The sequence below is a fragment of the Coprococcus sp. RTP21281st1_F1_RTP21281_210402 genome, from assembly GCF_040915325.1.
GTDB lineage: Bacteria > Bacillota > Clostridia > Lachnospirales > Lachnospiraceae > Coprococcus > Coprococcus aceti.
This window is the reverse complement of record NZ_JBCPDQ010000003.1, coordinates 1-51,517: the sequence shown is the minus strand read 5'-3', so window position 1 is coordinate 51,517 and position 51,517 is coordinate 1. Positions and strand designations below refer to the sequence as shown.

The following is a 51,517-nucleotide window of genomic DNA, read 5'->3' as shown; positions in this document are numbered from 1 at the left end:
GATGCAGAAGCTACAGAAATGGAGGAATAATTATGTTAAAGGCAATAAATATTAAATGGGACACAGACGGAGATATGGAAGTATTAAATGAACTTCCAACAGAACTTATTATTCCTGATGATTTAGAAGAATTATACAAAAGAAAAGAAGATAAAGAATATGCTCTTGAAGAAATTGCTGATTGGTTATCAGAAGATACAGGATTTTGGCAGAACGGATTTGAAATTGAAAAAGTAATCACAAAAGAGTTTGTTGAGGATGATTTATATGATTTTTTCAGTGACAAAATGGAAACTGGTGATGCACCTGAAATTGAAAGAGTTGGTCGTTATCCTGATATGTATGTCACAGGAGACAACGGAATTGTTATTGATTGTATAGGTGGAAAACAGATCAGATTGATTATTCAAGTAGATTAAGGAGTGATGATATATGAAAGATTATAATAGAGTCGCTAACAGAATAAGAAAAATGGGAACATTTTGTGATATACATAACTGTGGAATGCCAACAGAACATTTTCCAGTTAATTTAAGCTTTCAGTTATGCGAACCTTATGTAGTCGGATATGTATTTTATGTAGGCTATGATTGGGGGAAATGGAGTATAGATTATACCTTAGATACCTCAATTAAATCAAGGGTGGATATGAAACATATTCGTGGAATAACAACAGATAAAGAAATGTATGAGAAAGTAGAGCAGATTATTAATGAAGTAAGAGAACATTGTGGTGTAATGAAAGCACAGTAAGCAAGAGTTTCTTTAGAAGAATGGAGGCAGACATGGAAAAAATTGATAATAATATTCAGTTAGCTTTCTTAGGTGGTATGAAAGCTGGATTAGAAGCATTAATTCATGGACTTGAAGTAGTAGCAGAGAATAATAATGGGCAAGTATCATTTGAGTTTGTTAAAATGGTTTCTGCTAGTACGATAGCTGATGTAGAATTAAAATTATCTAGTATAGAGAATGGGAAAGGTCTTATAGATGCTTTAAATAATAAAAGTGAATGAAATGAGGATTTACTGTAAAGATAGGAGATTAATTATATGAATATTCAAACTATTTCAAAAGAAAAACGGGAAGTAATGGTTGAGTTAACCGCAGATGATTTAGTAATTATCTGTAATGCATTGTATGTTCAATCAGGCGAAAAGAAAAACAATGATTATTTCATGCAGCTTTATAGTGACATGATGATGGCAAGAGATTTATGCCAATATGGTCACGTAGATAATTTTTGCCTTCACAATGTTGTAAGGTGTCGTAGCGGATTAAAAGGTCTTTTATCAGAAGCGGATGTTGAAACATTCAACGCTTATCTTGAAGATAATGACCTGCCAACAGCTTTTGGAAATTCCGATTTTGTACGAATTTATAAGCGGATTGTTGGAGACTTGAAAGATAGTGATAAACTTAAAAGTTGGATGGAACAAAATAAATAACATGAAACGATGATTTACTGAGGCTATGGAAGGAAGGGATGATATGTTATTTAAGGAGTATTCAATAGAATGGCTTGATATATTTAAAAGTATGAAATCTTATAATACACAGAGGCTGTATAGAAATATAATTGAAAATCATCTTATTCCTGAAATTGGTGAAATGGAAATGAATAATATTTCTATTTCCAATCTTCAGCAAATTATCAATAAAAGAATTTCTAATCCAGCTACATGTAAACATATTTTATTGACACTTAAACAAATATTTAAAATAGCGAAAGAAGAGGGGGTTGTTGATAAGAATTTATATACTTTTATTCAAGCTCCATACTATGAATCCAATGAAAAAAGAGCATTAACAAAAGAAGAAAAAATAGCAGTTCGAAATATTGATTGTGATTCAATGAGTAAGGTATTTGTTCATATATTATATGGATGTGGATTAAGAAAAGGAGAAGCATTAGCTTTGACGAAAAATGATATTATAAATAATGAATTGGTTATAGATAAATCATTGCATTTTATCAATGGAAACCCAATATGCGGAAATCCTAAAACACATTCAAGCAATAGAAAAGTACCTATACCTGAATTTTTATTAAAAGAGCTTACATCATATATGGAAACAATTGATGATAAGCTCTTTTTTAATATAGATGGAGAATATCTTAAAGATAGTGAATATACAAAAATGTGGAAATATATAGTTGCAAAAATAGATAATAATATAAATGCAAATTCAAAATTAACAGCACATATATTTAGACATAATTATGCTACTACTTTGTATTATTCTGACGTGTCAATAAAACAAGCTGCAAAACTTATGGGACATTCAAATGTAAATACTATTTTAAAGATATATGCTCATTTGGATTCGGAAAATGAAAAACTTACAGAGAAAATTAATAAAATATTTTATATATAAGGAGGAATTAGAATATGACTGTTGCGGAAGTGAAAGAATTATATAAGGGAGAATATGTAGATTTAGAGGTCTATAAGCCTTTAAGTAAGGGGTATTATTATCCGAATCATTTTCATGGAGATAATTGTGTGGAACTTAGCAATTGTTCTCCTGAAGGAGATTACACGGAAGATATGGAAGTTGGTCTATATGAGTTGATGGATCAGAGTGAATATAATAATACTTTAATGGCAAATTGTGATATATATGCAGATTTTGACGATTGGTATGGTAATAAAAACGCAAAAATTCTTTGTATTATGATTAAATAATCGCAAGAAACGGAAATTTCAAAAGGATGGTGATGATATGAAAAATATTATTATAGATAAGAAATTAGAGAGATTTGTAAAAGGGTTTCTATTGGGTGAACATGAAGATATTTTAAGCGTTTATCTAAATGACATTGGAGAAAGCTTTTATTTTGATAATCAAGTTGCAGCACAAGACTTTTTGAACAAACAATCAATAGAAAGATTTGGAGATAAAGAGTTAAGAACTGGATATTTTGATTATACTGATGAATTTGGAACAATTCATAGATATATTATTGAGTCTTTAATAAGGGGAAAGGTAGTAAAATATTCAGAAGAAATTATAACCAAATTATCTGAGGAAGAAATGTTTGATAAGTTTGGGTATCTTATGACTGAAGAGCATGGAGATGATATAGATCTTCTCATAGATATTATGAAATGCAATGGAATTGTAGTTAAACATCAACATAATAATTATGAGATAATCAACGAACGGCACATTTGGAGGTAGTAATATGGAAATTAATATAACAGAAACTAGAAATGAGGAACTTGCATATCGGCTAATTAGAAGAAAGGCAAGAAATATGCTAGAGCCTTGTACGGATCAGGAACTTGGGCAGTATGTTAAGGGTGTAGTTGATATGCAGTCGGAAATATACAGAGAAATAAGTAAGGCATAACATAAACAACCTGTGGGTAAAAAATTACTCACAGGTTTTATTATTATGGAGGTAGAATTATGATAAATATGAATAAATTACATAATATGACCTTTGAAGAAGGTAAAATATATCTGGAACGAAACGGATATATACAGAATGATTCGGCAAACAGCACTGATACAACTATATCAGATAGAGTAGAAGATATATATTTTACACTATACGATGAGGATGGTCAGGAAGTGGATGTGATTAGTTATTATATGTTTTACAACCAGATTGGTAATAGAGAGGATGAAGATATAGAAATAATATCTGAAGATTGGCAAACACTGGAAAAGGTAGCTTAAATAAGATATAATAATTACATGCTATGGAAGGGAGGTAATGAGATGGAATTAGTAGTAATTATAATTTTTGTAATAATATATGCAATATATAAGGCAAATTTGAATCATAAGGTAGATAACTATCCGATTGATAAAGTATCTATAGCAAAGATAAGCATGGACGCAGGAAAAAGCCCTGAATATATCCAACGGCAAATGGTTGCTGGTAAATATGATAAAGATGATGAATGGAAAATATAATTAGGAGGACGAGAATATGAACGAATTTACAATATATAGGAATTATGGAGTTCTTAGGGCTGAAAAAAGAAATGTGTATACATATGGAAAACCACATGTTAACGGAGTCTGTAGTGATGAGTTAAAAGTTAAGTTACCTGATGATTGTGATTGGAAGTTATTTGAGAATAATTTTGGTCAGACTATGATAGAAACCCCTTGGGGTTGGGCATATAATCTCAACGAAGTATTACAGGGAAATGAAAGTCCATGTTTGTATGCTTTGGATAAAGATCAGAAGGCACATAGAGTTGAATTAGTAATTATTGAAGAGAAATAGAGAATATAAAAGTAGAGCAAGCCATCGGATATAATCTGGTGGCTTTTGTCAAACATTAAAGAAAGAAGGTAATCATTATGGCACAGTTAATTGGATATTTAGTAGCTTTTATTATTGTATTTGGCATTCCTTATCATCTTAATAAAAAGGAAGAATCTCGTAAGAGACAAGACATGTATAATAACTTAAATAAGAAGTCTGTAGATGAAATGGAAAAGTGGAGAAGATAGTAATATAAAATAAGAAAGGTGGTTGATGAATATGTTCGGAGGACTATTAGCGTTTTTAGGAATTTATGCAGGAAGTGCTGCAAAGGCAGCGTATGATAATTATGATATGAAGAAGACAACTCGTAGAGTAGATGAAAATGGGAACGTGCACTATATGGATAGATTGTGCAATGATTATATCAACGGAGAAAGAGTAAAAAGAGTTGAGACAACTGACAGAAACGGAGTTAAATTATATTCTACAGTTGGTGTGAATAGCAGTAAAGTGTACGACACTTCTTATGGAAGAGGTACACAGCAGTTGTTCGAAATGAGTGAACATGATAAACAGGAAAATTTGAAATATGGAAAAAATGTATACAGTCAATACAATCCATATTTCGGAAAAACTGTTACAACTGAAATTAGTTCAGGCAGAACAATTACCTGCTTGTTTAGTGGTAAAAATAGTAAGACTGGTAAAGAGTTCTATAGAGTATGGTATTTCCGTCCAGAATGTCAAGGAAAACTTGATTACAATACTACTGTTGATGGCGATATGGGAATTGAAATTACAAAAGAAGAATTTAATAAGTTGAATTTTGGAGCTTTGACATGTACATGTATGCCAAGTGATTATGATGTAGTCCATGCATTATGGGGTGATAGGTAATGAATAAACAGAGAAGAGAAAAGATAAGGCAACTCAAAACTGAAATTGATTTGATTAAAACCGATTTGAAGAAAGTTTCAAGTGAGTTATCTTCTATATTAAACGAAGAACAGGATGCATTCGATAATATGCCAGAAGGATTACAAAGCAGCTATAGAGGAATGTGTTCTGAAGATGCAATTGATAGTATGGAAGAAGCGAGTGAAAAGCTTGATGAAGTGATTGAGTTGTTGAATGATATTGTGTAGAATGGAAAGTGAAGTTGATAAAATGATATTGTACAAAAATGTAGATATTTGTGATTTGGAGTCAATTACTAAAAATGGAATTTTAAGTATAGATGAGTAAGGGTAGATTTATTGAGAAAAATTGAGAATCGGTTAATTAGCGATTAGATTGGATGGTGATGTATATGAAATATGGAGATATAGTTGAATATAAAAATCAAATAGGAATGGTTGTACAAACAAACAATTTTAATGATTATAGATTTTTACCATATGGTCAAAAAGCACATGCTTTTATGAGTCTGGATTCTATTACAGATCACGATGTTAGAAAATTAACTAATGAGGAAACAATAGAATTTTTTAAAAATAATTTTAAAGAAAAAGATATAATTGCCATTCATTGTATAAATGCTTATCAAATAATTGAATCATATGATAAAAATCGTAAACAAAGCTGTTTTACAGGATATATCTATTTACAGAATGAACATAATACATATAAAGCATATAAAGATATTGGAACGTATATGGATTTAGATTCTGCTTTGATTGAATGTATTGTTCGAAGAAATGACTGTGATGGAGAAAAGAGTATGGCAGGGAAATATTTTAGAAAAATAGTAAATATACATTGATTTGATATAATTTAAATAATAGTTTCATATGGAGATTGGAGAGAAAGAATATTGAATAAATGGCAAAAGGTATATTGCGATACTTATTATAAAGGGAAATTTCCTCAGACCAAAGAAGGAGTATATGATATGGGACTTCTTAGCGGAATTAAAAATAGGGTTGCAGTAGAGCATCCAGATTTTAATGGAATACATGGTTTTGTTCCAGCTCATACAGAAATATTAACTGTAACAGAAAATGATTGCGACATTCCAAATGGAAAAATATCTGTTACAGTATTAATTGGTAATTTAAGATTGTGGATGTCGAAAGGGTATAAAATTTATACCCAATGAACCAAGTTTTCTTTTGAATGGAAGGAGTGAATAATATGAATGACGTATTGGAACAGCGATTAGCTGCAAAGAAGCGAGATTTGGAAAATCAACAAGAATATTTCAGAATTAATATGAAAAACATTAAACAATCAACTTATGAAGACAATGCTATTAACGCATTATTATACATGAAGAAACTGAAAACGGAAATTGCAGAGTTAGAGTTAGTGATGCAGTTAAAAAAGACAAATGAACTCTAAGTTTACTATGGAAGGAGAATACAATAATGACAAAAATTAGGGATGTGTTTGGAATAGAGCATGAGGCAAAGTTAATAAGTAGTCAAAATTCTCCATATTTAGAATATGAATATAAGGTTGTTCAAAGGATGTATAATCCAAATTATGGAGATAACAGAAAATGTATTTGTGGACATTCTTATTATAGACATTTTGATTCATATGAGAATATGGAAGCTTGTGGCTGTAAATATTGTGGCTGTTCAGAATTTGTGGAAGATACTACAGAAATTAAAAACAAAAATCTTCCGCATCATTGTAAATTATGTGGGGCTTATATTGAAGAAGATAATCTTAGTGTATGCGACAAGTGTGCGTCTGAATATCAGATATAATGGCAAAGGAATTTAACTTTCCTTTGGAGGTGAAATGTCATAAAAGAACACAAAAAGCAATGGATACTTAATTATATGTCGCAACACAAGGATGAGTTTATTGATGTTGTAGCAGATGATTTTGTAAATGCATACATACATGCATTTAATCCCAAAACAGTAGAATGGTATCCGTATGGAGCACCGAAAGTTCCTGAAATTGGTAAGCTGCTCGCAGAATTATACAAAGAGAATAAAGTAAGCAGATATAGGCATTATTGTGAATTTTGGCAAGATGGATATCCAAAATGGTTTTATATTTACTTTTTACAAGGATAAAAAGAAAGAATGATTTACTTGGAAGATTAGAGGAAGTGATGTAAATGGACAGAAAACGAAATAATCCTACATGGTGTTGTGATCAAATTGAAGAGAAAATTAAAGATTATAAACTATCTCTTACAGAAATTAGAGAAGAAGAAGTAAAAAGACAGATGGAAATTGTGATTGATGATTTAGAGTCAATTTTATATGGGTAGATTGGAAGAGGTGATATAGATGGAAAAGTTGAAATTATATACAGTTACAAAAGCCAGTTCGGATAGAACATTTGAAGTTGGAGATATAATATGGTTATCTGAAAATGATGATCTAAATAGCTGTAAAGGACGTGGATGGCTTCAAAAAAGTGAATGGGACAATCCGGGAACTAATGATTTTGAAGTTACGGAATGCACTGATTATTATTTAGATATAGCAGGTAGTCATGAAGAAGTGCGGAAAAAGAAATGACGATTTCCCCTTGATATAAAATTTAAGGGAAAATATTTGGATGATAAGGAGAAAACAATGAAACATACATATAAATGCCCATATTGCAATAGTAATAATACAAAAGCCCCTATATTAGATAAATGTATTGTCTATATAGATGATCATACATGCAGGGTGTCAGTAGATAAGCGGTGTAATACATGTGGGAAAATATATAATGTGGAGATGGAATATATAAGAAATTGGGCGTTATAACGTCAATAAAAATAAACATAAACAACAATTATGTAAATAATAGTAAACATTAGAAGCAGGAATTAACTGCTTCTTTTTTATTGCAGAAAATGAGGTGATTATTATGACAATAATTAGAGATTTTATAACTAAAAACGAAAATGTACCAATTATGATTGAAACAGCAGAAACAAGAAATACAACAGATCCATTAAGAAAGGAACTGTGGAAAGGTATGTTATATGATATTCCAAAAGATTTGCAGAATTGGGAAGTAATTCAGGAAGGGTATGGGATTGTAGCTCAGTGTAATGTACTAACAATTTTAGAGGATGGTGATGAAAAATGAGTAGATATAAAAATGGAAACCCAAAACGACAATCAAAGTTTATATGCTTGCATTGCATGAAAGAAAATATGTTAGTTACTGGTATACAACGCAAGCAGCAACGTGAGAAAGGACATGTAAAAGATTTATATTGTTTGCGATGCGGATTTGTTACAAAAAACGAAGAGGTTAGATATTGTGATTCTTACGATGAAATATTTGAGTTAGCTAAGATAAAAAGAGAGAATTATTATACGGATAACTATGAAAGAGAAAGTGAGGTAGTTTAATATGGATAGATATACGATAGAAGAAATTGTATTATCTCTTGCCGATATAGTGCAGGAGAATAGGTATTTAAGGGAAGAGAATAAAAGGCTACATAAAATAGAAAAAGAATATCATGAGTATCTTGATGAAAGATTTAAGGCGAGTGAACAGGCATCATTAAATATGTACAATGCTATTTGTACAAGTTATTCATTGGGAAATAATAAAAATTGAGGTTGGAGGTTGATTATCATGTGTTATAAAACAGAAGTTCAGAAAAAAAATGAAGAGATATTAAATAGAAAACTGGATGAATTACAATTACCTCTTTATATGAGAAAATACTTTACCATAAAGATTGAGAGTAAAGCTGGGGCAATAAATTATTTGGGGATTATTGTAGATTTGATCAATTGGTTTATTGAAAAAGGCTTAGTTTTTAGAAATGATATATCAGAAATACAACCTTCAGATTTTGAAAATATTATGGCTGAAGATATTACATTATATTTAAGAACAAAAGAGCAGGAGGGGATAGCTCTTACAACATTGGAAACAAGAAAAAATGTTATTCGTAGTTTTTGGAACTATATAAGTCGAGTGAAAGGAACTAATATATCAGATAGATTTTTCGATGATGTCACCTATAAGGGAATTATATCGAATAATAATTTAATCGAAAAGCTTCCTTCTAGTGACCAACTCAGAGAAATGGAAAGAAAGATTATGTGGAAAAAAGATGTTTCAGTTAGAAATAGAAATATAGCTATATTTAATGTCCTCAAAGGATCAGGAATAAGAGAAGCAGAACTTGCTGGATTAGACATATCTGATTTGCACTTAGATGAAGATATGCCATATTTTACCATTTTAGGAAAAGGAAAATATAGGGAACAGGAGAGTAGAATAGTTTATCTCACAGGTACTGCAAAGAAGGCTTTAATTGAATGGTTAAATTATAGGAATACATTAAATAATATAGTTGATAATAATGCGGTTTTTGTAAATAAAAACGGAACTCGTACAACTGAAGATAATATTAAGAAGATCTTTAAAACGTATGGGAATGGAGTTTCAGCGCATATGTTGAGACACTATTATGCTTCAATAGTTGCAAGCAAGGGAAGTCTAGTATTTTCGCAACAACAGTTAGGGCATTCATCTGTTAGGACTACTATGAAAACATATGCCAATGGATCTGTAGGCATGAAAACAATATTAGAAAGTATGTAATTTGCCATAATTTACCATGATACAGGCTGAATAAAAAGGTGTAAAATTATGTAAAGACGATACTTACTGAGTATCGTCTTTGGGTACAAATCGAACTTCCATTGACAAATTCATAGCCGCAAGCATATCAAATATAGTATTGCATTGTGGGTTTGCAGTTATAAAGAACTGACTTATTGATTGATTGCTTTTCCCAAGATTAGTAGCAACGGTTTTTTGTTGTATCTGATTAAGTGTCATAGCGTATTTCATTGCAGCAAGAAGTTGTTTTGTAGTAGTACATCGAATATAATCCATAATATAGACCTCCGTTCAATATATATATTGATTATACAAGGTGTATATAGTTTATTCAATATTTTTGTGCAATTTTTTATCAATATATATATTGATTATTCAATACATATATTGTATAATCAGAACTATCAAAGGTAGTCCATACATAAAATTTTCAAGAGAGGAGGTAGACATATGGATTTACAGAGATACGATATAGTTGTTGCAAAGATAAAATATATAGAGAATGGATCAGTTCAGTCAAAGGTACGTCCATATGTGATTATCTCGAATCCAGTTGGAACAAAATGTTCCACTATTATTACTGTGATGCCTTTGACTAGTAAAATAAAACGGACTAAGCTACCTGTTCATGGATGTATTGAAGCCAACGGAGAAAACGGTTTACAAGTATACTCTATGACAATGGGAGAGCAGATAATTACTATTTCCAAGACAGAAGTAATTAAAAAAATTGGTACTGTAACAAAAGAAAGCGATAAGAAAATTATTGATCAAACATGTTTTAATGGCTTATTTTTTGGAACAGAATACAGATTAGAGGAGGCGAGGGTGTAATGTATATAAGTAAGGAAGAAGCAAAAAAGATGATCGATAACGCACCTGGCAAGATATGGGTGGACTCATTTAATGGTATAACCTTTATCCATACAAAACCAAGGCAGATCAGTAAAACAGAAGGTTGCTCTTTGGTCAGCCAATCAGAAACAATCAACTATCAGGATAATGATTTCTTTGGCTTATTATCATTAGAAGGGATACAGGAAATAATGATTCATAATATACGTTTTCCTTCGCATTGTAAGATGACCCGAAAAACGGACACACCATAAGGTATAAATAAAACATAGAACAAATGTTCGATAGATATTGACACGCCCGAACAGATGTTCTATTATAGAGTAAGAAAAAACGTAGCCAAGTGAATAGACGGTATTGGCAGTACCGACATCTTGGCTACGCACATAGGTTGATGTAGCAGAATAATACCACACCATATTTTATTATTACATAATATCCTAATAAATTCAACATGTTATTTGTTGAAAAATTTTCGTGGCAGTTCAGCTATATTTCACAAACAGAAATAAAAAGAGAATAAATAATGGGTTATCGCCAAATGGTAAGGCAGTGGGGTTTGATCCCACGATTACAGGTTCGAGTCCTGTTAGCCCAGTTATGTGCTATTAGCTCAGTAGGTAGAGCACTGGACTTTTAATCCAGGTGTCGAGGGTTCGAACCCCTCATGGCACACTATTAAATTGCGCTATTTTTGCGCTGAAAATAAAAAGGAGGGATTGATGTGGCGAGATATGCTATTGGAAATGGCAAGGGGTACATAGCCAAGGATAGTCTTGGTAGATTCACGATAACGACTAATCTTGCAATCGCAGAAATATATTGTCGTGATAAGGCAGAAAATGTGTACAAAAGTTCAATATCTAAGTCCTATAAGGCACGAGGATATAAGGTAGTGAAGTTGGATGATGACGCTCCTGATAGTGTTAGACAGATAACAACTAAGGAGTTGAGGAAGAATACAGAAAAAGTGTTGGATGTTGGAAACATACAGAAGTGGCTAGATAAGATAGCTGACTTGAATGGGTTAGCTGCTGATGCATTACATAGAAAGGTAGAACTAATTGAGCAATTGAGTAAAGTTGATAGAGAACTGAGCGATATTGCACATTACATAGAGTTTAATAACTTAAATGCTGCACAAGGTTACAAAGCCTATAAGATGGAGCATGAACGGAGAATAATTAGAAGATCAATCAAGAATGAGATACAAGTTTTGGAAATTATTCTTGGAAAGAAGATATCAGAAACGGTCACTGATGAGATAAATAATGCTGTGGCTGGGATGGATCAACGTTCATATGAACCAAGAGAACTTAGTGAACTGTTTGATTTTTAATTACATATTATATATAAGGTAGGTGCAGGTAGTGAATAATGAGAAAATGCAAAAAGAATTGAATAATCTTTCCCCACAACAGATGGAGTGGATTGAGGAATATTGTGCAAACGATATGCAGCAGTTAAAGAAAATAAGCTATATTGCGTTTCAGGGGTATAATATTCCGAACTTTGAACATGATGAACTTTATGACGATGCCATGAACGTATTGATGGAAAGTGTAATAGATTATGATACATCTAAAAATGCAAAGTTTGAAACTTATCTGACCAATAATATCAAGAAGTCAGTTATTGATTGGTACAGAGATAATTATCAAAGAGGTAAGCGAAGAAACTTACTTCGAGATAAAGATGGTAAGATAATAAAATTTGATCAATATGGCAATATAACGGACGATGATAAAGGAAAACCTGTAGTTGTTCCAAACACCTCATTTGATGCACCTACAAGAGATGATAGTGAGGTGGATTTGAAAGAAAAAATAGCTTCAGATTTTAATGTGGAGGCAGAAAGTGAATTTGATTTTGACGATAGCGATAAAGTTGAGGAGTTCCTTGAATCTTTACCAAAGACACAAAAAAATATTTTGCTTCTTCGGATGGAGGATATTCCTGCTGATGAGATAAGACAAAAATTAAATATCACAGATAGAGAATATAATAGTGCAATGAAGTCAATTAAGATGAACAAAGGTCTTTCCTTGTTTGCAAAGAATAAAAATGATGGGAATTACGATGTGGAGGTAGATGAAATGGAAGATAGAATTATTGAAATTAGCGAATCTGAAAACTATAGAACAGACAAATACAGTATGTATTCACTATTACAGGATAAGAAAAATGGAGATATGAATTGTAATTACATCTTGCAGCGTGAACCGTTTCAGTGGACTACGGAAGAAGCAAACAGATATTTTTGTCGTATTCTTAGTAACCTTCCTATTCCTGAGATTATCCTTTGTGAGCAAAAGAAGAAAGGATTAACAATTTCTCATCTAATTGATGGTTTACAAAGACTTTCATACGCTGAAGCATTTAAGGAAAATCGTATTAAAATTGGTTCGGCAGGCGCAGAAAGACATTTAATCCAGTATAGAGATTATGTTTTAGATGAAAATGGTAATCGTGAATTAGATGAAGACGGACTTCCTGAATATGAAATGAAAGTGTTCGATGTGATTGGAAAATATTATAAGGATTTACCAGATGAACTGAAAAAGAGATTTAATAATTTTAATATTAATGTAACTAAGTTCTTTGATTGTACAGACGAACAAATTGCAGATCATATTCGTGATTATAACAATCATGCGAGTATGAATAAAGAGCAGGGTGGGCTTCTTAACGTATCAGCACAGACAGCAGGATATATTAAAAAGATCTCACAGAAGAATACATTCTTTAAAAATTGCGGAAAATTCACAGATAATAATGTCATTAAGGGAAAATTGGAACGTGTTGTTGCAGAATCAATAATGTTAATGTTCTTTCGTGATTCATGGAAAGCAAAACTCGACACAATTTATAAATATGTTGATGAAAATGCAACAGAACAGCAGTTTTTAAAGCTTAATTCACATTTTAATAGATTGGAATTAGCATTAGGTGATGACAATAAAGATTTGAAGTCATTACTTACTCCGACAACAATGCCAATGTGGATTGCTGTATTTGATAAGTTTACTACATATAATATCGAAGATTCAAGATTCGTTGATTTCTTAAATGCTTACAATACTGAACTTAAGGATAAAGAAATTGATGGTGTTTCTATGGCAGATTTTAAGGATCAGCAAACAAAGAAAAAAGCAACAATCACAGGTAAGATTGATTTACTTGTGAAGTTAATGAACGAATATTTACATATTACTGAAGATACATCAGTCAATAACGAAGAAACATATATAAATTCATCAAATGATGATAGTGATGACGAGATAGATCCATTACAGTTTATTAAGGACAATGTATCAGAAAGGGTATCTGAGGAAGATATAGATGACTACTATACTCTAATGGATGATTTTAAGACATTACATGGAGTAAATTCAGAGTCGTCATTCTTTGATTATCATAATGAATTAGCATTCTTAGGGATGATTGCTTATTCATTTAAATTTGACAAGGATTTGGACAATTGGCTTGTTGATTACACCAATCGCAATATTACATATAGCACTAATCAGACAGAGAACCTTGAAAATATGATAGCTGATTTCAAGACGTATGAAGAAAAGAAGTCAGCATAGGAAGGAGAATATACATATGGAGAAATTAAAGTTAGTTAAAATTTCAGATATCAAAGTATCACGTAATTTCCGTAATTCTATTCCATCACCAGAGAAGATGGATAGATATAGGGATGCATACTGTCTTGGTAAAGACTCAAAGCACTCTTATGAAAAATGTGCAGGTCAGGTTAAACCAATCATATTGAATGAGAATAATATGATAGTAGATGGCTATATACAGTATCTTGTCATGAAGGAGATGGACGAGGAGTATTGTTACTGCTGCGTTGAACATAAGTTGGTAGTGTATACGCTCATTGATGGTGTTCACACAAATGGGAATAGTAAAGAATATACTTGGAGAGTCCCAGATAATACGAATTGGGATGATTTTAAGAGAAAAATTTCATATGGTGATCTGATATGGGTTAGAACATCTAATGGGATAGCACCAATCATCGTAACAAATATTACTACAATAGAAGCAATTGAAGGTGAATTGTCAGGATTAGAGAGAGTTGCAAAAAAGGACATAATGAAAGGTAAGCTTTGGAAAAACATTGAGATAGATGAAAAAGTGCTTATCAAAAACAGTGTATCAGAGGAGTGGATACCAGCTCATTATGCTGGACTTACATATGAAGGAAAACCTACTGTATGGAACAATGGTGGTACGTCATGGACTACAGATATGATTGGTATACCTAAATATATTAGATTGCCTGGTAGTGTAAGTTTTGGGAAGCATAAGGATCATATGACTAATCTTTTGGCAAGATGTTAAACACTATTTGAAAGTGAAAAGAGAACATATAAAAGGGTGACTCAACTAAGTTGCCCGAATAATGGGTTGTGGTGAAAAGGTCAACACATCGCACTTTGACTGCGACATTTGTGGGTTCGAGTCCCACCAGCCTAGTTATGTGCTACTAGCTCAACTGGTAGAGCATTAGACTTTTAATCTAAGGGTTACGGGTTCAAATCCCGTGTGGCACATTATTTATTATATAGGAGGTGTTTGAAAATGAAAACAATAGACAACAAGTTTGAAATTGGGGAAGAATGTTATACCTATGCAAGAGAAAATTTAGCCATTATTTGTCCGATTTGTAAAGGAACTAAAAAGATTTTTTACAATAGTTATGAAATTCCATGTAAACAGTGTGATGATTCAGGCAAAATTGTAGGAAAGCAGACAGTGGTTGCTCCACATAAGGTTAGAATCAGAAGAATTATTGCTAATATTTGGAATGATGCAATCACAATTAAGTATAAGATTGATGCTGTCGATGATTACATCAATGTAAGAAATAGAGGAGAAAGTTCTTTATTTAAGACACTGGAAGAGTGTGAGCAAAAGTGTAAAGAAATTAATCAGGGTGAGAGTAGTGCTGCATTTTAGCAGTAAAGTTCGATTTCATAGGGTGGAGGTGAATATAAATGGCATGTGATTATTGTGCGTACCGTTATTCTTATGATTGTGATGATGGTTGGAATTGCCATAAGAATTGTGAAAGTTTTAAGTTAGATTGGGATAGTTTATCTGAAAAAGATAAGAAAACTATTCAGAAGATTTTGGATAGAAGAGGAGACTAAGTTATGGAACAGATTCAGGAAAATGAACAGTGGAAATTAAATGGCAACTGTGAAAAATGTAGAAGAAATAATTATTGTTCAACGCCTTGTACTCATCATAATAGACGAATAAGAGCAGAGTTTAAAGGTCTTGTTGCGGATACAATGAATAAAATGACAGGTGGTGTAATGAGAGAAGCTATTGATAAGACGGTAAATGGAATTTGGTAAATTGGAAAGGAGATTTATATGGGTATATCATGTGATATTTGTAAATATGGATGTGAACACGATTATGTGAGAGGTAATTATTATTGTTCAAATAAGAACAGTTGCCATCCAATAGCGGATTCCCCAATTGTTAAGAATTGTAGATATGGAGAAATAGACCAATGGAAATATGATTTTAAATATAAACCAAATAAGAGTGATAAAAATGTATCGAAAAAACTTATGTATGAAGAATTGAAGAAGATTCTTTTTGGAATTAAGTTAAAAGATATTGATACTATTATGAAAGAAATTAATGAACTACAAGATAAAATTACATCATATAGAGAACCATATAAATGTGAAACTTGTGCGGTTAAAGAGTGTGATGTATATGCGTTAGGTTGTAGAGATTGTAGTGGTTGGAAGTAGTAAGAAAACTTCGTTTCCTTTGAATTATAAACGGAGAATATAACAGTAGAAACAATTAACAAAAACAAAGAAAGAAGAGGTACAAAACATGGATGGATTTATGAAATTTAAAAAGGCTTTACAGAAGCACTTCGATGAAATGCAGAAAGAGGCAACGCATTTATTTGAGGTAAATGTAGATAAGGATGAATTATGGAATACATATCTTGATAGCTTCCCTGCTGGTACAAATGAGATTTTCAGAGAACGTAGAGAGCATGATTGTAGTTGTTGTAGACAGTTTATTAAGAATATTGGTTCTGCTGTCACTATCAAGGATAATCAGATTCATACAATTTGGGAACTGAATCTTGGTGATACAACATATCAGCCAGTATGTGATGCACTTGACGCTTTTGTAAAGGCTCATACAGTTACAGATATTTATACAACCAAGTTCCCTAAGATTGGCACAGATTTTAACTTTGAAGAAATTAATGGAAAGTCTCATCAGTGGGATCATTTCTTCTTAGAGCTTCCAAGTAAGTTCGTAAATAGAAGTAGTCGTTCTAATGAGGAAGTTAAAGGACAGTTCAGAGATACAAGAAATGTATTTAAGCGTTCTCTTGATGAAATTACTATGGATGCACTCGATACAATTCTTGAACTTATCAATTCAAATACACTTTACAAGGGCGAAGAGTGGAAAGGCGTACTCACAGAGTTCAAGAAGTATAAGAAGGAATATGATAAACTGACTTCTGATACTGAAAAGGATTTATATACTTGGGAGAAGTCGGTAACAGCAGGTATGGCTATCGGTAGAATTAGAAATCATTCCATTGGAACACTTCTTATCAATGTAAGTGAGGATATGGATCTTGACACAGCAGTTAAGAAGTATGAGCAGATTGTCGCTCCAAGCAATTATAAGCGTCCAAAGGCTATTTTTACAAAGAAGATGCTTGAGGATGCAAAGAAGACTATTACAGAACTTGGATATATGGATTCATTACAGAGAAGATTTGCTAATCTGAATGATATTACTGTAAATAATGTACTGTTCTCAAATAAGAGTGCTGCAAGAAGAATGGTTGGTGCAGATGATATTTTTGGACAGATGGAAAAGGATGTTGCTGTAAGTCCTAAGAAGTTTTCTAAGGTTGAAGAGATTTCAGCACAGAATTTCATTGATAAGGTACTTCCAACTGCAAAGGAGATTGAAGCTTTTGTAGAGAATAAACATGAGAAGAACTTTGTTTCTATGATTGCACCTGTTAATCCAGACGCTAAGACAATGTTCAAGTGGAATAATGGATTATCTTGGGCTTATTCAGGAAATATTACTGACTCTGATATGAAGCAGAATGTAAAAGCTGCTGGCGGTAATGTTGATGGTGTACTCAGATTTTCAATTCAGTGGAACGAAGATGGACATGACAATTATGACCTTGATGCCCATTGTGTTGAGCCAGATGGAACAGAAATCTATTATGGTAGTTACAAAGCACCAAGAATTACTTTTATGGGCGGTCAGTTAGATGTCGATGTTATTGATCCACGTGGAAAAGTTGCAGTAGAGAATATTACATGGCAGAATTTATCAAGAATGAGACCAGGAATATATAGATTCTTTGTACATCAGTATTCAGGTGCAGTAAGGCATGGATTCAGAGCAGAAGTTGAGTTCAATGGAGAGATTTATTCATTTGATTATAGTAATCCTATGAGAACTGGCGAGAATGTTCAGGTGGCAGAAGTTACACTTGACGAGAATGGCAACTTCTCAATTAAGGAAAAGCTGTCTGGAAGTTCATCTATCTCAAGTCGTGAGATTTGGGGTGTAAATACAAATAAGTTTGTTCCTGTATCAGTAATTAGTTACAGTCCAAACTATTTTGATGAGCAGGATGGAATTGGTCATAGACATTTATTCTTCTTCTTGAAGGATTGTGTGAATAATGAAAGTCCTAATGGATACTACAATGAGTTCTTAAAGAGTGATCTTGAAAAGCATAAGAGAGTATTTGAGGCTTTAGGTGCTAAGTGCCATGTAGAAGATACTGATGATCAGCTTTCAGGAATTGGATTCTCTATGACAAAGAGAGCAGATTTAGTTGTTAAGGTTAAGGGTGCAACAGAGCGTGTAATGAAGATTAAGTTTTAATTAGAAAAGGAGATTATTATGACAAACAACGAATTATTTATCAATGCAACAAGAGCAAACTATCAGTTTCCATTTAGAGGAATGATTAATGTAATTGATTTGTGGGATTTATCTCTCACAAATCTGGACTCAGTGTTTAAGACACTCAATGCGGAAGTAAAGAAGTCTGAGGAAGAGAGTCTTCTGAATACTAAGTCAAAGGAAGACGAGGAAATTTCTAACAAGATTGAAATTGTTAAGTATATTGTTGACGTGAAGCTGGATGAGAAAAAGAAGAGAGAAGACGCTAAGAAAAATGCTGAGATGAGACAGAGATTGCTTGAAATCAAGGCTAAGAGACAGGATGCGGCACTTGAAAATATGTCTGATGAGGATCTGGATAAGGCACTTGCAGAATTAAGTGAGTAATTGTTACGAATATACCATATATAGTATTGAAAATAAGTAATATATACTATATATGGTATATATTTTACATTAAAATGAAACGCACATTTCTTGCGGAATTTTGGAGGTATTATGAAGAAAAGAATTAAGGAAATATGTGGAGAATTAGATGGAGATATTTATTGGAAGGATTGTAATTTCTTAGAAAACGAAGATGATGATGAAATACCTACATTTTACAGTAGAGATGATTGTCATTCTATATCTTTTAGAGATCTATTGTTATGGTATTTGCCAAGATTAGGAAGTTGGCAAGATGAACCAGATTGTAATGATTGTGATTGTAAGGATTGTGATAATTTTAGGCATATAGAAAACTGTAGAGAGATGGTTTTGGATGAGCAGGTTAAGAAAAGACACTATGAGTTATTTCTTGAACTTGTTGACATTTATGCTTATTACACGCAGCAAGATCATGTAAAGTACAGACAATTAAAAGAAAAATGCAAAAGTGTTTTAAGAGAAATTATGGAGTAAAATATGTCAAACTTATATGTATATTTAATTCGTTCTCGAAACAAGGATAATAAGGATATTCCAAGCTTTAAGGAACGTGCCAAAACAATTCTTGAATACAGAGAAAACGAAGATAAAGTGATTGAAGTTTTTAAGGATTTTGCAACTAAAGGACTTCCTGGCGAACAGACAAGATTATATAGGTCAGTTAATTCAAGGAATGAAGAGAAAATCAGAGAAAAGTTGATTATTCGCCTGCTGAGAGATAAGCCAAGTATGACACAACTTAATCGTACATTAGCATCCGTTGCACAGCAGGTACAAAATCGTGACGAAAGTAAATGGTTATTTGATTTTGATGTGGACAATGAAGAAAAAGTAGAAGGTTTTATTGACGATATTTATTTTTATTCAGAATTGGATAATCATGAATTGCATAAGACTCCTCATGGATATGCTATCGTAGTACCACATGGTTTCGATACAAGAGAGTTGATGGAAAAGTGGAAAGATTATGATATTACATTAAAGAAAGATGAGCTGTTATTTTTGGATATGATAACGAATGAGTGATATTTTATTGATATAACAAAAATTGAGGTGAATTTGAAAGAGGTGATATAAAATACTATATACGAAAATACCAAATATTAATATTTTAGAAGAAGATTATCTTACCAAACAACAAATCATTCAGTTTCTGAATATATCTCCAAGTGTTTTTGATAAATTAAAAATTCATCCAGTTAAGAAGAAGGATGGGTTTGGTTTATACAGAACAGATGAATTATTACAGAAAATTCAAAACCGCATAGAAATTTTTCTTAGGTGTGAATTTATTAAAAATTATGAAGATTATTTGGTGAGTAAAAGTGGTGAAATCTATTTGGTAAAAGGAAAGATTATACCTTATAAATTAAAATCTAAAATAGATAAATATGGATATGAAACTGTCACATTAAGCAATAGATACGGCAAAAAATATATTGGAATTCATAGAGTTGTTGCAATGACTTATCTTGAAAATCATGGTAATCTACCACAAGTCAATCACAAAGATGGAAATAAATTAAATAACGATATTATGAATTTAGAGTGGTGTACTGCGAAATATAATATAAATCATTCTTTTGATTATGAATTGAATAAAACAGGAATAGATAATTGGAAGTCTTCTCCTGTTATTGCATATAGGAACAATAATGAAATTGATGGAATATATGAAAATATTTTGGACTGTTCTAAATATTATCATATTAGCGAGAATACAGTTAGGCGTTCTGATAAAAACAAAACAACGAAAGGAAAATGTGGTTATTATTTTCGTAAGATTACCAAGGAAGATTTCTATAAAATGAAGGGAGATGACAGATATAAAGACAAAATCATTACATATATCAATGCCAAAAGGCTGCAAAGAATTAATCAATATTCTGCATAGTAATGGATATGAGGCATTTTTATGTGGTGGTGCAGTGAGAGATAGTATTCTTGGCAGACCAATTCACGATTATGACATTACAACTTCTGCCACGCCAGATGAGATGATGGAAGTATTCAAGGACAAGAGAATTATTGAAACTGGATTACAGCATGGAACTATCACAATTTTAATTGACGGTGAAGGATATGAATGTACCACTTACAGAATTGACGGTAATTACTCAGATAGTCGTAGACCTGATAGCGTAACATTTACACGAAATCTTAAAGAAGATTTAAAGCGTAGAGATTTTACAATTAATGCAATGGCTTACAATGATGAAGTTGGTCTTATAGATCCGTTTAATGGTATGGAAGATATTAAATACCACAAGATTAGATGTGTTGGCAGAGCAGAAGACAGATTTTCAGAAGATGCATTAAGAATTTTACGTGCCATTCGGTTTGCCTCACAGTTGGGATTTGTCCTTGAACCTGATACAGATTGGCATATTTCTAAAATGTATAAGAATTTGGAGAATATATCTATTGAAAGGAGCAATAGTGAATTTTGTAAAATTGCTGCATCGAGTGATTTCTGTGTACAAATGGTCTTATATCACGAAGTATTCTCGTTGTTCATTCCTGAAATTAAAGATATGTTTGGTTTTCAACAGAATAATCCATATCACATGTATGATGTATGGAATCATACCGTACATGCAATAGAATATTGTGAATCCGATGATTTAGTAACAAGATTGGCAGTATTCTTTCACGATTTTGGTAAGCCACACTGTTATCAAGATGGAGAAGATGGTATCAGACACTTTAAAGGTCATGGAAGAGTAAGTGCTGATATGACCAATGAGATTATGAAACGTCTTAGATTTGACAATGATACAAGAGAAAAGGTCATTGAATTAGTCTATTATCATGATGCTACTTTTGAGGTGGGAAAGAAATATGTTAAGAGATGGCTTAATAAAATTGGAGAAGAACAGTTCAGAAGGTTATTAAATGTTCGTAGAGCTGATATTAAAGCACAAGCAGACATGGCTCAGGAAACAAGATTACAGAAAATTGATAACATCGAATATATTTTAGAAGAAGTCTTACAGGATGATGAATGTTTTTCTCTAAAGGATTTAGCAGTTAATGGAAAAGATGTAATGGATACAATGCTCATTAAAAGTGGAAAAGAAGTTGGCTACTGGCTCAATGAAATCTTAACTCGTGTAATAGATGGGAGATTAAAAAATGATAAAGAGGATCTTATTTATTGGATGACTGGTATTACAGATGGTTGGATAGAATATTAAAGGAGGTAATATGTACGAAAAATTAAAAGAATATATAAAAGAATCAAATAATATTGTATTCTTTGGTGGAGCAGGTGTATCAACTGAAAGTGGTATTCCTGATTTTCGTTCCAAGGATGGATTATATAATCAGCATGACGTTCAGTTTGATAAATACGAACCAGAATATCTTTTGAGTAGAGAATGTTTATATAATAATCCAAAGATATTTTATGAGTTCTATCGTCAGAAGATGGATACAAGAAATGTTGAACCAAACGTTACTCATAAGGTGCTTGCTAAGATGGAAGAAATAGGTAAGTTGAAAGCTATTGTAACACAGAATATTGATGGACTTCATCAGAAAGCTGGAAGTAAGAATGTCTTTGAGATTCATGGAACTACTCAGAAGAATTATTGTAGTAAGTGTAAGATGAAATATCATTCTGATTTCTTGTTTAACACTAAAGATGCTATTCCAAAGTGTGAATGTGGTGGGCTGATTAGACCTGATGTGACTTTATACGGAGAGAATCTTCCTAACGAAGCTGTAAATGGAGCAATCAGAGCTATTCGAGATGCTGAAATGTTGATTATTGGTGGCACTTCATTAAAAGTTTATCCAGCAGCTCATTATATTTCATATTTTAGTGGTAGACATTTGGTTGTTATCAATATGGAGAAAATTCAAGTGTTGTTGAATGAGGATACAGATCTGATGATTGTTGATTCGTTAGGTAATGTGTTCAGTGAAATTGATAAATGGATGTGAGGTGAGAGAATAATTGGAATGGATTAAATGTGTCGAAGGACAAATGCCAGAAGACGACAAAAGATATGACGGTAAGAAAGTAATTAATGTACTTGTTACTACAAATCGAGGTATGGTAACAAAAGTACAAAGGCAATACTATGATGGGACATGGTTTTGGGGAAGAATTACTGGCGGTATGAGAGCTTGGATGCCGTTGCCTGAACCGTACAGAGAATAAGTGAGGTGAAATGGATGGATATTATAGAAGAAATTTTGGACAAATATTTTGATGAAGAACATGAATATTATCATCGTTACAGAGAAGATGAAGAAAATTATTATGATGTCGTGGACGAGTTAAAGCAGGAATTAACTAAGAAGAACATTTCTTTTAAGTTGGATGTTACAGACGCATTTGATTCTCCTGGTTATGAGTGTTCTGTTTTATCAATCGCTTATATTAGACCAAATAATAATTGGGGTTCTATTGAACTGGAAACAGTTTTATTAGAAAGCATGTAGAGAATAATCTAATATAGAAGCAATTCTATTCACGGCTGATCAGCCAAATTTTCTTGAGAAGAGAGGTGAGAAAATGATTTATTGTGAAAATATTTATTGCCATAGAAATAGTGTTTTTGATAATTTACAAAACATTGATAAGTCTCATTACAATAAAGATATTTGGGCTTTTGCATACAAAGAAGACGAAAGAGCATTAAATCTTATGTGTAAGCCTGTAAAGGGTAGAATTAAAGAAGATAATTATTTCTATGAATATAAAGTAAATGGTAAAGATTTGAAAAAGAATGGTGTAACTATATATGCGAGATTCTTCGCTGATACATACGAGGAAGCTGTAGAAGGATTTAACAAATTGGTTAGAACCAGAATTAGATCTCTAAAAGATGAGATTTATAAACTAGAAGATATGCTGATTATATAGTATGTAGGATGTGAGAATTATAAAGCAAAATAGTTTTACAATTAATATTTTCTTAGATGAAGATAAAATAGATAAAGAAACAGTAATGTATCATATTTATCATGCCATTCAAAAAGAATTAAATAGTGGCAATGTAGATTATATGAACCTGATTGTAACACCAAGTAAATCGTATGGTGATTTATTAAAAGAGGACAAGCGTTAATTAAAGAATAATATAGTATAGAAAATTTTCTTAACTTGGACATTCGTTCAAGTATTTCCAAAATAAATAAAAGTAACAAGAAATATTTTTTTCTTATGGTTTTTGCAGACGTGCAAAGTCCATAGGATTTTACAACAAAATAATTAAGAAGAAAGGATTTAACAGTAATTCCTGGGTGATTATGGTTACGTAACCTCTGTAAAATAGTGTATTTTGACAGAGAATAATGAAAAAAATAATTCTCAAGGACTACGAGTATTAAGTTTATGTGGTGGCGTTGAAACAGGATTGTATGCGTTACAGCAACTCGGAATACCTATAAGAGAATATCATACATATGAAATTTTGCCAGAAGCCATAGCAGTTTCTCAGTACCATTTTCCGTTTGTGGTACATCATGGCGATTTATATGAAGCGGATTTTGAACAGTTCAAAGGATTTGATTTACTGTTGGCAGGAACTTGTTGCCAGTCACTTTCAAGAGTACGAATTGAAAGTAAAGAGGTCAATAATGGTCTTGATGGTAAGTCAGGAATTTTCTTTAAAGCAATTGAGTGTCTTAGGGCAATTCAGCCCAAATATTTCATGTTTGAAAATGTAATACCAAGTAGTGATGAAGATCTGAAGACAATGACAGAATGTATTGGTGTAGAACCTATTCTGATTGATTCAGGAAAATTTTCTGCGCAGAGTCGTGAAAGATATTATTGGACAAACATACCATTAGGTAAATTATCTGATGAATCTCCATTAGTTTTGAAAGATATTATGGAGAATAGTGTAGATGAGAAATATTTCTATAAGAAAGATTTTGAAATCTTGGATATGAGCAAACGTGTATGTGCAGAGTTAAAAGTCAATTCTATGGAAATGAATAGAAGAATTTATAATCCAGATTTTAAGTGCTGCACATTGACTTGTATAAATGGTGGATATCATGAAAAGAAAGTATTAGATAGTGGTAAACCACGAAAACTTACAGAAGTTGAATATGAAAGATTACAGGGATTGCCTGATAATTTTACAAAAATTCAGCTTAACAATCGTTGGTTATCATACTCAAAAAGATGTAGTTTGATGGGCAATGGATGGAATGAACCTACTATTGAATGGATCTTGAGTGGGTTAAGAGAATAACAGAATATTAAGTTCACAGTAAAGCGGAATTTCTTGCGAGTTTTTAGAGAATAAATACATATAAAAATAAAGAAAAGAGGTAACAAAATGAGTAAAACGCTAATTGTAATTGATATGCAGAATGATTTTATTGATGGTTCGCTTGGAACAAAGGAAGCACATGCGATTGTATCAAATGTAGCAAAGAAAATTAAGGAGTATAAGGAGCGTGGAGATAAAATTTATGTAACTCAAGATACACATTATGAAGATTATTTGAATACATATGAAGGCAAACATTTACCTGTAGAACATTGTATTGCTAATACAGATGGCTGGCAGTTAAATGATGAAGTTTATAACGTATTAAAAAATACAAATGCTACATACATACTAAAGCATACCTTTGGTTCAATTGAACTGGTAAACAAAATCAAAGAGTATATTTCTGAGAATAATATTGACCAGAAACAATATTCAATCGAATTAATTGGTTTATGTTTAGATGTTTGTGTCATTTCAAATGCAGTATTAATAAAGACTGCATTCCCAGAAGCAAATGTATCTATTAACCTAGATTGTACAGCAGCAGTTACACCTAAAACATTCAACGCAACGAAAATAGTTATGAAAAGTTTACAGATAGAAGATAAGTATGTATAGAAAATATGATATAGGAACAGTATGGAGTTCAAATAAATATGGCGATTTTGAAATTGTAGATATAGTATCGAAAAATAGATTTAGAGTAAAATTTATTCTTACTGGATTTGAAAAAGATATATCAAGGTCTTGTTTAGCGGCTGGTGAAATAAGAGATCCATATTATCCAATTTATTATGGCGTTGGCTGTTTGGGAAATATAAATATTAAGTCATATAAAAAAGAATTAAATTTATGGAGATTCATGCTTTCGAGATGCTATGACAAAAACAGTGATAATTATTGCCTATATGGAGACAAAGGGATAAAAGTATGCAAAGAATGGTTATGCTTTAAAAATTTTGTAAAAGACATTCCAGAAATAAAAGGATATGACAGAGAAAAATTCCTAGCTGGTGAATTAGAATTGGATAAAGACATGTCATATGTTGGTCATGGTAGTAAAGAATATTCTTTGAATACATGTGAATTTCTTCCATACAGAGTTAATTTTTCAGAAATGTTGGCTAGAAGGAAATTACATACATCGTCAAGATATGTTGGTGTAACGAAATTAAAAGATGGAAAATGGCAAGTTACATTTTGTGGAAAACATAAAAATATCTATGTAGGAAGATTTTCAACAGAAAAAGAAGCACATGAAGCATATGAAAATTTTAAGAAGAATTACAGAGAAGGAGTAGAATATGGATAAGTACATGAGTGTGATAACCAATTTTGGATGCCACTATTCATGTCCATATTGCATTGTAAAGAATAATAATCTTCAGATTCCAAAGAGTACGATTGATGGATTGAACTCTTTGGAAGAGGAGATTAAGAAAAATCAATGTAATTGGGTATCAATATCTGGTGGTGGAGATCCATTATGGAATTTAGAGAATAACATTGAGTGGTATAAAAAGTTTTTTGATATTACATTAGGAAAAGTTAAGACAGAATTACATACAAGTATGCCAAATGTGAAGTCTGCACCATATCCTTACTTTAACAGAGTTGTATATCATTTACACGATTTTGAACAGTTAAAGTCTATTGAGCGTACTGGTTATGAAATCGTAAGAGTCGTATTCGTAGTCACGAAAAGTTTCACAGAGGATTTAATTAACAGAATAGCAGTGTATTGTCATAACTCAGATATTATTGATGAATTGAGTTTTAGACAGATGGTAGATGAACACTATCAAGAAACAGATTATTGTAGAGAATATCTTAGAGAAGGACATCAGAAGTTATGGTGGTATATTGAACAGTGTGATTACAATTTGTACTACTGTGAGAACAAAGTATACACGGAGTATAAAAAGATTGGAGAGAATAATGAAGTATAAGAATTATATCATTAATACTTTCAGACATTTTAAGAAAGTCTGTACGCATAAACATTGGGTGTTCTACTATTGCTGTAAAGTGGGGATTCCATTTCAAGGGTTAATACATGATTTATCTAAATTTTCTCCAACAGAATTTTGGGAGAGTGTTAAGTATTATCAAGGTACTTCAAGTCCAATAGATGCTTGTAAGAAAGAGAATGGTTGGTCAGCAGCTTGGATGCACCATAAGGGAAGAAACAAGCACCATTACGAATATTGGCAGGACAATTTTGATAATGGTGGGAATCCTATTGAAATGCCAATGAAGTATAAAAAAGAAATGCTTTGTGATTATCTTGGAGCAGGTAGAGCATATTATGGTAAATCGTTTAATTTTGAGAAGGAATTAAAATGGTGGAAATCTAAGAAAAGTAAGCCAATTGCAATGCATCCAAATGACGTAGCTTTTATTGATAAGTATATTAATCTGTTTTATGAGTACGAAAACAGAGAATATGATATTAGAACAATATTTAATCAAATCAAGAAAGAAGGAAAATAATATGGAACAGATTATTACAAGTTTATTGGAGACAGATTCCTACAAATTGTCAATGGGGCAGGCTATTTATCATCAGTTTAGTGATTATAAAACTACTTGGAGTTTTAAGTGTCGTAATAAGGATGTTCATTTTACACCAGAAATGGTAGAAGAGATTCGCAGACAGATTAAATTATATTGTGGTTTGAGATTCACAGAAGACGAACTTACTTATATTGATAATATCAAATGGATGAAAGGTTCGTATGTTGATTTTCTGAGATTGTGGCAGCCAAGATATGACGATTTTGAGATTACAACAAATTCAGATTGCGGTCTTTCTATCGAAACATTTGGTACATGGCTTAATACATCTATGTATGAGATCCCTACACTTGCAATCGTAAACGAAGTGTATTTCCGTATGGCATATAACTATGAGGAATTACTTAATAGTTTCAAAAAGAGATTAGATGAAAAGTATGAAAATCTCAGAAGTGGTCATTGGTATGCTGGTACATTTTCTGAATTTGGTCTTAGAAGAAGACTTTCTGCTGAAGCACAGGAGTTAGCTGTTGAGAAGTTTTCACATTTGAATGATACATTACACAGTCCATCTAAATTTGTTGGCACATCTAATGTATATCTCGCAAAGAAATATAATCTCACGCCTGTTGGAACTATGGCTCATGAATGGATTATGTGTTCTGGTCAGGGCAATCACAAGCACAATCCAGCATATTCAAACTGGTATGCCCTAGACGCATGGGTTAGAGAGTATGGTGTGTTAAATGGTATTGCGCTCACAGATACAATTACAACCGATTGTTTCTTGAAAGATTTTCAGTTGACATATGCAACATTATTCAGTGGTGTAAGACATGATAGTGGCGATCCGATTGAATGGGGTGAAAAGATGATTAATCATTATGAGGCACTTGGTATCAACCCTAAGACAAAGACACTTCTGTTTAGTGACAGTCTTGATTTTGAAAGAGCTGATAAGTTATTCAGACACTTCCATGATAGAGTAAACGTTGCATTTGGAATTGGTACTTATTTGAGTAATGACACAGATGTTCCTGCTTTAAATATTGTAATGAAAACCACTAAATGTAATGGTATGGATGTTGCAAAAGTGTCTGATGTAGAAGGCAAAGGCATGTGTAAAAACCCTGATTATGTTGATTATCTAAAGAGATGTATTAATTGGAGAATGGATCATGAATAAAATTTTACTTATACCAGGAAGTTTTAATCCAATTACCAACGCCCATGTTGATATGGCATTGACTGCTAAAAAAGCGGTTAATGCCGATGCTATATTGTTTATTCCTGCACATGATACATATGTTGCGAAGAAAAAGACTTTGATACCTGGATATTGTCGAGTATCGCTGATTAATTCAATGTCAAATTGTAAGGAAAATAATATGTGGGCATCCGAAGTTGAAACAACCAGCTTCTTTCCACAGAGGACATACAATACTATTGCTCAGATAAGAGATATGAATGAAAAAGATTATATCTTCAACGAATACTATATTTGTTTAGGAATGGATAATATTGAAACACTTACAACTTGGTATAATTGGAAACCGTTTGTTGAGGAATATAATTTTGTAGCATGTGTGAGAGAAGGTCAGAATCTTGAGACTGCTTTAAGAGAAGCGAATCTTATGGAATATAAAGATCACTTCACAGAAATTCAGATACCAGAAAATCATACTTCTTCAAGTTTGGTTAGAGATTTATGTGAAAAAGGTGAATTTGAAAAGGTAAAAGAATTAGTTCCTAGAAATGTATATGAGTATTTAATTCGGTTCTATGATGTGATGAATCGAATGTAGGAAGGAGAATATATAAATTAGAAAAAGAGTAGCAGAAGACGGAGTTGGAAAGACATATGGGTGTTATAAAGTAAAGGATATTGCAGATAGTAGACTTTCTCCTAGTGGTCAATTTAAAACTTATTACATATGTGAGTGTATAAATTGTGGAAGTATTAGAGAACTTAACGCTTATAAGGTTCAAAACAATAATTATAAATATTGTGAAAATTGTAGACCGAAACAAAAAGGTACAAATACACAAATTGGTCAAAAATTTGGACGATTAACTGTAATAAAAAGACATAAAAATAATATTCAACCAAATGGAACAACAAAAGTTGTATGGGAATGCCTATGTGATTGTGGTAACAAAGTTAATGTTGCAGATACACATTTAAAATCAGGTCATACAACAAGTTGCGGCTGTTATCAAAAGGAAGCTGTAAGAGAATATTTAATAAAAGATATTCAAGGTCAAAAATTTGGGAAATTAACACCATATAAGAAAGCATATTTAAAAAATGGAAGACAATATTGGCATTGTCAATGCGAATGTGGAAATTCTTGTATAGTTAGTTGTACATCTTTAACATCTGGACACAGAAAGTCATGTGGTTGTCTTATATCTGTCGCTGAATATGAACTAGAACAATATTTTAAACAAATTCATATAAATTATAAAGCTCAATATAGATTTGATGATTGCAAAGATGATAGGAGTTTGCCATTCGATTTTGTTATATTCAAGAATAATGAAATAATAATGGCAATTGAACTAAACGGTGAACAACATTATCATCCTTTCACTTATTGCGGGGAAAATAAGGATACTAAAATATCCAATTTAAAAGATAGGCAGAAAAAAGATAAAATAAAAAGAGAATATTGTATTAGAAATAATATTCCATTATTGGAAATTCGATATACAAAGTTCTATAAGAAAGAACAAATATTTGATGATTTTTATAAAAGAATCACAGGAGGTCAACATGAGTAAATTTAACGTAGAAAAAGTAACAAATGATTGTATTGAGTGGATTAGAAATCTGTTTGAAGAAAAATTTCCAGATAAGAACTGTTGTATTGCTTTATCTGGTGGTAAAGATTCTTCTGTTGTTGCAGCTTTATGTGTTGCTGCTCTAGGATCTGATAGAGTAAAGGCTATTATGCTACCACAGTATGAACAGTCAGATATTGACTGTAGTATTCTATGTGCAAATCATCTTGGAATCGAATACAAAATTATTAATATCGGTTCAACCGTTGATTCTATTATTTCTGAAATGAAATCAAATGGAGTAGTTGTTACAGAACAGGCTAAAGTAAATGTTCCTGCAAGAGTTAGAATGACAGAATTGTATTTCTATGCTCAGTGTAATAATGGCATTCCAAGTTGTAATTGTAATCTTTCCGAGGATTGGGTTGGTTATGCGACCTTCGGAGGTGACGGATTTGGTTCGTTTGCACCATTATCTCAGCTTACAGTAACAGAGGTTAAAGCTATTGGTCGTGAATTAGGGCTTCCATCAGAATTAGTTGATAAGACACCTACTGATGGTCTTTGTGGAAAGACTGATGAAGATAACCTTGGATTTACTTATGCTGAATTAGATGCATATATCAGAGATGGAATTGAGCCAAATGAGGAAGTAAAAGCTAAAATTGATTCGATGCATGAGAAAAATCTGTTTAAATTACAGCCAATGCCAAGTTTTGTGTATCAGGCGTAAATGAAATACTATATATAGTGTTTATAGAAAATATAGGCACTATATATAGTAGTATTTTTACCAAGAAACATAGATTTCTTTTTGGAAATGGAGGCAATAAAAATATGTTATATCAGTTAAGAACAGGAGATGTAGTTCTTTGTGAAAACAAACCACTAAATCAAACAAATGCCTATCTAATCGTATATGACACAGATAATGGGTTTGGGTTATGGTGTCTTGGATGTGGCGAAGCTCTTGGATTTTATGGAGATGACATTGAAAAGATGAAAACAGATATTTCAAATAAAGATTTCCTAAACATTCAATCAGTTATTCCAAAAGAACTTATTAGTGAATATTTAAGCAGTCAGTGTAAACTTGCGTTCCCAGTTAAAGCACATGATGGATTTCATGAATTAAATATTGTAGTAGAGTTAGGAGAATAATATGGCAGGATTTGTATCAAAGCAGCCGAATGGATTATATTGTAGATTTTCGACTGTCACAGATTGCCCTACTGCATGGAATATGACACGAGAAGATTATATCAATATGAAAATGCAGGAAGCAAAAGAAGACGCAGAAGATGTATTGGATAATTATCTGAAGCCGTTTGATATGGTGGTGGATATGTATTATCCAAACAATATGACAAAAGAGGAATTTGATAAATTCCTTGAAGAAGCTGGATATAACAAAGGAGAATAAACCATATGAAGAAGAAAATTTTAGCAGTTGTATTAGGATTAACATTGTGTTTTGGAATGACTGGATGTATTTATGAAGGTAGTAAAAATTATGATGATCATTCAAAACTCATTTCGATAGAAGGTGAAAATGATTTGTATTATTATTCTACAACTCATGTCGTTTATATAGTATTTAATGAAGCTGAATTCCAAGCTGGATATGGCTATATGTCACCATATTATTCAGAGAATGGTAAGTTATGCACCTATGATACTAATACAAAACAGATAGTTGAAATTGGAGAATAGAACAAAGTAAACCGAAGTTTCCTTTGGATGATAAGAAAGAGAGGTAAGATATGGATATTTATTTAACAGTATTAATTGGATTATTAGGACTTTGCGTGGGAGCAATTATTGGACTTGGAATTGATTTTAAGATTAATCATACTTACATACTTAAAATGAACAATATTACTAAAGAATATTTAGAAAAAGTAATTGATTTAGAAAAAGGATATTTCAATACAATTACGACAGATTTAGCAAAAGCAGTAGATGATATAAATAAGGTTTATGAAAAGCCAATTTGGAGAAAGACAGAAGAAGAATTACCACCATGTTCAGGATTATATTATGGCAAGATTAAAGGTAATCCACATGGAGAGAATGCTATGTGGAAAGTAGTATATAACGACAATGAATGGAGCTTATCTGGTTATCCTGATAATAAAGTAGAAATTAGTGAATGGACAGAGATCTATTAAGAGAATAAGAATAATGAAAGGAGCAAGAGATTTGCAGAATGACACAGAATTTAATGAAAAATTTGAAGAGCTGAAGAATTATCTCATTGAATCTGCCCAGTCTGAAACATTAAACGAGATTAAACGACTGAGTAGTGAAAATAGAGAGTTGAGAAAAGAGATTAAAAAGTTATCAGAACAGAATGATGAACTACAGAAGAAAAATAAAACAGTTGTTGCAAATGATAAAGTAACACAGATTGTTACAAATCAGATTTCAGAAGAAAATGTTTATAGATTGATTGAATCGTTATTTGTAAAGACATTCGATGAGAATACATATGAGGTACCTTTATTTTGGTCAATCTATGTAAATTTCTATAACAATCGAAAAGATGTTATTTCACTATTGCGTTTTGCAGGTGTCAAAATACCCGATGAGTTAGAAAGCATTGTTCTTCCTCACGAATGGGATGAAAGGTTATTAGATAAATTTTTTGACACAATGTATTCACATTATAATTGTAACGGTGAAACATATGAGAATAATTTGAGGTTTTGGACTTGTTCTATGGCTGCACACCCTTTTGATCAAAAGTATTTTTCATGTTATGACGAAATTCCTTGGCAGTTTGTATTAAGAAATCCTTTATTGAATTCACAGAAGTATGCTGTAAAAATAGCAGAAGAAATAAATAAAGATGGTAACGGAGTATACTTTTCAAAAATATGTCATTATCAGGAACTGAGTCCAGATGTTTTGCAGACAATTATAAGCAATTTGAAAGCTCCACAACGTCCAATAATTACTGATTTCCTTATTGACAATATTGAATTGGTGACAGATAAAAAGGTATTGAATAATTTATATTCAACCCTAGTAGACAAGTATGGTGGTACTAAATATATATTACAAATGCCAGAAGAATATCAGAAAAAGTATGTGAAATCATTAGATAATCCAGAAAAAATGATTAACTTTTTGAATATGACGAAGTTTTCAAAAGAAAAGAAAATGGAGTTGTTAGGTAATATTTTTGAATAAACAATAATAATGAAAGGAGACGAGGTTCGTGTACACAAGAAGGAATTCCTTACTCCAAGTAATTAATGAAATATATGGGTTCAAAATCTCGTATAGTTGATAATATTTTACCGATTATTCAAGAAAGATTGCGAGATTATAATATTAAAACATACATAGAGCCATTTTGCGGTGGTTGTAATGTAATCGACAAAGTTCAGTGTGACACAAAAATCGCATCTGATAATCATAAATATCTTATCGAAATGTTCAAGAATCTAAATCAGATTCAAAATCTCCCAGAATTTATTACAAAAGAACATTACTCAGATGTAAGAGAGTGCTTCAACAAAGGATTATCTACATATCCTGATTGGTATATTGGAGCAGTTGGTTTTCTCTCAAGCTATAACGGGAGATTCTTTGATGGCGGTTACTCAGGTATCGTACATACAAAAGCTGGAACTGAAAGAAATTATTATGATGAAGCTAAGAGAAATTTGTTAGAGCAGATTCCAAGGTTAGAAGATATTCAATTCCAATGTGGAGATTATGAAGAGTTATATTCTGATAAAGTTGACTGCTTATTTTATTGCGATATTCCATATAAGGGTACGAAACAATATGGATCAAGTAGGAACTTTGATTATGACAGATTCTGGAGTTGGGCTGAGAAGATGAGCGAGAAAAATATTGTCTTAGTCAGTGAGCATGAAGCGCCTTCTGCATGGAAATGTATTTGGCAACAGGAAGTCAAAAGAACAATTGATAATACAAAGCGAGTTAAAGCAGTAGAAAAATTATTCGAGATAAGAGAATAAATATCTGGGAGGTGACAATTTGATAGAACCACAGTTTTGTGTTGTAGAGGAATTAATATCTATGGAATATATGGACAGAAGTGTTTTAATCCTATATCCATATGAACTTAGAAATGAACCGATATTAAAAGACAATATTCCAAAAATGACAAAAGTGATAAGAGAATATATAAAAGAGTCTGAGATGTATAGAAAGTGTGTAGATACAATTCCAAATCTTATATGGGATTCTCAAAAATTATCTATGCAGAATGAAGCTGATGAGCATCAAAGAAAAGCTGATGAACTTGCAAAAATAATGAATGAAGGTATCAGCCCTTATGCATGGTATGTCAAAGGTAGGTTTAATGGAGAGATAGGTGGGCTTCATTATAATGTAGATAATATAGTTTATTTGGATAGAAACTAACAAGAAATTTTGGTTTTATATGAGCATGAAAGTAGGTGATAGAAATGTCTATATTAGCAGATTTAGGTATAAAAACATACGAAGATTGTAAAAGAAATTCTCAAGACATTTTTTATATCTTAGACAAGATGGTTGATGAATATATAAATAAACATCCAGAAGTTATCGAACAAGCAGTAGATAAATTTTTAGAAAATTATGTAAGTATAGAAGATTTGGCAGTTGGTGATGCAAATGTATTTAAAGTGAACGAATAGGAGAATAGCAGGAATGAAGCATTTCTTTAGGAAAGGAGAACAATAAATGGAAACATTTTCAATAGTAGATAAGATAAATGTGGATAAGTTGAATACAAAAGTTGCAGAGTTTGTATATAGGGAAGGGCATGAGCCTTATATATTTGCAAATAAAGAGACACTTGATGCATTAGTTAAGCCAATTGAACAGGCTGAAATGTTTATGAATTCTTGGGGAATTGGACTTGTAAGCTCATATAAGGGTTGTCTCACTGGTATGTATCGTGGGAATAAAATGTTCAGAGATGATACATTAAAATTCGGTGAAATTGAGCTGAGATAAGAGAATATATACATAGAAAATAGAAAGAGAGGTAATGAAATGGCAGAAAGAGCATTAGCTCATGTAGAAAAGATTGAGTGGATCAGACCGATTGAAGGAGCTGATAATATTGAACTCATTGGAGTTTTAGGGTGGGTTTGTATCGCTAAGAAGGATGAGTTTAATGTAGGGGATATGGCTGTTTATATTGAAATTGATAGCAAGTGTCCTGAAACAGATGAAAGATTTGCATTTTTAGCAAATAAGAAATTCAAAGTTAAGACTATGAAACTTGGTAAGTTCAAGGTAATTAGCCAGGGATTAGCCTTACCATTATCACTTTTCCCAGAATTACAGGATAAAAATATTGGTGACGATGTTACAGAAGCTTTGAAGATTACATATGCTTCTGAAGAGGATGCTGCAAGAAAGACTAATAAGATTGATCCAAATGCTAAATATAAATCAATGGCAAAGCGTAAACCAAAGTTATTCGCTAACCCAATTGTAAGAAGGATTATGAGATACAGCATTGGTCGTAAGATTATGTTTTTATTGTTTGGTCGCAAGAAAGATAATTCAAAGAAGTTCCCAGATTGGATTGTCAAAACAGATGAGACGAGAATTGAGAATGCACCATTTTATCTTCAGAGTACCGAAAAGTGGATTAAGACTGAGAAATGTGATGGCACAAGTTGCACATTTGCAGTTGATAGATTGAAGAAGGGTAAGAACAAATTTGATTTTATTGTATGCAGTAGAAATGTAAGACAGGCTGATAGAGAACAGGCTTGTTATCACGAGTCAAATATTTATTGGGAATTGGCTGATAAATATGGCATTGAAAAGATTCTTACACAGTTTGCAACAGAGAATAATTATAACAGAGTTGTGTTACAAGGTGAAGGAGTTGGGGCAGTTCAGGGCAATCCATATAAATTTACGGAGAATCAGTTATTTGTATTCAATCTGATTATTGACGGCACAAGACTTGGAACTGTAGAAATGGCTTATTTCTGTAAGAGTCATGGATTAACAAGTGTGCCAATTATTGATACGGCTTATGAGTTACCTAAGACCATGGAAGAGATGAAACTTGAAGCTGATGGATATAGTGAACTAAATCCAAAGGTTAAGAGAGAGGGTTTTGTATACAGATCACAAAATGGTCAGCAGAGTTTTAAAAATGTAAGTCGAGAGTATTTATTAAAGCATAACGGATAGGAGTTATTTATGAATAAACCTACACTATGTATCATGTGCAGTTTGAGCGGCAGTGGCAAATCAACCATTGCTACTCAAATTGCCAACGAAAATCCAAATACAATAATTGTATCATCGGATGCAATTCGTGAAGAATTGACTGGTAATTACGAAGACCAAGAACATAATGAAGAAGTGTTTAAAATTTTTCATAATAGAATTCGCAAGAATTTGGAGAATAAAAAGAATGTAATTGCAGATGCAACTAATCTGACTATGAAATCTCGCAGAGCAATTATGATGAAAGTGAATGGATTGGATATCAGAAAAGTATGCGTGATTATCCCAAAACCGTTTGAACAGTGCAAAGAAGATAATTTACATAGAGAACATCCTGTACCTGATTTCGTATTGGATAAGCAGATTAGAAAATTTCAGATTCCATTCTATGAGGAAAATTTCGATGCCATTAAAATTTATGATATACATAAAAAACATAAATTATCCGTGCCAGAAATGATACAACAGATGGACAATTTTGATCAACAGAATCCTCATCATACAATGACGCTGGATAAACATTGTAAAAATACATATGAGTTATTTTGTAAGAAGAATTATCCATTAGAATTTAACATAGCTGCAATATTGCATGATTATGGAAAACTATTTTGTAAAACAACGGATGAAAATGGCATAGCGCATTTTTACGATCATAATTCAATCGGTTCGTATTTGGTGTTAGAAAACTTAGTTGGCGAATATAGATATGGTCTTTTAGACATCTGTTTCCTTATTAATTACCATATGATGCCTTTTAACTGGATTACTGACAAAGCGAAGCTGCGTTGGAAAGAAAGATTTGGAGAATATAAATATAAGATGCTTTTAGATTTTAACGAATGTGATAGAGCGAGGTAAGAAGATGAATTATTTTATATCAGATTTACATTTTGGACACAAAAATTGCTTGGCTTTTGATAATAGACCTTTTAAATCAATTGAAGAGAATGACGAGACGATTATTAAAAATTGGAATAACACAGTAGAAATTGATGATGATGTGTACTTGCTTGGAGATATTTCGTGGTACAACACAACAAAAACTATTGAAATTTTTAACAATTTGAATGGGAATATACATCTAATCAAGGGCAATCATGATGGTAAGTTGCTAAAGAACAGGGAATTGCAGAGTAGATTTTGTGAGATTGTTGATTACAAGGAACTCGATATTGGTGATGATAAGATTGTAGTTTTATGTCATTATCCAATTCCATGCTTTAAGAATCATTATTACGGAAGCTATCATCTCTACGGTCATGTACATACAGGTTTTGAAGATAATATGATGCAGCAAGTCAAGTATCAGATAACAGCTTTATATGATAAGCCATGCAATATGTGGAATGTCGGATGTATGAAAAGTTATATGAACTATACACCAAGAACATTAGAAGAAATCATTAAGAGCGGAGAATAAATATGTGTAACCGTTGTAATTATGATTCACCTGACAATCAAATATATAAAGATCCATTAACGAATGAATACTATTTAGACATTGAAACATCTGAATGGGATGAATACGATGATGGATTTGTTCATCAGAAAGAGTATATTGCGTATTGCCCTTGGTGTGGCAGAAAGTTGAGAGAATAAAAATATGAAGATAGAATTGATTAGATTAAAATTTAATGATACTCATTCATATAAATATAAGCCATTTAAGTATTGTTGTGATGAAATTCAGAATAATGAGTGCATAGAATTCACAAACGAAAATTTAACAAATCTTAATGTTGATTATGATAAAGAGTATGGTTTTATTCCTCAGTTTTGCACTTCACATACAGAAGTCATTACATTCTCTGAGGATGAATGGGCGCAGACAGATAATTATCCAATTCAATTTTGCCCTCACTGCGGAGAGAAGATTGAGATTTCAGTCGTAGATGAGATTGATGTATCGGATAAATACAATGAATTATCTAAGCAGCGTAAGGATTTATGGAAGAAGTGTCAAAGAACAGATAGTAAGAAGAAAGAAGCTGAACTAAGAGAACAGGTTAGAAAGCTTGATAATCAGATTAATGGTTTCTATTTGTTAGATGAGTGGAAGGGAGAAAATTATGAATAGAAATTTGGATGGATATTATTTTAGAGTTAAAAGAGATGGAAAATGGGACAATGTTTGTTGGTCTGATATGACAGACGAAGAAAGAGACAAGCAAATGACTAATCGTAGTGAAGAATGATTAAAGTCGCTGTGTAAGGGACTTGGTAATGTTATTCATAAGATTGGTGAAGATTTAGACATTGCGTGTGAATAAAAGTAAATCAGGATTCATTGGCTTTGAGAAAGGAGAATATATGAGAGAAGATAGACTTAGTTATATTGAGAAAGAGATTAGTAAAACACCACTTTATTCATTGCTTGGAGCAGATGGTATTGGTGAGTTGAAGAGTAGAATCATTGACATTATTTGTGATCAAGTGCAGAAAGATTTGAGAGACAGTTCGTATTATCTTATTAATCCAGATGATGTAAATGAGACTCTGGGAGAGAATATTGTCAATGAAGCTGTTGATGAGTTAAAGGAAGAGTGGAAAGACAAGCTTAAAGAATATATGTCTCAGAAACTTGAAGCAATGATGAAGTAACTTCATATGAATCCACGATTCATTTGGTTATAAAGAGAGAATATAAACAAGGAGGTAGAAAATGTCTTTAGCATATAAAAATGACACATACAACTATAATGGCGAATATGAAATGGGTTCATTAAATGAGTTTGCACAAGCAGAAAGAAGATTGTCAGAAAAGAAACAAGCATTAGATGACATGAAAAATGAATATGACCTTATTGAACAACAGGCATTTCGCACTTATAAAGAGAATATTAAGTATATGCTACTTGATCAGCCGTCTATGATTAAAATGTGTAGAGAATGGTTAAATATGTTATCAAAGAATCAGGATGCTAATGGTAATAAGCTTGACAAGAGAAAGAAGTATAAAGAAAAGGAAATGTATGATTGGTATATTAATTATATCAAAAAAAATCTTGATGTTGAGTACATGAATGATGTTAAATTTATTGACTATAATTTTGGTCAAGCTACTTATATTCAGTTTGAATATAAAGAGCATAATTGGCGTTTAGGAATTCCTCATATTAAAGCTATCAAATTAGATGCATATAAGAATTATGGTAGCAGTGTATTTAAACTTGCGTTAATACACAATGATGCAGAATATAGTTGTAGTTGGTCACAGTTTGGCTCTACATATGAGGAAGATGAATTAAGAGATATTATGACACAAGGTATTGAGAAATATTGTAATTAGTTAGGGTAACTTCACAGGAAAGCAACATATCCTTGGATTTTGAGAGAATAATACATTGGAGGTGAAAATATATATCAAAATTGTTGTAAGAAATGTGGAAGCGTTTCATTACATACAGAAGTAAAAGGTAATAATACAGGACTTTATTGTGATGATTGTGGTGCATGGATCAAATGGCTCGGAAAAGATGAGTTGAGAGCTTTTGAACATTCTATGAGAAAAGCAACAAAAGAAGAAAACGAATCTATTAATAAGTATTTAAAAAGCATATCAAAACCAACAGGTTATAATATATATGATGATTCAACAATTATTGAAAGACTTTGCAGGTTTATAGATGGTATTGATGAAGCTATTGATAATGTATACACCAATCCAACGGCAGAACACGACAAACTTACCTATAATAACGCATATGCTTTTGCTTTAGAAAAATGTAAAACAGGTATCCAGAATATCATTGAAGGTAGAGAATTTAATAATTTAGGAAAAGAATAGGGAGGTGAAAACATAATGGGAATGTATACAGAGATTAATGTGTGTTTTGATTTGCTAAGAGATGCACCAAAAGACATCGTAGATATTTTACATTGTCTTATAGATAGAACAGACGCTCCTTCTATACTGCCAGGACATAAATTTTTCAAGTGTGATAGATGGGATATGGTAGCTTGTTGTGACAGCTATTATTTTGATGGTTCAACTAACAGTAAAATGGTGTTTGATGATATTTCTAAGACATGGAAAATTAATATCAGAGCCAATTTGAAAAATTATGATTCTGAAATTGAAGAGTTTTTAGATTGGTTAGAACCTTATATCGGAACAGACGGTTTTATTGGATACATGAGATATGAAGAGTGGGAAGATCCAACACTGATTTATAATGATTTTGACAATGATAAAATTGTATTCAAAGGCGTAGAAGCAACAGAAGTTAAACTGGTATAAGAAACCAATCTTTCTTGTGAAAATTTTTAATCATATCTAATTTAAGCCATTCGGCTATGGGAATCCCAGTAAATAAGAGAAGATCAGAAAGGAAAAGTTAGGTAGCTACTAAGGACATGTCACTTTCTGAATAGATAAATGCAAAATATTGAATTATGGCAAGGAAATTGTTTAGAACTTATGAAAAATATTCCTGATAAATCGGTTGATATGATTCTATGCGATTTACCGTATGGTACAACAAAATGTTCTTGGGACATTGTTATTCCATTTGATAAATTGTGGGGACAGTATGATCGTATTGCAAAAGATAATGCGGCGATTGTGTTGTTTGGACAAGAACCATTTTCATCGTTGTTAAGGAATAGCAACATTGATAATTATAAATATGATATTTACTGGGAGAAAGAACGACTCACAAATATTAACCAGGTAAAACGTAGAGTTGGCAAAACAGTTGAAACAATATCGGTATTTTATAAGAAACAATGTACATATAATCCTCAGATGGTGAAATATGATGGCAAACCACGAACTAATAAAGTTAAAAACGGCAAGTTAGGCAAATTGACAGATGAAAACGAAAAGAAAGTAATTGAATATAAGGATACTGGATGGAGATATCCAACGCAGGTTTGGAAGTTTCAAAGAGACTGTTTGACTTCAAATCTGCACCCAACTCAGAAACCATTGTTGCTTTGTGAAGAACTTATAAAGACATTTTCCAATGAAGGTGATGTTGTTTTAGATAATTGTATGGGTTCTGGTACAACTGGTGTTGCTTGTAAGAATCTTAATCGAAAATTTATTGGAATTGAATTAGATGAAAAATATTTTGAGGTGGTGAAAGAGAGAATAAATAATTAGAGGTTACGAAAGCCTTGAAAAATAAGGCTTTTAAAACCTCAAAAGTCGAATGAAATTTTTCTTTCCTTTGGACAGATTGGAGGTGTGAATAATGGAAAATAATAATAAATTTACACAAGGAGATGTAGATGCAATTAATTCTTTTTTATCCATTGCGTGTTACAACGGATATGAAGAAGATATAACTGACATAATGAATGAATTACATAAGATGTTTGAATCTACAGACAAGTTTGATAGTGCAAAACGACCTGACTGGAAAGTTAAATGTGGTAGAGATAAAGTTGATGAATTTGGTGGAATTTTTTGGTCATGGTTAGTTTTACGATACGGTGATTACGGTACTTCCCCAAGATACGGTTGGATTTATAAAGAAGATGCTAAAAAACTGTATGATATTATACAGGCTCTTTATGATACAGATGGTGAATATGTTGTTGAATAAAACGATTAGGAGAATAACTATATGAATAATTTAACACATAGAGAAGAAATAAATCTTCATGAAGCAGTTCAGAAATCGTTTCCTAAAATTCTAATCAAGGATCTTACAGAATACGAAAGAATTTGTCCTGTCTGCAATGGTCTTGGAATGAGAATGGCAGACAATATTTATGGAATCAAAGGCGATAGTTCTGAAGCTGGTAGAAAATATTATTTTCCATACAAGCATCAAGCACTTTCATTTTGTCAGAGTTGTTTTAATGGAGTACAGAGATTATGTCCTTATTGTGGAGAGCCTTATAAAAATCAGGCTTATTTACATTGCGACTGTGAAGGGCAGAAGAAAGCTGACAAAGAAGAGAGAATAAAGAAGTGGAATGATAAAGTATCTAAAGCAGTTCCAGTTGATGAAAAAGATGTAAACACAATGCTTTACTGTGAGGAATTTGACGAGTATTACGATACTGTTGATGATTTCTTTGACGATTATTTTGGGCGTTATACAGATGAAGAATTTAATAATGATGGCAGACCTGAGAGATTATGGGTGTGCAGCGTGGAGAAGATTCATATTGATGCTGATAATGTAGTTGACAATGCTTGCGAAGAGTTACATGAAGATGCTTATAAACAGTGTGATATTAGTGGTCTGCAAAATTTGTTAGATACCTGGTGTAAAGATCAGACAGGAGCTACTACATATTATCCATGTTATAAGCAGTATGTAGAAATTAATTGGAGTGAATATGAAGATTGTAGCAGGTGATTATTTCGGTAAAAATATTCAGTTTGTATGTAGATGCTGCAACTGTGTATATGAAGTTGAATCAAAGGATGATTGGAATATTCAGATGATATTTCCTAACTATTGTAGTTTTAAATATAAAGTTCCTGAATATGGAGTAACTTGTCCTAATTGTGGTCATGAAGAATATCTTGGTTGCGATCAAGATGACTTGATAGGAACTGAATCTGAAAACCTACACTGTCCTTGGATTCCATTATTAAAGAAGAGAACAGATTGGAATGAACGATATAGGGTTGAGCCAATAAGAGAATAAACATAAGGAGGATAATTGTGTACGAAATTGTAGAAGATGAATATAACCAGTTTTTGCAAGATATAGAAGACGGTTCAATGATATTCGGAAGATATATTGATGAATCAGAATACGAGGATGAATATTCTCATAATGATATTGACGAAGCACAAGATAAATTTATTGAAAAAGTCAGAGAATACCTACATGAAAACTATCCTGGTAAATATATAGTGTCAGGCAGTTGGTGTGTATTTGTTATGACACCTGATAGAGCGAGAGAAGGTCATATATCAGAGAGAACAATAGAGCTGTTTACAGTGAAATAAGAAATCAAGAAAGATTCGTTTCTTTAGAAAATGTGGAGGAAAAAATGGAGAAATTTTATATTGTAACAAATGAGAACTTCTTAAACGAGATTAATGATTATAGAAAACATGGAGAAGAAAGAAGAATAGTAGTAAATAATTTTTTCGAGGATAAAGGCATTGTTGGAAAAGAATATTATATTAGCGGAAGTGGATTTATAAATCGCCCATTTAAAGAGTATGAGAAGCATAATATAAGATTATATATTACCGATTGTGATGAAAATAATCAGAAATTTGGCAAAGAGTTACTGAAACCAACGAAGTTATTCTGCGATTCTGATACGTTAATGAGAAAATTTAGAGCTAACAGTAAGACTTTAAAAGAGTTTCAAGATTTATGTATTGAAAATAATATTGTTATTAACAATCATCCCATTCGAGTAGGAGACTATTTCAAAGAATTACATTTAGGTGGGTATTCAGTTTCAAGGTTTGAGTATGAGAATAAGTTATATTTAAATATTTCTACAACAAAATATGAAACTATTACACCAGATGACGATACAGGTTTTACAGAAATTAAAGGCAGCGAATTTTATAAAGCACTTGAAGAATTTGAATCGAAGAATAGGTAAATATCGTTTCCTTTAGAAATAATTTTGCACAAAGAAAGAGAGAATAATGGAATGAACAGTAGCATTTTTGTTCCTAAAACGATAAATGTTGGATATCAAAATCGTTCAGGAACTTACACAGGAAAGCTTGCCTACGTCATTTACTATGACGAAAAAGGCAAATTGAGAAAAGAAGCATCATGGAATAGTTGGCGTGATGATAAAATTCCAAATGATGAATTTGATAATGTCCCAACAGAAGGATTTGTACTAAATAAGAAAGCTGGCGATTACTCTACAGGATGGGATCACAGACATGCTTATTGTAGAGTATATGATCCAAGAGGATTTGAGTTTGAAATTACCATTGAAAATTTATTATACATTCTCGAAAATGCGAATTGTATCAAGGGTAAGGGACTTGAGGGAGAATTTATATATGGATGGGATGGTAAGGATTTAGTTCTTATGCCAGTTGAGTCACCTGACTATAAACAGATTGCAGCTTATAATAAAATTGTACATAACAATGAATCTATTAAGACAAGAGACTTGATTCTTGGTGCAACATATCTTACAAAAGAAAATATCGAATGGATTTATATGGGACGTTTTGAAACATATGGTTATGGTTATGAATTTATACAGGATGGTAAAACGGTAAAAACTAAATCCTATGAAGATATTCCAAATGAACCAACTCGATTTGGATATACAAAAATTTCTTATAAAGGAATTAACAACCTTCCATATGGTAAAATGCATTGGTTTGCAAGATTAAGCGATGGAAAGTATGAATTTGAGCAATTCAAAAGTGTTCCTAAAAACAAACTTATTAGTTGTCTCGATGATAAATGCATATCTAAATATTCTGAAATTTATGATTCAATGAAATCATCTTATCAATTCTCCCCTATAGATGATAGCAAGGATAAAATTGTAAATATCTCATTTGAAGATTTTTATGAAAAAGCAATTAATACATATGCTGGTGATGATATAACAAGAAAATATATCAATGTTCGCTTTATGATAAACAACGATGGAGAATATATTAAATATGAAATGACAACGCCATATAGGTCAGAAGATAACGGCAAATATACTGTTTATAAATATAGTGCCAAGAATATCTATTATGGAGATAAGGAGGCAATTGATATTTTCCCGACAGAAGAAAGAGAAGTGGAAGTACGTTATGGTCAAAAAGAAATTCAGACGCATATGATTCCAGTTTCTATTGAAACAGTTTTTGAAAAGTTAAAACCAGTATGTAAGCAGAAATATTTAGCAAATGGTAGAGAATATGAAAAGGAGTACGAGTTTAATGAGTAAAAATGATGACAGAATTTTAGAATTAAAGAAACAGATTGAAACTAAGAAGAAATCAATTTCTGAGAAGAAGGTTAGGTTTATTCCTGAAACAAATTGCGTTCTTAATATGGATGGTATGGTAATTAATCTCAACGTGTGTTCAGATGACGCATTAGTGTTGCTACTTATCAGACTTAATTCATATCTTATGTCGGCAGTTGACCTTGGGATGCCTGATTTTGAAATTTCAGGATACAGTGTGACAGCATGGATTAAAGATATTAAGAGTAAGTTAGATGTATCTAGTCTGAAGAAAGAAGAGTCTGATTTAAAGAAGATGGAGAGCAAGTTGGACAAGTTGCTTTCTGATGATAAGAAAACAGAGCTAGAAATTGATGAGATTGCTGCTTTATTGAAGTAAAAGAGAGAATAATACAATAGATAGTATATTTTATAAAAATGTATACTATATATAGTAGCTGTATAAATTTAAACTACTATATATAGTAACAAAATTGGCAAGAAATATAGCTTTTATGTGGAGGTAAAAAGATGACAATAGATGAGAGAATAGAGTTCTTGAAAACATATATCAATGAGTTTGAAAAGACTAGCCGATATGGTTATGGATATAGAGCAAATGAATATTTAAAGACTTGTGAAAAGCTAAAAGCGTTGGGATTCAATTGGGGAGATAAAATTGATTTTGAAGATTTTAGAATCTACAAAGGTCATAATATCTCAAATTCATCTACTAACTATAAAGGTAATGACGATGATTATTATATTCATTGGGATAATGGCAATGTTGGTTGTCTGATGTTTGTTGATAGTGAAAATTGGGATTTAGCACAGGATGATTACAATGAGTTTTTAGAGAAATTAAGATCTTATGGTGCTGTAGATTGGGATAATTTTAATGCACATATTATTTTTGACATTGAACATGGTAAAAAATTACTTGAAGACTATCCAAAAATCAGACAAGAGACTGCTGATAAAATAAAAAAGAAGTTAAAAAATGAAGAGTTAGCCAAAGCAAAAAGAAAGTATGAGCAACTTTTAGCTGAGTCAGGAGGTGAAATTTCAAATGACTTGTAAGTATCCAATAACTAGTAGAAGTTATAAATTTTGTATAGGCTGTAGTGATATAGGTTGTTGCGAAGATGCTGTTACTTCTAATATTCCTATGCCAGAAGTTCAGTCACCAAAGAATGTTGTTCCGTCTGCATCAGAAGCAAATAAGATGACAAATAACGCAATTGATAATTGCATTACACAGCAATTAGCAGAGTTATCAAAATTGATTAGAGATGCGGTTGCAGATGGCGAATTTTCAATCAGTAAAGATGGTTATTTAAAACCTGAAACACGAAAGAAATTAGAGGAACTTGGTTATAAAGTTGAAACTGGCAATCGATATAATGAATCATATTACAGTATCAGTTGGAAATAAACGAATTTTCGATTTCTTGCGAGGAGGTGAGACTGGTTGGCAAAACGCCAAGAAACATTAGATATTGAAGCTGCATTACAAAAAGATACCAGAATCAAGAGAATATATGGCTGCGAAGAAATCACAATTGGTTTCTATAACAATGGTCATGGAAATGAAATAGTTGACTTTATGACAATGGATTCAAAAGGAATTATTAAATGTTATGAGATAAAAGTCACTATTCAGGATTTTAAATCTGATGCAAAGAAGTCTTGGTATGGTCATTACAATTATTTGGTAGTTGGCAAAGAGTTGTGGAATGAACACAAAGACTACATACTTGAAAATACACCAAAGCATATTGGAATTTTAGGATCGTCTCTTGGAAGTTATCGAAAATGTAAAAAGCAAGATATATCGCAAGAACAATCAGAAATGTTGAAAGAGAGTATGATTCGTTCTATGTATTATAAAATGATTAAATACTACAACGCTTCCGACTTAGATGAAATCAAAAGACTCAATAGTGGTATTCGCAAGTTGAAAAAAGATGCTGATAATTACAGAGATAGAGCAGTAAAAGCGGAAAATCTGATTTACAGTTACGAAAATTATAAAGCATATAATGACGGGATTGACGATTTTGATTTCAAAAAGGCTGTTGAAGCAGAAAAGAAAAAGTATTTGGAGAATATAAAAGCGGAGGTGAAATCTTGGAGAAAGTAATTAAATATAGATGCTCTAAATGTGGAGAATTATTTGATATCCCTGAAAATGCTTTGGCTTGTGAATCAAGACACAAAAGAATTGAGAAAGCTAATGAGATGCTTGATGAAGGATATACATTAAAGCAAATCAATGACGAATGTAAAATTTGGAACTCTGTGCCAGAACATTTAGAGAATGTCAATAAGGATAATTGTTTCAAAATCAGCTATTGGCAGTGTTGTGATAAACCTGCATATCGAATTACTAGTATCTTTTTTGACGGAAGGGTAAACGTAAGAGGTTGTGGTTCGTGGAGTGGATATTATGGTAATCAACTTAGACTAGATAGTAGAGATTTAAATAATCCAAGACCAAAGGAAGAGTTATTTATAGATAGTAGATATACAAGTAGATGGTAATTGTATTTGGAGAATAATATATTGAAAGAGAGGTACATATATGCCAGTACATGATGATTTAGGCTGTCGCATGAAGACATTTTATGAGCAGATTCCGAAGACAAAACTAATGAGAAGATGTCCAGTTGCTATCCGCATTGATGGAAAAGCGTTTCATACATTCACAAGAGGATTCCAGAAACCGTTTGATGAAGTGCTAATTAAGTCTATGCAGGAAACAATGAAATACTTATGTGAGAATATTCAAGGTTGCGTTCTTGGCTACACACAGTCAGACGAGATTACATTGATCCTTGTTGATTATAAGAAACTCACATCTTCAGCATGGTTTGATTATGAGGTGCAGAAAATTTGTAGTATTGTAGCAAGCATGGCTACGATGGCTTTTAATAAAGCTTTTTCCAAGAATGTAGAGGATTTTGAACAGTATTATGCAACAGAACATGAAATCAACGGGTGGTATGGGAAAGGTACACCAGAATATGAAATGTGTCAAATTTACACAAAAGCAGTAAATAAAGGTGCAATGTTCGATGCTCGTTGTTTCAATATTCCAAAAGAAGAAGTAACAAATCTCGTATATTGGCGACAATTAGACGCTTCTCGTAATTCAATTCAGATGGTAGGTCAAGCCAATTTCTCACATAAAGAATTACAGAATAAATCATGCAATGATATTCAGGATATGCTTATGACTCAGAAGGAAATTAACTGGAATGATTTACCGACTTATCAGAAGAGAGGAAGTTGTTGTGTAAAAATGTATCAGACTGCTAATGGTGTTTTTGAAAGTCATGCAGAAGATGAATTGGTCGAAAATGGCAGGACATATTGGAGTATTGATACAAATATCCCTATTTTCAAGGGCGAAGGTAGAGAATATATTGATAGGTTGGTGTTTGTTGGCGAAGATTAAAAATAAAGGAGAATATATAGATGAGTAATTTAAAGCAAAAATTAACAAAAGGTGGAGCAACAGCAGTTATTGTCATTATAATTTTAGCTGTGTGCTATGGACTTAGTTGGATTGTTACATGTGGAATAATCAAGCTTATTACAATGTGCTTTGGTTTGACATTTAAATGGTCTATTGCAACTGGTATTTGGTTGATTATCTGTATTTTAAAGTCAGTTTTTAATGTAACAGTGAAGAAATAGAGTCGAAGGAAACTGACATTTCTTGGTGCAATTTTAAAGGAGAATTACAGAATGAGTGATATTTGTAAAGATAGAGAAGCTTTAAGACCTAAATACGAACAGTTTGTTCAGACAGAGAGAGGTAAAGAGTGGAAACATTTTTGGCAGAGCCAAACAGGTTCAGAAAGAAGTGGGGATTTTGGAGATTACCTTTATGACTTTTATCCAGAAATGTTGCAGTAAACAGAGAATATATAATTAGAGGAGGTGAGAAACAAATGAACTTACAGGAAAATGTAAATAAGTCACTAATGTTATCAAGGGTGGAACAGATGCATGATTTTAGAGGTTGGGCAAGAAAACTTCCTGCTTTTCACTTTGATAAAGAATGGGATGTGACGATTATTCCACCATTTGCAGGTGCAATTATCAGATTTGTAATTGATTATAAAGGAAAGCATGTGTCAGTATATTTTGATGCATATTCAGAACTTGGATGGATGTATGATAATGATGAGCAGCCAATTCCGTATTTTGAATATTATGATGGCGTAGATACTCACAGATATTATCTTGATGAGTCAGAACAGATGATGAATGACATTAGAAATTTCTTGAATAATTAGTCTTAGCGATTCAGCTAACAATTTTCCAAAATAAAAGAATAAAAGTAAGAGGTGAGAATATGATTCAAGTAATTGAGACAAATTTGAGTATTGATCATGATAATATCATAAGAGATCATCAGTCACTAATTGTTGAAGTTGAAGATTGGGATACATATTGCAAAGCATTTGAAAAATACAATGGTAAAGCTGTTTATTTCAAGTCAAAGACTATGCCTGGTAACAGTATCTTATCGAATTGCTCTATAACAGATCTAATATATGATGACATTCATCTATCTTGTATGATCTTACACCAATCAGGTTTTATTACGAAAAAACTTGCATATAGAATTGGTTTATAATCTATGATTCATTCGAATCACAATTTCCAATAAAAATGAAAACCAAATAGAGAATATATAAGTGAAGCAGTCGCAGTAATTCACTGTTTCATTCGGATTTCGAGGAGGTGAATATCAATGCAGAAAGATAGCAAAGATGCAGAAATTATTTTTACATATAGATTAGTTGATGGCACAAAATATGGACTATCAACTGGTACAAAATGTGGGATTTGCACAAAAGAGTTTTATGATTTTGATAGTGTAGAAGAAATTGAAACTCTTATGCTTGGATTGGCTGATATGCTTAATAAAATCAGATTAGAACATAATGGAAAATTCCCAAGGTGGTAAGAGAATAAAATACTGAGGAGGTGAGAAAGATAGAGGATCTTATAAACTTATCAGATATTATTCTTGATAAATTAGAAAATATGCATATAGATGCGAAAGGCACTGTCTTAGGAGAACCTAAAAGTATAAACATTGGAATTGATATTTCAGATTTAAATAATGCAGAAATGGAAATTACATGTTGGGATGAAAGAAATCCTATAACTGGGAAAATGGAGCGTAAGAAAAAAGCAACAATTAGTTTCACAGATTATGAAATGAGTTGTAAGTTACAGGATAAAAGCAAAACAAATATATTGGAATGTTTATGGGAAGCGAGTAAAAAATAAGAAAAGAATGTACAAGTGGAGGTGAGAAAGTGACAGAATTTAGATTTAATGAAGATTTTGGAAATAATTGGAAGTCAGGTCAGACAGTTACTTGTGAAGAAAAACAGGATGGTTACTTAGTTGATAAGGTGGCACTTATTAAAAAGGACGAACTTTTAAAGCATGGTGAATTTATCACAATGAATGTTCAGATATTGGGACATATTAAGCAAGGTGAAAAAGGTGATTTGACGTTTACATATGATAGAGATTTTCAACCAGGAGACACAGTACAACATTTCAAAGGTGATTTCTATAAGATTGTTGCCATTGGAACTAATACAGAAACAGAAGAAAAGATGGTTGTATATCAGAGCTTAAAGGATCAGAGAGTATGGACTAGACCATATGATATGTTTATCAGTAAAGTGGATAGAGAGAAATATCCAAACGCTTATCAGCCATATAGATTTATCAAAGTAAGAATTACTGTATAAATGAAAAATCCTAATCCCCCAGCTATGCTGGGGAGAATAGTGTAAGTGGAAACGATAAGGATTACAATAAAAAACC

91 protein-coding genes and 4 tRNA genes (1 of these 95 cut by a window edge) are annotated in these 51,517 nt (G+C 32.0%); 94 read left to right on the top strand and 1 reads right to left on the bottom strand.

Features of this window, described 5'->3' with window-relative positions; translation table 11 throughout:
* The 26 genes from AB5150_RS04385 to AB5150_RS04260 form a co-directional block, all read left to right on the top strand.
* Positions 1 to 30, top strand: partial view of a hypothetical protein gene (locus AB5150_RS04385; protein WP_368291326.1) — the 3' portion only. The gene continues 144 nt to the left of window position 1, outside the view; the window shows 30 of its 174 coding nt (coding positions 145–174); its start codon lies off the left edge, out of view; its stop codon occupies positions 28 to 30.
* Positions 31 to 32: 2 nt separating this feature from the next.
* Positions 33 to 419: a hypothetical protein gene (locus tag AB5150_RS04380; protein ID WP_368291325.1), complete on the top strand. Its 387-nt coding sequence runs from the start codon at positions 33 to 35 to the stop codon at positions 417 to 419.
* 13 nt (positions 420 to 432) lie between these two features.
* The gene (locus AB5150_RS04375) at positions 433 to 753 is read left to right on the top strand and encodes a hypothetical protein (protein WP_368291324.1); all 321 of its coding nucleotides are present in this window, start codon (positions 433 to 435) and stop codon (positions 751 to 753) included.
* 32 nt (positions 754 to 785) lie between these two features.
* Entirely contained in the window at positions 786 to 1,016 is a 231-nt protein-coding gene (locus AB5150_RS04370) for a hypothetical protein (RefSeq protein ID WP_368291323.1), read from the top strand.
* 36 nt (positions 1,017 to 1,052) lie between these two features.
* Complete coding sequence (locus tag AB5150_RS04365) at positions 1,053 to 1,448, top strand: hypothetical protein (protein WP_368291322.1); 396 nt, start codon at positions 1,053 to 1,055, stop codon at positions 1,446 to 1,448.
* Positions 1,449 to 1,491: 43 nt separating this feature from the next.
* Positions 1,492 to 2,379 carry a tyrosine-type recombinase/integrase gene (locus AB5150_RS04360; protein ID WP_368291321.1) on the top strand — a complete coding sequence of 296 codons (888 nt, stop codon included), beginning with the start codon at positions 1,492 to 1,494 and terminating at the stop codon, positions 2,377 to 2,379.
* A 14-nt stretch (positions 2,380 to 2,393) separates the two neighbouring features.
* Complete coding sequence (locus tag AB5150_RS04355; RefSeq protein WP_368291320.1) at positions 2,394 to 2,690, top strand: hypothetical protein; 297 nt, start codon at positions 2,394 to 2,396, stop codon at positions 2,688 to 2,690.
* Positions 2,691 to 2,727: 37 nt separating this feature from the next.
* Positions 2,728 to 3,186, top strand: a complete 459-nt coding sequence (locus tag AB5150_RS04350) for a hypothetical protein (protein WP_368291319.1) — start codon at positions 2,728 to 2,730, stop codon at positions 3,184 to 3,186.
* A 4-nt stretch (positions 3,187 to 3,190) separates the two neighbouring features.
* Positions 3,191 to 3,358 carry a hypothetical protein gene (locus AB5150_RS04345; protein ID WP_368291318.1) on the top strand — a complete coding sequence of 56 codons (168 nt, stop codon included), beginning with the start codon at positions 3,191 to 3,193 and terminating at the stop codon, positions 3,356 to 3,358.
* 59 nt (positions 3,359 to 3,417) lie between these two features.
* Positions 3,418 to 3,690 carry a hypothetical protein gene (locus AB5150_RS04340; RefSeq protein WP_368291317.1) on the top strand — a complete coding sequence of 91 codons (273 nt, stop codon included), beginning with the start codon at positions 3,418 to 3,420 and terminating at the stop codon, positions 3,688 to 3,690.
* Between the two features lie 42 nt (positions 3,691 to 3,732).
* Positions 3,733 to 3,930, top strand: coding sequence for a hypothetical protein (locus AB5150_RS04335; protein ID WP_368291315.1), 198 nt, complete (start codon positions 3,733 to 3,735; stop codon positions 3,928 to 3,930).
* Between the two features lie 16 nt (positions 3,931 to 3,946).
* A complete protein-coding gene (locus AB5150_RS04330; protein WP_368291314.1) occupies positions 3,947 to 4,249 on the top strand; it encodes a hypothetical protein in 303 nt (100 codons plus the stop codon).
* Between the two features lie 77 nt (positions 4,250 to 4,326).
* Positions 4,327 to 4,479, top strand: a complete 153-nt coding sequence (locus AB5150_RS04325) for a hypothetical protein (protein ID WP_368291313.1) — start codon at positions 4,327 to 4,329, stop codon at positions 4,477 to 4,479.
* Between the two features lie 31 nt (positions 4,480 to 4,510).
* On the top strand, positions 4,511 to 5,131 hold the full coding sequence (locus tag AB5150_RS04320; protein WP_368291312.1) for a hypothetical protein: 621 nt from the start codon (positions 4,511 to 4,513) through the stop codon (positions 5,129 to 5,131).
* On the top strand, positions 5,131 to 5,379 hold the full coding sequence (locus AB5150_RS04315; RefSeq protein WP_368291311.1) for a hypothetical protein: 249 nt from the start codon (positions 5,131 to 5,133) through the stop codon (positions 5,377 to 5,379). The genes AB5150_RS04320 and AB5150_RS04315 overlap by 1 nt, the downstream gene beginning before the upstream one ends.
* A gap of 164 nt (positions 5,380 to 5,543) precedes the next feature.
* Positions 5,544 to 5,996: a hypothetical protein gene (locus tag AB5150_RS04310; protein ID WP_368291310.1), complete on the top strand. Its 453-nt coding sequence runs from the start codon at positions 5,544 to 5,546 to the stop codon at positions 5,994 to 5,996.
* A 129-nt stretch (positions 5,997 to 6,125) separates the two neighbouring features.
* Positions 6,126 to 6,332, top strand: a complete 207-nt coding sequence (locus tag AB5150_RS04305; protein WP_368291309.1) for a hypothetical protein — start codon at positions 6,126 to 6,128, stop codon at positions 6,330 to 6,332.
* A gap of 35 nt (positions 6,333 to 6,367) precedes the next feature.
* The gene (locus AB5150_RS04300) at positions 6,368 to 6,574 is read left to right on the top strand and encodes a hypothetical protein (RefSeq protein WP_368291308.1); all 207 of its coding nucleotides are present in this window, start codon (positions 6,368 to 6,370) and stop codon (positions 6,572 to 6,574) included.
* A 26-nt stretch (positions 6,575 to 6,600) separates the two neighbouring features.
* A complete protein-coding gene (locus AB5150_RS04295) occupies positions 6,601 to 6,948 on the top strand; it encodes a hypothetical protein (RefSeq protein ID WP_368291307.1) in 348 nt (115 codons plus the stop codon).
* A 75-nt stretch (positions 6,949 to 7,023) separates the two neighbouring features.
* Positions 7,024 to 7,266, top strand: coding sequence for a hypothetical protein (locus AB5150_RS04290; protein WP_368291306.1), 243 nt, complete (start codon positions 7,024 to 7,026; stop codon positions 7,264 to 7,266).
* Between the two features lie 44 nt (positions 7,267 to 7,310).
* Positions 7,311 to 7,466 carry a hypothetical protein gene (locus AB5150_RS04285; protein WP_368291305.1) on the top strand — a complete coding sequence of 52 codons (156 nt, stop codon included), beginning with the start codon at positions 7,311 to 7,313 and terminating at the stop codon, positions 7,464 to 7,466.
* 19 nt (positions 7,467 to 7,485) lie between these two features.
* Positions 7,486 to 7,719 carry a hypothetical protein gene (locus AB5150_RS04280; RefSeq protein WP_368291304.1) on the top strand — a complete coding sequence of 78 codons (234 nt, stop codon included), beginning with the start codon at positions 7,486 to 7,488 and terminating at the stop codon, positions 7,717 to 7,719.
* A gap of 340 nt (positions 7,720 to 8,059) precedes the next feature.
* Complete coding sequence (locus tag AB5150_RS04275; RefSeq protein WP_368291303.1) at positions 8,060 to 8,284, top strand: hypothetical protein; 225 nt, start codon at positions 8,060 to 8,062, stop codon at positions 8,282 to 8,284.
* Entirely contained in the window at positions 8,281 to 8,553 is a 273-nt protein-coding gene (locus AB5150_RS04270) for a hypothetical protein (RefSeq protein ID WP_368291302.1), read from the top strand. Before AB5150_RS04275 ends, AB5150_RS04270 begins: the two co-directional genes overlap by 4 nt.
* A 1-nt stretch (position 8,554) precedes the next feature.
* On the top strand, positions 8,555 to 8,767 hold the full coding sequence (locus AB5150_RS04265) for a hypothetical protein (RefSeq protein ID WP_368291301.1): 213 nt from the start codon (positions 8,555 to 8,557) through the stop codon (positions 8,765 to 8,767).
* 18 nt (positions 8,768 to 8,785) lie between these two features.
* Positions 8,786 to 9,766 (top strand): tyrosine-type recombinase/integrase, encoded by a 981-nt coding sequence (locus AB5150_RS04260; protein WP_368291300.1) that lies wholly within the window; start codon positions 8,786 to 8,788, stop codon positions 9,764 to 9,766.
* Positions 9,767 to 9,829: 63 nt separating this feature from the next.
* Here AB5150_RS04260 and AB5150_RS04255 read toward each other — a convergent pair whose 3' ends face one another.
* The gene (locus tag AB5150_RS04255) at positions 9,830 to 10,063 is read right to left on the bottom strand and encodes a hypothetical protein (protein WP_368291299.1); all 234 of its coding nucleotides are present in this window, start codon (positions 10,061 to 10,063) and stop codon (positions 9,830 to 9,832) included.
* Positions 10,064 to 10,237: 174 nt separating this feature from the next.
* Here AB5150_RS04255 and AB5150_RS04250 point away from each other — a divergent pair, with 174 nt between their 5' ends.
* From AB5150_RS04250 to AB5150_RS03915, 68 genes are all read left to right on the top strand, one after another.
* Entirely contained in the window at positions 10,238 to 10,621 is a 384-nt protein-coding gene (locus tag AB5150_RS04250; RefSeq protein WP_368291298.1) for a type II toxin-antitoxin system PemK/MazF family toxin, read from the top strand.
* The gene (locus AB5150_RS04245) at positions 10,621 to 10,896 is read left to right on the top strand and encodes a hypothetical protein (RefSeq protein ID WP_368291297.1); all 276 of its coding nucleotides are present in this window, start codon (positions 10,621 to 10,623) and stop codon (positions 10,894 to 10,896) included. Before AB5150_RS04250 ends, AB5150_RS04245 begins: the two co-directional genes overlap by 1 nt.
* Before the next feature lie 273 nt (positions 10,897 to 11,169).
* A tRNA-Gln gene (locus AB5150_RS04240) sits at positions 11,170 to 11,240 on the top strand.
* A 4-nt stretch (positions 11,241 to 11,244) separates the two neighbouring features.
* Positions 11,245 to 11,317: transfer RNA gene (locus AB5150_RS04235), tRNA-Lys, on the top strand.
* A gap of 49 nt (positions 11,318 to 11,366) precedes the next feature.
* A complete protein-coding gene (locus AB5150_RS04230; RefSeq protein WP_368291296.1) occupies positions 11,367 to 11,981 on the top strand; it encodes a hypothetical protein in 615 nt (204 codons plus the stop codon).
* Positions 11,982 to 12,012: 31 nt separating this feature from the next.
* Complete coding sequence (locus AB5150_RS04225; protein WP_368291295.1) at positions 12,013 to 14,235, top strand: sigma-70 family RNA polymerase sigma factor; 2,223 nt, start codon at positions 12,013 to 12,015, stop codon at positions 14,233 to 14,235.
* 16 nt (positions 14,236 to 14,251) lie between these two features.
* Positions 14,252 to 15,001: a DUF5839 family protein gene (locus AB5150_RS04220; RefSeq protein WP_368291294.1), complete on the top strand. Its 750-nt coding sequence runs from the start codon at positions 14,252 to 14,254 to the stop codon at positions 14,999 to 15,001.
* 62 nt (positions 15,002 to 15,063) lie between these two features.
* Positions 15,064 to 15,136, top strand: a tRNA-Gln gene (locus AB5150_RS04215).
* A gap of 4 nt (positions 15,137 to 15,140) precedes the next feature.
* Positions 15,141 to 15,213 (top strand) — tRNA-Lys (locus tag AB5150_RS04210).
* Positions 15,214 to 15,241: 28 nt separating this feature from the next.
* Positions 15,242 to 15,619, top strand: a complete 378-nt coding sequence (locus tag AB5150_RS04205) for a hypothetical protein (protein WP_368291293.1) — start codon at positions 15,242 to 15,244, stop codon at positions 15,617 to 15,619.
* A gap of 197 nt (positions 15,620 to 15,816) precedes the next feature.
* Complete coding sequence (locus tag AB5150_RS04200) at positions 15,817 to 16,023, top strand: hypothetical protein (RefSeq protein WP_368291292.1); 207 nt, start codon at positions 15,817 to 15,819, stop codon at positions 16,021 to 16,023.
* Between the two features lie 18 nt (positions 16,024 to 16,041).
* A complete protein-coding gene (locus AB5150_RS04195; RefSeq protein ID WP_368291291.1) occupies positions 16,042 to 16,434 on the top strand; it encodes a hypothetical protein in 393 nt (130 codons plus the stop codon).
* A gap of 88 nt (positions 16,435 to 16,522) precedes the next feature.
* Positions 16,523 to 18,580 (top strand): hypothetical protein, encoded by a 2,058-nt coding sequence (locus AB5150_RS04190; RefSeq protein WP_368291290.1) that lies wholly within the window; start codon positions 16,523 to 16,525, stop codon positions 18,578 to 18,580.
* Between the two features lie 18 nt (positions 18,581 to 18,598).
* On the top strand, positions 18,599 to 18,988 hold the full coding sequence (locus tag AB5150_RS04185; RefSeq protein WP_368291289.1) for a hypothetical protein: 390 nt from the start codon (positions 18,599 to 18,601) through the stop codon (positions 18,986 to 18,988).
* A gap of 111 nt (positions 18,989 to 19,099) precedes the next feature.
* Positions 19,100 to 19,504, top strand: coding sequence for a hypothetical protein (locus tag AB5150_RS04180; RefSeq protein WP_368291288.1), 405 nt, complete (start codon positions 19,100 to 19,102; stop codon positions 19,502 to 19,504).
* Between the two features lie 3 nt (positions 19,505 to 19,507).
* Positions 19,508 to 20,056 (top strand): hypothetical protein, encoded by a 549-nt coding sequence (locus AB5150_RS04175; RefSeq protein ID WP_368291287.1) that lies wholly within the window; start codon positions 19,508 to 19,510, stop codon positions 20,054 to 20,056.
* A 289-nt stretch (positions 20,057 to 20,345) separates the two neighbouring features.
* Entirely contained in the window at positions 20,346 to 20,924 is a 579-nt protein-coding gene (locus AB5150_RS04170) for an HNH endonuclease (RefSeq protein ID WP_368291286.1), read from the top strand.
* A complete protein-coding gene (locus tag AB5150_RS04165) occupies positions 20,848 to 22,227 on the top strand; it encodes a CCA tRNA nucleotidyltransferase (RefSeq protein ID WP_368291285.1) in 1,380 nt (459 codons plus the stop codon). The genes AB5150_RS04170 and AB5150_RS04165 overlap by 77 nt, the downstream gene beginning before the upstream one ends.
* Positions 22,228 to 22,237: 10 nt before the next feature.
* Complete coding sequence (locus AB5150_RS04160; protein WP_368291284.1) at positions 22,238 to 22,978, top strand: NAD-dependent protein deacylase; 741 nt, start codon at positions 22,238 to 22,240, stop codon at positions 22,976 to 22,978.
* Between the two features lie 234 nt (positions 22,979 to 23,212).
* The gene (locus tag AB5150_RS04155) at positions 23,213 to 23,482 is read left to right on the top strand and encodes a hypothetical protein (RefSeq protein ID WP_368291283.1); all 270 of its coding nucleotides are present in this window, start codon (positions 23,213 to 23,215) and stop codon (positions 23,480 to 23,482) included.
* A gap of 73 nt (positions 23,483 to 23,555) precedes the next feature.
* Positions 23,556 to 23,906, top strand: a complete 351-nt coding sequence (locus AB5150_RS04150) for a hypothetical protein (RefSeq protein ID WP_368291282.1) — start codon at positions 23,556 to 23,558, stop codon at positions 23,904 to 23,906.
* Positions 23,907 to 24,324: 418 nt separating this feature from the next.
* On the top strand, positions 24,325 to 25,248 hold the full coding sequence (locus AB5150_RS04145) for a DNA cytosine methyltransferase (protein ID WP_368291281.1): 924 nt from the start codon (positions 24,325 to 24,327) through the stop codon (positions 25,246 to 25,248).
* Between the two features lie 87 nt (positions 25,249 to 25,335).
* A complete protein-coding gene (locus tag AB5150_RS04140; RefSeq protein ID WP_368291280.1) occupies positions 25,336 to 25,890 on the top strand; it encodes a cysteine hydrolase family protein in 555 nt (184 codons plus the stop codon).
* Positions 25,883 to 26,584, top strand: a complete 702-nt coding sequence (locus AB5150_RS04135; protein WP_368291279.1) for an AP2 domain-containing protein — start codon at positions 25,883 to 25,885, stop codon at positions 26,582 to 26,584. Before AB5150_RS04140 ends, AB5150_RS04135 begins: the two co-directional genes overlap by 8 nt.
* Positions 26,577 to 27,221 carry a hypothetical protein gene (locus AB5150_RS04130; protein WP_368291278.1) on the top strand — a complete coding sequence of 215 codons (645 nt, stop codon included), beginning with the start codon at positions 26,577 to 26,579 and terminating at the stop codon, positions 27,219 to 27,221. The genes AB5150_RS04135 and AB5150_RS04130 overlap by 8 nt, the downstream gene beginning before the upstream one ends.
* On the top strand, positions 27,211 to 27,765 hold the full coding sequence (locus AB5150_RS04125; RefSeq protein WP_368291277.1) for a DUF5662 family protein: 555 nt from the start codon (positions 27,211 to 27,213) through the stop codon (positions 27,763 to 27,765). Before AB5150_RS04130 ends, AB5150_RS04125 begins: the two co-directional genes overlap by 11 nt.
* Before the next feature lies 1 nt (position 27,766).
* On the top strand, positions 27,767 to 28,975 hold the full coding sequence (gene pncB / locus AB5150_RS04120; RefSeq protein WP_368291275.1) for a nicotinate phosphoribosyltransferase: 1,209 nt from the start codon (positions 27,767 to 27,769) through the stop codon (positions 28,973 to 28,975).
* On the top strand, positions 28,968 to 29,594 hold the full coding sequence (locus AB5150_RS04115; RefSeq protein WP_368291274.1) for a nicotinate-nicotinamide nucleotide adenylyltransferase: 627 nt from the start codon (positions 28,968 to 28,970) through the stop codon (positions 29,592 to 29,594). Before pncB ends, AB5150_RS04115 begins: the two co-directional genes overlap by 8 nt.
* A 703-nt stretch (positions 29,595 to 30,297) precedes the next feature.
* Positions 30,298 to 30,573 carry a DUF2726 domain-containing protein gene (locus AB5150_RS04110; RefSeq protein WP_368291273.1) on the top strand — a complete coding sequence of 92 codons (276 nt, stop codon included), beginning with the start codon at positions 30,298 to 30,300 and terminating at the stop codon, positions 30,571 to 30,573.
* Complete coding sequence (gene nadE, locus AB5150_RS04105; protein WP_368291272.1) at positions 30,566 to 31,306, top strand: NAD(+) synthase; 741 nt, start codon at positions 30,566 to 30,568, stop codon at positions 31,304 to 31,306. The genes AB5150_RS04110 and nadE overlap by 8 nt, the downstream gene beginning before the upstream one ends.
* Before the next feature lie 104 nt (positions 31,307 to 31,410).
* The gene (locus AB5150_RS04100) at positions 31,411 to 31,734 is read left to right on the top strand and encodes a hypothetical protein (protein ID WP_368291271.1); all 324 of its coding nucleotides are present in this window, start codon (positions 31,411 to 31,413) and stop codon (positions 31,732 to 31,734) included.
* Between the two features lies 1 nt (position 31,735).
* On the top strand, positions 31,736 to 31,996 hold the full coding sequence (locus AB5150_RS04095) for a hypothetical protein (RefSeq protein WP_368291270.1): 261 nt from the start codon (positions 31,736 to 31,738) through the stop codon (positions 31,994 to 31,996).
* A 5-nt stretch (positions 31,997 to 32,001) separates the two neighbouring features.
* Complete coding sequence (locus AB5150_RS04090) at positions 32,002 to 32,286, top strand: hypothetical protein (RefSeq protein WP_368291269.1); 285 nt, start codon at positions 32,002 to 32,004, stop codon at positions 32,284 to 32,286.
* A gap of 50 nt (positions 32,287 to 32,336) precedes the next feature.
* Positions 32,337 to 32,744, top strand: a complete 408-nt coding sequence (locus AB5150_RS04085) for a hypothetical protein (RefSeq protein WP_368291268.1) — start codon at positions 32,337 to 32,339, stop codon at positions 32,742 to 32,744.
* Between the two features lie 13 nt (positions 32,745 to 32,757).
* Positions 32,758 to 33,768, top strand: coding sequence for a hypothetical protein (locus tag AB5150_RS04080; protein WP_368291267.1), 1,011 nt, complete (start codon positions 32,758 to 32,760; stop codon positions 33,766 to 33,768).
* A gap of 74 nt (positions 33,769 to 33,842) precedes the next feature.
* A complete protein-coding gene (locus AB5150_RS04075) occupies positions 33,843 to 34,568 on the top strand; it encodes a DNA adenine methylase (protein ID WP_368291266.1) in 726 nt (241 codons plus the stop codon).
* A gap of 19 nt (positions 34,569 to 34,587) precedes the next feature.
* Positions 34,588 to 34,977 carry a hypothetical protein gene (locus AB5150_RS04070; RefSeq protein WP_368291265.1) on the top strand — a complete coding sequence of 130 codons (390 nt, stop codon included), beginning with the start codon at positions 34,588 to 34,590 and terminating at the stop codon, positions 34,975 to 34,977.
* Between the two features lie 44 nt (positions 34,978 to 35,021).
* A complete protein-coding gene (locus AB5150_RS04065) occupies positions 35,022 to 35,234 on the top strand; it encodes a hypothetical protein (RefSeq protein WP_368291264.1) in 213 nt (70 codons plus the stop codon).
* Between the two features lie 46 nt (positions 35,235 to 35,280).
* Positions 35,281 to 35,556, top strand: coding sequence for a hypothetical protein (locus AB5150_RS04060; RefSeq protein ID WP_368291263.1), 276 nt, complete (start codon positions 35,281 to 35,283; stop codon positions 35,554 to 35,556).
* Between the two features lie 39 nt (positions 35,557 to 35,595).
* Complete coding sequence (locus AB5150_RS04055; protein WP_368291262.1) at positions 35,596 to 36,759, top strand: RNA ligase family protein; 1,164 nt, start codon at positions 35,596 to 35,598, stop codon at positions 36,757 to 36,759.
* Positions 36,760 to 36,768: 9 nt separating this feature from the next.
* A complete protein-coding gene (locus AB5150_RS04050) occupies positions 36,769 to 37,659 on the top strand; it encodes an AAA family ATPase (RefSeq protein WP_368291261.1) in 891 nt (296 codons plus the stop codon).
* A gap of 4 nt (positions 37,660 to 37,663) precedes the next feature.
* The gene (locus tag AB5150_RS04045) at positions 37,664 to 38,221 is read left to right on the top strand and encodes a metallophosphoesterase (protein ID WP_368291260.1); all 558 of its coding nucleotides are present in this window, start codon (positions 37,664 to 37,666) and stop codon (positions 38,219 to 38,221) included.
* Between the two features lie 183 nt (positions 38,222 to 38,404).
* Positions 38,405 to 38,878: a hypothetical protein gene (locus tag AB5150_RS04040; RefSeq protein ID WP_368291259.1), complete on the top strand. Its 474-nt coding sequence runs from the start codon at positions 38,405 to 38,407 to the stop codon at positions 38,876 to 38,878.
* A complete protein-coding gene (locus tag AB5150_RS04035; RefSeq protein ID WP_368291258.1) occupies positions 38,871 to 38,996 on the top strand; it encodes a hypothetical protein in 126 nt (41 codons plus the stop codon). The genes AB5150_RS04040 and AB5150_RS04035 overlap by 8 nt, the downstream gene beginning before the upstream one ends.
* Before the next feature lie 115 nt (positions 38,997 to 39,111).
* Positions 39,112 to 39,402: a hypothetical protein gene (locus tag AB5150_RS04030; protein WP_368291257.1), complete on the top strand. Its 291-nt coding sequence runs from the start codon at positions 39,112 to 39,114 to the stop codon at positions 39,400 to 39,402.
* Between the two features lie 61 nt (positions 39,403 to 39,463).
* Positions 39,464 to 40,090: a hypothetical protein gene (locus AB5150_RS04025; protein WP_368291256.1), complete on the top strand. Its 627-nt coding sequence runs from the start codon at positions 39,464 to 39,466 to the stop codon at positions 40,088 to 40,090.
* A gap of 213 nt (positions 40,091 to 40,303) precedes the next feature.
* Positions 40,304 to 40,588 carry a hypothetical protein gene (locus AB5150_RS04020; protein WP_368291255.1) on the top strand — a complete coding sequence of 95 codons (285 nt, stop codon included), beginning with the start codon at positions 40,304 to 40,306 and terminating at the stop codon, positions 40,586 to 40,588.
* A gap of 15 nt (positions 40,589 to 40,603) precedes the next feature.
* A complete protein-coding gene (locus AB5150_RS04015; RefSeq protein ID WP_368291253.1) occupies positions 40,604 to 41,041 on the top strand; it encodes a hypothetical protein in 438 nt (145 codons plus the stop codon).
* Positions 41,042 to 41,221: 180 nt separating this feature from the next.
* Positions 41,222 to 41,908, top strand: a complete 687-nt coding sequence (locus AB5150_RS04010; protein WP_368291252.1) for a site-specific DNA-methyltransferase — start codon at positions 41,222 to 41,224, stop codon at positions 41,906 to 41,908.
* Positions 41,909 to 41,999: 91 nt separating this feature from the next.
* Positions 42,000 to 42,353 (top strand): hypothetical protein, encoded by a 354-nt coding sequence (locus AB5150_RS04005; protein ID WP_368291250.1) that lies wholly within the window; start codon positions 42,000 to 42,002, stop codon positions 42,351 to 42,353.
* A gap of 21 nt (positions 42,354 to 42,374) precedes the next feature.
* A complete protein-coding gene (locus AB5150_RS04000; RefSeq protein ID WP_368291249.1) occupies positions 42,375 to 43,118 on the top strand; it encodes a hypothetical protein in 744 nt (247 codons plus the stop codon).
* Positions 43,099 to 43,413, top strand: a complete 315-nt coding sequence (locus tag AB5150_RS03995) for a hypothetical protein (RefSeq protein ID WP_368291247.1) — start codon at positions 43,099 to 43,101, stop codon at positions 43,411 to 43,413. The genes AB5150_RS04000 and AB5150_RS03995 overlap by 20 nt, the downstream gene beginning before the upstream one ends.
* Positions 43,414 to 43,430: 17 nt before the next feature.
* The gene (locus AB5150_RS03990; RefSeq protein ID WP_368291245.1) at positions 43,431 to 43,721 is read left to right on the top strand and encodes a hypothetical protein; all 291 of its coding nucleotides are present in this window, start codon (positions 43,431 to 43,433) and stop codon (positions 43,719 to 43,721) included.
* 44 nt (positions 43,722 to 43,765) lie between these two features.
* Positions 43,766 to 44,338, top strand: coding sequence for a hypothetical protein (locus AB5150_RS03985; RefSeq protein ID WP_368291244.1), 573 nt, complete (start codon positions 43,766 to 43,768; stop codon positions 44,336 to 44,338).
* Between the two features lie 51 nt (positions 44,339 to 44,389).
* Complete coding sequence (locus tag AB5150_RS03980) at positions 44,390 to 45,652, top strand: hypothetical protein (RefSeq protein WP_368291243.1); 1,263 nt, start codon at positions 44,390 to 44,392, stop codon at positions 45,650 to 45,652.
* Positions 45,645 to 46,052, top strand: coding sequence for a hypothetical protein (locus tag AB5150_RS03975; protein WP_368291242.1), 408 nt, complete (start codon positions 45,645 to 45,647; stop codon positions 46,050 to 46,052). Before AB5150_RS03980 ends, AB5150_RS03975 begins: the two co-directional genes overlap by 8 nt.
* 131 nt (positions 46,053 to 46,183) lie before the next feature.
* On the top strand, positions 46,184 to 46,732 hold the full coding sequence (locus AB5150_RS03970) for a hypothetical protein (RefSeq protein ID WP_368291241.1): 549 nt from the start codon (positions 46,184 to 46,186) through the stop codon (positions 46,730 to 46,732).
* A complete protein-coding gene (locus AB5150_RS03965) occupies positions 46,722 to 47,087 on the top strand; it encodes a hypothetical protein (RefSeq protein WP_368291240.1) in 366 nt (121 codons plus the stop codon). The genes AB5150_RS03970 and AB5150_RS03965 overlap by 11 nt, the downstream gene beginning before the upstream one ends.
* Positions 47,088 to 47,123: 36 nt before the next feature.
* Positions 47,124 to 47,795, top strand: a complete 672-nt coding sequence (locus tag AB5150_RS03960) for a hypothetical protein (RefSeq protein WP_368291239.1) — start codon at positions 47,124 to 47,126, stop codon at positions 47,793 to 47,795.
* Positions 47,783 to 48,196 (top strand): hypothetical protein, encoded by a 414-nt coding sequence (locus tag AB5150_RS03955; protein WP_368291238.1) that lies wholly within the window; start codon positions 47,783 to 47,785, stop codon positions 48,194 to 48,196. Before AB5150_RS03960 ends, AB5150_RS03955 begins: the two co-directional genes overlap by 13 nt.
* Before the next feature lie 40 nt (positions 48,197 to 48,236).
* Positions 48,237 to 49,112, top strand: coding sequence for a tRNA(His) guanylyltransferase Thg1 family protein (locus AB5150_RS03950; RefSeq protein WP_368291237.1), 876 nt, complete (start codon positions 48,237 to 48,239; stop codon positions 49,110 to 49,112).
* Positions 49,113 to 49,132: 20 nt separating this feature from the next.
* Positions 49,133 to 49,354, top strand: coding sequence for a hypothetical protein (locus AB5150_RS03945; protein WP_368291236.1), 222 nt, complete (start codon positions 49,133 to 49,135; stop codon positions 49,352 to 49,354).
* A 51-nt stretch (positions 49,355 to 49,405) separates the two neighbouring features.
* A complete protein-coding gene (locus AB5150_RS03940) occupies positions 49,406 to 49,576 on the top strand; it encodes a hypothetical protein (RefSeq protein WP_368291235.1) in 171 nt (56 codons plus the stop codon).
* 35 nt (positions 49,577 to 49,611) lie between these two features.
* A complete protein-coding gene (locus AB5150_RS03935) occupies positions 49,612 to 49,959 on the top strand; it encodes a hypothetical protein (protein ID WP_368291234.1) in 348 nt (115 codons plus the stop codon).
* A 59-nt stretch (positions 49,960 to 50,018) separates the two neighbouring features.
* Positions 50,019 to 50,303: a hypothetical protein gene (locus AB5150_RS03930; protein WP_368291233.1), complete on the top strand. Its 285-nt coding sequence runs from the start codon at positions 50,019 to 50,021 to the stop codon at positions 50,301 to 50,303.
* A 117-nt stretch (positions 50,304 to 50,420) separates the two neighbouring features.
* Complete coding sequence (locus tag AB5150_RS03925) at positions 50,421 to 50,636, top strand: hypothetical protein (protein ID WP_368291232.1); 216 nt, start codon at positions 50,421 to 50,423, stop codon at positions 50,634 to 50,636.
* Between the two features lie 20 nt (positions 50,637 to 50,656).
* A complete protein-coding gene (locus AB5150_RS03920; protein WP_368291231.1) occupies positions 50,657 to 50,965 on the top strand; it encodes a hypothetical protein in 309 nt (102 codons plus the stop codon).
* Positions 50,966 to 50,994: 29 nt separating this feature from the next.
* On the top strand, positions 50,995 to 51,441 hold the full coding sequence (locus tag AB5150_RS03915) for a DUF1653 domain-containing protein (protein ID WP_368291230.1): 447 nt from the start codon (positions 50,995 to 50,997) through the stop codon (positions 51,439 to 51,441).
* Positions 51,442 to 51,517 lie beyond the last annotated feature (76 nt).

Coding starts and splice junctions, on each gene's coding strand:
- AB5150_RS03980 (WP_368291243.1), top strand. CDS start 44,390: ATGAACAGTAGCATTTTTGTTCCTAAAACGATAAATGTTGGATATCAA.
- AB5150_RS04050 (WP_368291261.1), top strand. CDS start 36,769: ATGAATAAACCTACACTATGTATCATGTGCAGTTTGAGCGGCAGTGGC.
- AB5150_RS04010 (WP_368291252.1), top strand. CDS start 41,222: ATGAAAAATATTCCTGATAAATCGGTTGATATGATTCTATGCGATTTA.
- AB5150_RS04165 (WP_368291285.1), top strand. CDS start 20,848: ATGACAGATATAAAGACAAAATCATTACATATATCAATGCCAAAAGGC.
- AB5150_RS04335 (WP_368291315.1), top strand. CDS start 3,733: ATGGAATTAGTAGTAATTATAATTTTTGTAATAATATATGCAATATAT.
- AB5150_RS04345 (WP_368291318.1), top strand. CDS start 3,191: ATGGAAATTAATATAACAGAAACTAGAAATGAGGAACTTGCATATCGG.
- AB5150_RS04135 (WP_368291279.1), top strand. CDS start 25,883: ATGTATAGAAAATATGATATAGGAACAGTATGGAGTTCAAATAAATAT.
- AB5150_RS04065 (WP_368291264.1), top strand. CDS start 35,022: ATGTCTATATTAGCAGATTTAGGTATAAAAACATACGAAGATTGTAAA.
- AB5150_RS04195 (WP_368291291.1), top strand. CDS start 16,042: ATGGGTATATCATGTGATATTTGTAAATATGGATGTGAACACGATTAT.
- AB5150_RS04320 (WP_368291312.1), top strand. CDS start 4,511: ATGTTCGGAGGACTATTAGCGTTTTTAGGAATTTATGCAGGAAGTGCT.
- AB5150_RS04275 (WP_368291303.1), top strand. CDS start 8,060: ATGACAATAATTAGAGATTTTATAACTAAAAACGAAAATGTACCAATT.
- AB5150_RS03995 (WP_368291247.1), top strand. CDS start 43,099: ATGAAGATTGTAGCAGGTGATTATTTCGGTAAAAATATTCAGTTTGTA.
- AB5150_RS04160 (WP_368291284.1), top strand. CDS start 22,238: ATGTACGAAAAATTAAAAGAATATATAAAAGAATCAAATAATATTGTA.
- AB5150_RS04290 (WP_368291306.1), top strand. CDS start 7,024: ATGTCGCAACACAAGGATGAGTTTATTGATGTTGTAGCAGATGATTTT.
- AB5150_RS04200 (WP_368291292.1), top strand. CDS start 15,817: ATGGAACAGATTCAGGAAAATGAACAGTGGAAATTAAATGGCAACTGT.
- AB5150_RS03935 (WP_368291234.1), top strand. CDS start 49,612: ATGAACTTACAGGAAAATGTAAATAAGTCACTAATGTTATCAAGGGTG.
- nadE (WP_368291272.1), top strand. CDS start 30,566: ATGAGTAAATTTAACGTAGAAAAAGTAACAAATGATTGTATTGAGTGG.
- AB5150_RS04085 (WP_368291268.1), top strand. CDS start 32,337: ATGGATATTTATTTAACAGTATTAATTGGATTATTAGGACTTTGCGTG.
- AB5150_RS04245 (WP_368291297.1), top strand. CDS start 10,621: ATGTATATAAGTAAGGAAGAAGCAAAAAAGATGATCGATAACGCACCT.
- AB5150_RS04095 (WP_368291270.1), top strand. CDS start 31,736: ATGGCAGGATTTGTATCAAAGCAGCCGAATGGATTATATTGTAGATTT.
- AB5150_RS04140 (WP_368291280.1), top strand. CDS start 25,336: ATGAGTAAAACGCTAATTGTAATTGATATGCAGAATGATTTTATTGAT.
- AB5150_RS04100 (WP_368291271.1), top strand. CDS start 31,411: ATGTTATATCAGTTAAGAACAGGAGATGTAGTTCTTTGTGAAAACAAA.
- AB5150_RS04040 (WP_368291259.1), top strand. CDS start 38,405: ATGAAGATAGAATTGATTAGATTAAAATTTAATGATACTCATTCATAT.
- AB5150_RS04115 (WP_368291274.1), top strand. CDS start 28,968: ATGAATAAAATTTTACTTATACCAGGAAGTTTTAATCCAATTACCAAC.
- AB5150_RS04180 (WP_368291288.1), top strand. CDS start 19,100: ATGAAGAAAAGAATTAAGGAAATATGTGGAGAATTAGATGGAGATATT.
- AB5150_RS03925 (WP_368291232.1), top strand. CDS start 50,421: ATGCAGAAAGATAGCAAAGATGCAGAAATTATTTTTACATATAGATTA.
- AB5150_RS04005 (WP_368291250.1), top strand. CDS start 42,000: ATGGAAAATAATAATAAATTTACACAAGGAGATGTAGATGCAATTAAT.
- AB5150_RS04350 (WP_368291319.1), top strand. CDS start 2,728: ATGAAAAATATTATTATAGATAAGAAATTAGAGAGATTTGTAAAAGGG.
- AB5150_RS04295 (WP_368291307.1), top strand. CDS start 6,601: ATGACAAAAATTAGGGATGTGTTTGGAATAGAGCATGAGGCAAAGTTA.
- pncB (WP_368291275.1), top strand. CDS start 27,767: ATGGAACAGATTATTACAAGTTTATTGGAGACAGATTCCTACAAATTG.
- AB5150_RS03945 (WP_368291236.1), top strand. CDS start 49,133: ATGAGTAATTTAAAGCAAAAATTAACAAAAGGTGGAGCAACAGCAGTT.
- AB5150_RS04370 (WP_368291323.1), top strand. CDS start 786: ATGGAAAAAATTGATAATAATATTCAGTTAGCTTTCTTAGGTGGTATG.
- AB5150_RS04260 (WP_368291300.1), top strand. CDS start 8,786: ATGTGTTATAAAACAGAAGTTCAGAAAAAAAATGAAGAGATATTAAAT.
- AB5150_RS03970 (WP_368291241.1), top strand. CDS start 46,184: ATGACAATAGATGAGAGAATAGAGTTCTTGAAAACATATATCAATGAG.
- AB5150_RS04220 (WP_368291294.1), top strand. CDS start 14,252: ATGGAGAAATTAAAGTTAGTTAAAATTTCAGATATCAAAGTATCACGT.
- AB5150_RS04365 (WP_368291322.1), top strand. CDS start 1,053: ATGAATATTCAAACTATTTCAAAAGAAAAACGGGAAGTAATGGTTGAG.
- AB5150_RS04375 (WP_368291324.1), top strand. CDS start 433: ATGAAAGATTATAATAGAGTCGCTAACAGAATAAGAAAAATGGGAACA.
- AB5150_RS04285 (WP_368291305.1), top strand. CDS start 7,311: ATGGACAGAAAACGAAATAATCCTACATGGTGTTGTGATCAAATTGAA.
- AB5150_RS03975 (WP_368291242.1), top strand. CDS start 45,645: ATGAGTAAAAATGATGACAGAATTTTAGAATTAAAGAAACAGATTGAA.
- AB5150_RS03950 (WP_368291237.1), top strand. CDS start 48,237: ATGCCAGTACATGATGATTTAGGCTGTCGCATGAAGACATTTTATGAG.
- AB5150_RS04020 (WP_368291255.1), top strand. CDS start 40,304: ATGAGAAAAGCAACAAAAGAAGAAAACGAATCTATTAATAAGTATTTA.
- AB5150_RS04185 (WP_368291289.1), top strand. CDS start 18,599: ATGACAAACAACGAATTATTTATCAATGCAACAAGAGCAAACTATCAG.
- AB5150_RS04265 (WP_368291301.1), top strand. CDS start 8,555: ATGGATAGATATACGATAGAAGAAATTGTATTATCTCTTGCCGATATA.
- AB5150_RS04355 (WP_368291320.1), top strand. CDS start 2,394: ATGACTGTTGCGGAAGTGAAAGAATTATATAAGGGAGAATATGTAGAT.
- AB5150_RS03965 (WP_368291240.1), top strand. CDS start 46,722: ATGACTTGTAAGTATCCAATAACTAGTAGAAGTTATAAATTTTGTATA.
- AB5150_RS04300 (WP_368291308.1), top strand. CDS start 6,368: ATGAATGACGTATTGGAACAGCGATTAGCTGCAAAGAAGCGAGATTTG.
- AB5150_RS04060 (WP_368291263.1), top strand. CDS start 35,281: ATGGAAACATTTTCAATAGTAGATAAGATAAATGTGGATAAGTTGAAT.
- AB5150_RS04025 (WP_368291256.1), top strand. CDS start 39,464: ATGTCTTTAGCATATAAAAATGACACATACAACTATAATGGCGAATAT.
- AB5150_RS04015 (WP_368291253.1), top strand. CDS start 40,604: ATGGGAATGTATACAGAGATTAATGTGTGTTTTGATTTGCTAAGAGAT.
- AB5150_RS04250 (WP_368291298.1), top strand. CDS start 10,238: ATGGATTTACAGAGATACGATATAGTTGTTGCAAAGATAAAATATATA.
- AB5150_RS04055 (WP_368291262.1), top strand. CDS start 35,596: ATGGCAGAAAGAGCATTAGCTCATGTAGAAAAGATTGAGTGGATCAGA.
- AB5150_RS04325 (WP_368291313.1), top strand. CDS start 4,327: ATGGCACAGTTAATTGGATATTTAGTAGCTTTTATTATTGTATTTGGC.
- AB5150_RS04080 (WP_368291267.1), top strand. CDS start 32,758: ATGAAAGGAGCAAGAGATTTGCAGAATGACACAGAATTTAATGAAAAA.
- AB5150_RS04205 (WP_368291293.1), top strand. CDS start 15,242: ATGAAAACAATAGACAACAAGTTTGAAATTGGGGAAGAATGTTATACC.
- AB5150_RS04255 (WP_368291299.1), bottom strand. CDS start 10,063: ATGGATTATATTCGATGTACTACTACAAAACAACTTCTTGCTGCAATG.
- AB5150_RS04190 (WP_368291290.1), top strand. CDS start 16,523: ATGGATGGATTTATGAAATTTAAAAAGGCTTTACAGAAGCACTTCGAT.
- AB5150_RS04150 (WP_368291282.1), top strand. CDS start 23,556: ATGATTTATTGTGAAAATATTTATTGCCATAGAAATAGTGTTTTTGAT.
- AB5150_RS04360 (WP_368291321.1), top strand. CDS start 1,492: ATGTTATTTAAGGAGTATTCAATAGAATGGCTTGATATATTTAAAAGT.
- AB5150_RS04030 (WP_368291257.1), top strand. CDS start 39,112: ATGAGAGAAGATAGACTTAGTTATATTGAGAAAGAGATTAGTAAAACA.
- AB5150_RS04130 (WP_368291278.1), top strand. CDS start 26,577: ATGGATAAGTACATGAGTGTGATAACCAATTTTGGATGCCACTATTCA.
- AB5150_RS03940 (WP_368291235.1), top strand. CDS start 49,406: ATGAGTGATATTTGTAAAGATAGAGAAGCTTTAAGACCTAAATACGAA.
- AB5150_RS04305 (WP_368291309.1), top strand. CDS start 6,126: ATGGGACTTCTTAGCGGAATTAAAAATAGGGTTGCAGTAGAGCATCCA.
- AB5150_RS04175 (WP_368291287.1), top strand. CDS start 19,508: ATGTCAAACTTATATGTATATTTAATTCGTTCTCGAAACAAGGATAAT.
- AB5150_RS04000 (WP_368291249.1), top strand. CDS start 42,375: ATGAATAATTTAACACATAGAGAAGAAATAAATCTTCATGAAGCAGTT.
- AB5150_RS03985 (WP_368291244.1), top strand. CDS start 43,766: ATGGAGAAATTTTATATTGTAACAAATGAGAACTTCTTAAACGAGATT.
- AB5150_RS04280 (WP_368291304.1), top strand. CDS start 7,486: ATGGAAAAGTTGAAATTATATACAGTTACAAAAGCCAGTTCGGATAGA.
- AB5150_RS04315 (WP_368291311.1), top strand. CDS start 5,131: ATGAATAAACAGAGAAGAGAAAAGATAAGGCAACTCAAAACTGAAATT.
- AB5150_RS04330 (WP_368291314.1), top strand. CDS start 3,947: ATGAACGAATTTACAATATATAGGAATTATGGAGTTCTTAGGGCTGAA.
- AB5150_RS04340 (WP_368291317.1), top strand. CDS start 3,418: ATGATAAATATGAATAAATTACATAATATGACCTTTGAAGAAGGTAAA.
- AB5150_RS04125 (WP_368291277.1), top strand. CDS start 27,211: ATGAAGTATAAGAATTATATCATTAATACTTTCAGACATTTTAAGAAA.
- AB5150_RS04090 (WP_368291269.1), top strand. CDS start 32,002: ATGAAGAAGAAAATTTTAGCAGTTGTATTAGGATTAACATTGTGTTTT.
- AB5150_RS04035 (WP_368291258.1), top strand. CDS start 38,871: ATGAATAGAAATTTGGATGGATATTATTTTAGAGTTAAAAGAGATGGA.
- AB5150_RS04155 (WP_368291283.1), top strand. CDS start 23,213: ATGGATATTATAGAAGAAATTTTGGACAAATATTTTGATGAAGAACAT.
- AB5150_RS04380 (WP_368291325.1), top strand. CDS start 33: ATGTTAAAGGCAATAAATATTAAATGGGACACAGACGGAGATATGGAA.
- AB5150_RS04270 (WP_368291302.1), top strand. CDS start 8,281: ATGAGTAGATATAAAAATGGAAACCCAAAACGACAATCAAAGTTTATA.
- AB5150_RS04075 (WP_368291266.1), top strand. CDS start 33,843: ATGGGTTCAAAATCTCGTATAGTTGATAATATTTTACCGATTATTCAA.
- AB5150_RS04310 (WP_368291310.1), top strand. CDS start 5,544: ATGAAATATGGAGATATAGTTGAATATAAAAATCAAATAGGAATGGTT.
- AB5150_RS04045 (WP_368291260.1), top strand. CDS start 37,664: ATGAATTATTTTATATCAGATTTACATTTTGGACACAAAAATTGCTTG.
- AB5150_RS03930 (WP_368291233.1), top strand. CDS start 50,019: ATGATTCAAGTAATTGAGACAAATTTGAGTATTGATCATGATAATATC.